The organism is Thermophagus sp. OGC60D27, assembly GCF_052400625.1.
Classification (GTDB): Bacteria; Bacteroidota; Bacteroidia; order Bacteroidales; family Marinilabiliaceae; genus Thermophagus.
Map to the genome: position 1 here is coordinate 1 of NZ_JBQTGH010000013.1, position 57671 is coordinate 57671.

The 57671-nt window shown below is 41.4% G+C and carries 28 protein-coding genes; 26 read left to right on the forward strand and 2 right to left on the reverse strand.

The annotated features are described in order from the left end of the window. Window positions 1-87: 87 nt before the first annotated feature. A complete protein-coding gene (locus ACT29H_RS14410; RefSeq protein WP_444822350.1) occupies window positions 88-3978 on the reverse strand; it encodes a response regulator in 3891 nt (1296 codons plus the stop codon). Between the two features lie 1032 nt (window positions 3979-5010). On the opposite strand from ACT29H_RS14410, the gene ACT29H_RS14415 reads away from it, so the two are divergent. The 16 genes from ACT29H_RS14415 to ACT29H_RS14490 all read left to right on the forward strand — a co-directional run bounded on the left by ACT29H_RS14415 (window position 5011) and on the right by ACT29H_RS14490 (window position 35151). Next, window positions 5011-6153 (forward strand): endo-1,4-beta-xylanase, encoded by a 1143-nt coding sequence (locus ACT29H_RS14415; RefSeq protein WP_444822351.1) that lies wholly within the window; start codon window positions 5011-5013, stop codon window positions 6151-6153. Between the two features lie 514 nt (window positions 6154-6667). Next, window positions 6668-7561, forward strand: coding sequence for an alpha/beta hydrolase (locus tag ACT29H_RS14420; RefSeq protein WP_444822352.1), 894 nt, complete (start codon window positions 6668-6670; stop codon window positions 7559-7561). Window positions 7562-7604: 43 nt separating this feature from the next. Next, entirely contained in the window at window positions 7605-8873 is a 1269-nt protein-coding gene (locus ACT29H_RS14425) for a glycosyl hydrolase family 8 (protein ID WP_444822353.1), read from the forward strand. Window positions 8874-8920: 47 nt separating this feature from the next. Next, a complete protein-coding gene (locus ACT29H_RS14430) occupies window positions 8921-10831 on the forward strand; it encodes an alpha/beta hydrolase-fold protein (RefSeq protein WP_444822354.1) in 1911 nt (636 codons plus the stop codon). Between the two features lie 50 nt (window positions 10832-10881). Further along, window positions 10882-13419, forward strand: a complete 2538-nt coding sequence (locus tag ACT29H_RS14435; protein WP_444822355.1) for a glycoside hydrolase family 9 protein — start codon at window positions 10882-10884, stop codon at window positions 13417-13419. A gap of 19 nt (window positions 13420-13438) precedes the next feature. Beyond that, window positions 13439-14950 (forward strand): alpha-N-arabinofuranosidase, encoded by a 1512-nt coding sequence (locus ACT29H_RS14440; RefSeq protein WP_444822356.1) that lies wholly within the window; start codon window positions 13439-13441, stop codon window positions 14948-14950. Between the two features lie 16 nt (window positions 14951-14966). Next, window positions 14967-18782, forward strand: coding sequence for a glycoside hydrolase family 3 C-terminal domain-containing protein (locus ACT29H_RS14445; protein ID WP_444822357.1), 3816 nt, complete (start codon window positions 14967-14969; stop codon window positions 18780-18782). A gap of 190 nt (window positions 18783-18972) precedes the next feature. Beyond that, on the forward strand, window positions 18973-20076 hold the full coding sequence (locus tag ACT29H_RS14450) for an alpha/beta hydrolase-fold protein (RefSeq protein ID WP_444822358.1): 1104 nt from the start codon (window positions 18973-18975) through the stop codon (window positions 20074-20076). Window positions 20077-20098: 22 nt separating this feature from the next. Beyond that, window positions 20099-21256 carry an alpha/beta hydrolase-fold protein gene (locus tag ACT29H_RS14455; protein ID WP_444822359.1) on the forward strand — a complete coding sequence of 386 codons (1158 nt, stop codon included), beginning with the start codon at window positions 20099-20101 and terminating at the stop codon, window positions 21254-21256. A gap of 331 nt (window positions 21257-21587) precedes the next feature. Next, entirely contained in the window at window positions 21588-22766 is a 1179-nt protein-coding gene (locus tag ACT29H_RS14460; protein ID WP_444822360.1) for an esterase, read from the forward strand. Between the two features lie 169 nt (window positions 22767-22935). After that, window positions 22936-24504 carry a carboxylesterase/lipase family protein gene (locus ACT29H_RS14465; protein ID WP_444822361.1) on the forward strand — a complete coding sequence of 523 codons (1569 nt, stop codon included), beginning with the start codon at window positions 22936-22938 and terminating at the stop codon, window positions 24502-24504. Between the two features lie 197 nt (window positions 24505-24701). Then, a complete protein-coding gene (locus ACT29H_RS14470; protein WP_444822362.1) occupies window positions 24702-26810 on the forward strand; it encodes a hypothetical protein in 2109 nt (702 codons plus the stop codon). A gap of 78 nt (window positions 26811-26888) precedes the next feature. Continuing rightward, the gene (locus tag ACT29H_RS14475) at window positions 26889-29465 is read left to right on the forward strand and encodes a glycosyl hydrolase 115 family protein (protein WP_444822363.1); all 2577 of its coding nucleotides are present in this window, start codon (window positions 26889-26891) and stop codon (window positions 29463-29465) included. Window positions 29466-29655: 190 nt separating this feature from the next. Then, window positions 29656-30495 carry a sialate O-acetylesterase gene (locus ACT29H_RS14480; protein WP_444822364.1) on the forward strand — a complete coding sequence of 280 codons (840 nt, stop codon included), beginning with the start codon at window positions 29656-29658 and terminating at the stop codon, window positions 30493-30495. 313 nt (window positions 30496-30808) lie between these two features. Further along, a complete protein-coding gene (locus ACT29H_RS14485; RefSeq protein WP_444822365.1) occupies window positions 30809-32767 on the forward strand; it encodes a glycoside hydrolase family 97 catalytic domain-containing protein in 1959 nt (652 codons plus the stop codon). Window positions 32768-33426: 659 nt separating this feature from the next. Then, the gene (locus tag ACT29H_RS14490; RefSeq protein ID WP_444822366.1) at window positions 33427-35151 is read left to right on the forward strand and encodes a glycoside hydrolase family 43 protein; all 1725 of its coding nucleotides are present in this window, start codon (window positions 33427-33429) and stop codon (window positions 35149-35151) included. Between the two features lie 121 nt (window positions 35152-35272). Here the strand turns inward: ACT29H_RS14490 and ACT29H_RS14495 are convergent, their stop codons facing one another. Then, window positions 35273-36298 (reverse strand): LacI family DNA-binding transcriptional regulator, encoded by a 1026-nt coding sequence (locus ACT29H_RS14495; RefSeq protein ID WP_444822367.1) that lies wholly within the window; start codon window positions 36296-36298, stop codon window positions 35273-35275. A 1144-nt stretch (window positions 36299-37442) separates the two neighbouring features. Between ACT29H_RS14495 and ACT29H_RS14500 the strand changes: the two genes are divergently transcribed. From ACT29H_RS14500 to ACT29H_RS14545, 10 genes are all read left to right on the forward strand, one after another. Then, a complete protein-coding gene (locus ACT29H_RS14500; RefSeq protein ID WP_444822368.1) occupies window positions 37443-38489 on the forward strand; it encodes an aldo/keto reductase in 1047 nt (348 codons plus the stop codon). A gap of 12 nt (window positions 38490-38501) precedes the next feature. Further along, the gene (locus tag ACT29H_RS14505) at window positions 38502-39329 is read left to right on the forward strand and encodes an amidohydrolase family protein (RefSeq protein WP_444822369.1); all 828 of its coding nucleotides are present in this window, start codon (window positions 38502-38504) and stop codon (window positions 39327-39329) included. 10 nt (window positions 39330-39339) lie between these two features. After that, window positions 39340-40356 carry a zinc-binding alcohol dehydrogenase family protein gene (locus tag ACT29H_RS14510; protein ID WP_444822370.1) on the forward strand — a complete coding sequence of 339 codons (1017 nt, stop codon included), beginning with the start codon at window positions 39340-39342 and terminating at the stop codon, window positions 40354-40356. Window positions 40357-40672: 316 nt separating this feature from the next. Continuing rightward, window positions 40673-41968, forward strand: a complete 1296-nt coding sequence (gene fucP, locus ACT29H_RS14515; protein ID WP_444822371.1) for an L-fucose:H+ symporter permease — start codon at window positions 40673-40675, stop codon at window positions 41966-41968. 1026 nt (window positions 41969-42994) lie between these two features. Then, window positions 42995-45985, forward strand: a complete 2991-nt coding sequence (locus ACT29H_RS14520) for a SusC/RagA family TonB-linked outer membrane protein (RefSeq protein WP_444822372.1) — start codon at window positions 42995-42997, stop codon at window positions 45983-45985. A gap of 12 nt (window positions 45986-45997) precedes the next feature. Beyond that, on the forward strand, window positions 45998-47683 hold the full coding sequence (locus tag ACT29H_RS14525) for a RagB/SusD family nutrient uptake outer membrane protein (RefSeq protein ID WP_444822373.1): 1686 nt from the start codon (window positions 45998-46000) through the stop codon (window positions 47681-47683). Window positions 47684-47982: 299 nt separating this feature from the next. Then, complete coding sequence (locus tag ACT29H_RS14530; RefSeq protein ID WP_444822374.1) at window positions 47983-49902, forward strand: glycoside hydrolase family 97 catalytic domain-containing protein; 1920 nt, start codon at window positions 47983-47985, stop codon at window positions 49900-49902. A 284-nt stretch (window positions 49903-50186) separates the two neighbouring features. Then, window positions 50187-52784 carry a xylan 1,4-beta-xylosidase gene (gene xyl3A / locus ACT29H_RS14535; RefSeq protein ID WP_444822375.1) on the forward strand — a complete coding sequence of 866 codons (2598 nt, stop codon included), beginning with the start codon at window positions 50187-50189 and terminating at the stop codon, window positions 52782-52784. Window positions 52785-52797: 13 nt separating this feature from the next. Beyond that, window positions 52798-55194, forward strand: a complete 2397-nt coding sequence (locus tag ACT29H_RS14540; protein WP_444822376.1) for a TIM-barrel domain-containing protein — start codon at window positions 52798-52800, stop codon at window positions 55192-55194. A 330-nt stretch (window positions 55195-55524) separates the two neighbouring features. Beyond that, window positions 55525-57516 (forward strand): alpha-L-fucosidase, encoded by a 1992-nt coding sequence (locus tag ACT29H_RS14545; RefSeq protein ID WP_444822377.1) that lies wholly within the window; start codon window positions 55525-55527, stop codon window positions 57514-57516. The last annotated feature ends 155 nt before the right edge of the window (window positions 57517-57671 follow it).

Consider the following 57671-nt stretch of genomic DNA (forward strand, 5'->3'; position numbering starts at 1 on the left):
GAATTGGTTGAAAGAAAAAATATGAGTTATTTCGAGTTTCGAAAATTATACCGGACAGAGTTAAATTTACATTCCCATGGACAAACACTATTTACTCCCCATAACGTCTGAGGGTGATTGTCCGTAGAACTTTCTGAATGCAGCGCTAAAATAAGCCACACTGGAAAAACCTGCTTTTTCACTTACTTCAGTTACATTGTACTCTCCGGATTGCAACAACTCCAAGGCGTAATTAAGTCGAACGGACCGTATAAAGTCGGAAGGTGGCTGGTCTGTAAGTGTTTTAACCTTTTTGTAAAGCAATGAAGGGCTGACATTCATTGCTGAAGCAAACTCCTCTTTACCAAATTTCAAATTTGAAATATTTGATTTTACAACTTCCAGGGCCTTTTTAACAAACTTATCATTAAGCTCATTATTAAACAAAGGTACTTCACTTTTAAAATCAACCAATTTCAATGCTTTCTCTCTTACTGCTTTGCGGTTCAATACAATTGATCTGATTTTTCCTTCCAGCAAGCTTATATCAAACGGCTTGGTTAAGTATGCATCAGCACCCAGTCCAAGTCCTTTTAAATGCAATGCCTTATTGGAAAAAGCCGTAAGCAGAACAACCGGGATATGAGATGTCTCAAAACTGCTCTTCAGCATCCTACATAACTCAAAGCCATCTACTCCTGGCATCCTTATATCTGATACCACAATATCAGGATGGTTTTCTCTAACGACCTCCAACGCTTCTTTTCCCTCAGAAGCTGTAAAAACATTATACTTTTCTCTTAATGAAAGTTCAAGAAAGCGTTTCAATTTCTCATTATCTTCAACAATCAGAATACTCATCTTTTTAGTATCCGGCTTATCATCAATAGGGGTCCTCTGTTTCTCTGAATCAAATGGCACAACCTGATCGAACAGGTTATTCGGCTCACCTCCGGTTTTAACATCACTTTTTGACATTATTCGAACCGGAATTTGAATGGTAAAGGTCGTTCCTACATTTTCTTTGCTCTCAAAACAAACTTTTCCCCCGTGCATCTCACTATAATTCTTTACCATTAGCAATCCGATCCCGGAACCTATAACCCCCGAATTAATTGCATTCTCGCTTCTAAAAAATTCTTTAAACAACTGTTTTTGTGCTTTTTTGTCGATTCCTATTCCTTCATCTTTAACACTTAAAAACCAGTACTTCTTGTTCCGCCATAGCTCAACCTTTACATGTCCGTTTTCATGAGAATATTTGATGGCATTGGAAAGCAGATTATCCACAACTTTCTCCATCATATTGACATCAACCCCTGAAAAAAAATCCTCTTCATCTGTAATGATAGATAAAGTAACATTTTTTTGCTGTGCAAAAGATTCAAACATCATGACTCTGTAATCCACCATCTGAGCAATATTAACCATTTGAAAATTAACCGGAGCTAGACCTTTATCTATTTTTTGAAAATCAATTAACTGAGATGCAGTATTTATCAAATTTTTTATCTGCTCATTAGCCAGAGAAATAAAGTGCTTTGCCCTGGGGGAGAAGCCGCACTCTTTTGCAATCTCTTCAAAAGGCCCACTTATCAAGGTAAGAGATGTCCTCAATTCATGAGCAGCATTAGTAAAAAATCTAATTTTCTCTCTGGAATGCAGTTGTTGAATTAAATTAATATGATAGCGGAAAATAAAATAAAACGTACCAACAACGATTAAAGCCAGAATAAGATAAAACCACAAAGTACTCCAAAATGCAGGTTTTATTACAATGGTCAATCTTCGTTCATCAATAACTTCAGACAAAGAATTATTTAACATTTTTATTTTCAATTCATATTCTCCATTCTTCAAATTAGCAAATGTAAACATCCTGTTAGACGCAGGTTCACTCCAATCGCCCTCTAGACCTTCCAGTTTCCATGAAATTTTCGTATGTGGCTCAGATACACCAACAGCTAATAACTCGATGGTTAAAGTATTCTTACTATATGGGAGTATTATTTTTTGGAGACTATCAACAGGTACAGTTAAGTCATAAATTGCACTATCCCTAATGGTTCGTCCCGATACAATTATGTCCTGTAAATAGATTTTCCCATCTAAATTCTGTGTCTCCTCAATATCATGGGGATCAAACATGAGCGCTCCCTCATTGGTCCCCATAATCAGTTCCCCGGATGATAACACAATACTGGCATCCTGATTAAAGGTAGTATTGGCAAGAGGTAAATTGGATGAATAGGAGAAAATCTCTTCTTCTTCCCGAAAAAAACGACATAGCCCCCCCTCTGTACCAAGCAAAAAATAACCATTTACCCGAGAAATACTATTTACATAATTACTTGAAAGGCCATCATCAACAGTATATTCAGCTTCTACCACTCGTTCTTCTACGTTAAACTTAACCAAACCTCTGCCACTGGTAGCACACCAGGCAACTTCATCATCTATAAAAATATCATGTACAATATATCCTTTAAGTAACACATCTACCAGCCCATCCGCTTTATTCACAGATATCAATCCATAAGGAACCCCCATGAGCATTTTATCTTTTGAGTATTCATCTATCACATAAACCGGTTCATCATCATATCTCCTGATTTCATCTGTATTAACATCATAGCGTACAATATTCTCAACTATTCCACCTATCCAAATGTTTCCATCACTATCGGGTTTTGTATCAAAAATAAAATTCCCGATATTATCAAACCTTTTAATCTCTTTTCCAGATTCCCTGTCGAACAAATAAACACCACTACCCCAGGTTCCCGCCCACATACGGCCCTGATTGTCTTCCATAATAGAAAGGAAAACGCGCGATTTACCAGGCGTATTTCTGTAAAAAAAGTTATTCCAGCGATCGTGTTCAACATTCCATTTACTCAAACCATTGTTGGTTGCAAACCAGATATCTCCGTTGCTGTCCTCAAAAACATCGTTCACAACATTATTCACAAGTGAATTCTCTTTATTTATTTGATGTCTGATATTCTTTACGCTTTGAGAAGACTGTTCAAAAAATGAAACCCCTCCACTAAAAGTACATACCCATATACGATTCTGATTATCTTTGAATATATCGTACACTCCGTTCCCAGCTAAAGAACTAGGATTGTCGACATCTTCGCGGTATATGTTTAAAATCCTAGTACCTTTCCTGTCAAGCTCCCATATACCCTGCCCGTCATAACCTAACATTACAGTACTATCTGTATTGGCTTCGATGGCTAAAACCGGCTGACACGGAAGATTATCTATTTTGATAGAATTAATTCTGTCAAACCTGACATCAAAGTAGTATACTTTACCCAAATTTGTTCCTATCCATAACTGCCCGGATTTCTCATTGAAATGAAGTTGCGATATCTGAACCGATTCATCACTCTCTATTGTTAGCAAATGATCAGTCTTTCCAGATGCTGCATCAACAATAAACATATCTCCGGCATGACCATGAAAAAAATAATTCTCATTATACCACTCAATATAATGCTCTTTTTCACTTGTTTCATTGAGAAGTCTCAATCCTCGCTCTTCAGAAAACTGATATAACCCATAAGTGGCAGCAATATAGAATGTAGTTTCATCACCTATTAAAAAATCACTTACAACTACATGCTCATTATTTAACCAATCTCTTAAGTCCAAAATAAAATCAAACCGGTCATATAACGTATTGTATTCAAAAAACTGTCCATTATTCGTATATGCATAAAGTTTCGAATTTTGTGACAACAACTTAACTCTAATTACATTGGCTGTAACATAAGGTAAATGATAATGTCGCATATCATCTTCAGTAAAACGATAAATCCCCGACTTTGATGACACCCATATAAATCCATTCTCATCTGCGCAAACAGAGTTAGCGCCCAAAATTGAAACTCCATGAATATCACTGATGTCATAGAACATACGATCTCCATTAATGGCAGATAAATCCAGACACATAATAATAAAAAGAAGAATAAAATTCTTATTCATCTATAGTTAAACTTTATCTTGGATCAACAATTTATTAAAAATAAAGAAGGATAACGATGCATTAAAAGAATTGTCAAAACTATTTAATTCTATTTAAAAATTCAATCAAAATTAAAATTAAATGTCCTTCATACTTTTAAAAAACTAAAAACAGTGGTTCAAAATCACCCCTCAATACCACATATAAAGCTTTATATCATTTTATTACACGAATATCCAATTTCTATAAGATTGTCTACAATCTATATTCTATAATGTCTGAAACCATAAATGAAATGTCCAAATTTCAAAATTCAAAAAAACGGTTATCTCTATCTTTGATTTATTAAAATATATGCCCATCCTGAAACATTATGAATTAAAAAAAAAGACGATTAAAAAATATAGATCGTTATTCCAGAAATATTTCATTATAGCTCCCAACAGAATCCCAAAGCATTGAAAATCTAGACTTAAAAAGCAATTCTTTGCAATATAGAGCAAACTATTGATTTCAAGTCATTTAAAATTTAGGACAACTTTTGATAAGTAAAAAATTTATTACAGATCAGCTTCTACAAATGTAGAATTGAAATAGAGGTTCAATCATAAATAATCCCTGCCTATTTGATACTTAAAAAGGTCAAATTGGGAAAAGCGTTGAGTAAACAAACAAATTGATACGACCCGCTTTGGGAGTCGATTCTTATGTAAACATTAAATGCTGTAAACATTTGCCCCACACAGGGGGCAAGCTCTTTTTTTATAGTATGAGGAGAAAGTTTACTGAAGGTGTCTATTATTTTATAGTTTTTTGAGAAAATAAAGAATAGCGAGGTTGAAGGTGTCCTATACTTGTATAATTTAACAAAAAGCTTTTGAATAAAAAAAATTTTGCCATTAGTACACATTTTGACAAAGGGAAAACAGCCATGAAATGATGATACCTTTATTTACACAGTCTCCAAATAAGGATAAACACGAAGAATTTAACAAAAATGCGTTATCAACAACAAAAAACGAGATACTCAAAAAGTATAAATGATAAAAATTATGAAAAAAATAAATTCCTTTACTAATTTAAATTTCATTTTTGCTGCTCTAATTTTTAATTCATGTACCAAAGTAACAAATAATGAATCTAAATCCCTTAAAGATGCCCTCTCAGGTAAATTTCATATTGGGACAGCCCTTAATGCCCGTCAAATAATGGGTCATGATTCGGCCACCATGGAAGTGGCAAAAAAACATTTTAACTCCATAGTGGCAGAAAACATCATGAAGAGTGAAATGATTCAACGCCGGGAAGGAGAATTTAACTTCGAACTCGCTGATCAGTTTGTGAAATTCGGAGAAGAAAACAACATGTTTATTGTCGGCCATACACTTATCTGGCATTCCCAGGCTCCCCGCTGGTTTTTCAAAGATGATGAAGGCAATGATGTTTCCAAAGAGGTTCTTATTGAACGCATGAAAAACCACATTCATACAGTGGTTGGACGCTACAAAGGAAAAGTAGACGGATGGGATGTGGTAAATGAAGCTATCCTTGATGATGGAAGCTATCGCAAAAGCAAATTCTATGATATCATTGGCGAGGATTTCATAAAACTGGCATTCCAGTTTGCTCACGAAGCCGATCCTGAAGCCGAACTCTATTACAATGACTATTCAATGGCTAAACCCGGAAAAAGGAAAGGGGTTGTTAAAATGGTCAAAAAATTACAGGAACAGGGTGTAAAAATTGATGCGATTGGAATGCAGGGCCACATTGGGCTTGACCACCCATCTATTCAGGAATTTGAAAAGAGCATTGAAGCCTATTCCGGTCTCGGAGTAAAAGTGATGGTGACAGAACTCGACCTTTCCGTATTACCTATGCCCGACTGGAGTGCGGGTGCAGAGATATCCACAGATTATGAATACCAGAAAGAGCTTAATCCTTATGCCGAAGGACTTCCCGACTCTGTGAATGTAGCCTTCGAAAACCGTTACCTCGATTTTTTTAAGCTTTTCCTTGAACACCAGGATGTGATCTCAAGAGTAACACTGTGGGGAGTTAACGATAATAACTCCTGGAAAAACAATTGGCCGGTGAGAAGAAGAACAGATTATCCGCTGTTGTTTGACCGGAACAATGAGCCAAAGCCTGTTGTGGACAAAATAATACAGGAAGCGTTAACAAAAGATCGTTAGATTTTTAGAAGCTAGTGTCGTGTCATGTATAAAATGTCGTATAAGTTGAAACTGATTTTTGCTTTTTTCAAAATAAAAAAAAGCGCGCATAGACATAGCTACGTAAGCTTTTTATCATGAAGAAAAAACGAAAATCAGTGATGCTTGGTGCGATATTTTATGCTTGACACGACACTATATGTTAGTGACCAAAAAGGCAGAAGTTTAAGAGGCAGAAGGCAGAAGAAAAAATATTGACCCAAAAACCATCTTTCAACATTCAAAAGAAAGTTTTGCCTGAATTGTAGTAACTACTCCCCAGCCTCTCATTTATGGTTGAGACGCGACCAGAAATGAGAGACGGCCAGGGAGAAATCTCAGAACCCAGGGGATTGATCTGGATTATTGCTCTCAGGCTTTCAGCCTGTTACACTTTGCCATGCTCGTCTCATACCGTATTTGACGACCGTAATGATGCACAACTGAACTAAATTCAATAATTAAAGGCTGATACATAACCAAAATCACTGCACATATGAATCATTCCGGAAGAATAGCATTTCTGCTTCTCCTTGCTTCGCTTTTAGTAACAGTCAAGGCGCAGAATATTATTGAACTCAACACAGGAACTACACTTGATGTTGAAAATGATGACACTTATTCCAAAAACCAACATGGACTAATCACGGAGGTTTCCTCTCCGTCTATTGAGATGTTTTTGCCAACAGAGAACGACTCTCTTTGCCCGGCAGTCATCATTTGTCCCGGAGGTGGTTACAGCGTCATTGTATATGAGGGCGAAGGTATTTCAACGGCAAAAGAAATGGCGGCAAACGGCATTGCAGCTTTTGTTCTAAAATATCGGCTGCCCGGCTCATCTGCAGATAACGGAAAAAACAATCCGTTAAAAGATGTCCAAAAAGCCATTAAAATTGTCAGAGAAAATGCCTCAAAATGGAACATAAACCCGGGAAAAATCGGAGTCATGGGTTTTTCCGCAGGTGGGCATTTGGCATCAACCTTAGCAACTCATTATCGCCCCATTATCAACAATCCGGAAAACACAAATTTGCGCCCTGACTTTCAAATATTGGTTTACCCTGTTATCAGCATGCAGGACAGTCTCACCCATCCGGGCTCCAGAAACCAGCTTTTAGGCGATAGCCCAACCCAGGAAGACATCAACAACTTCTCATCCGAGCTAAAGGTTGACGGCAATACTCCTTCCGCATATATAACGCATGCAACTGACGATGTTGTAGTGGATGTGGATAACAGCATCTTCTATTTCGAACAATTAAGACATCATAAGGTACCTGTGGAAATGCACATCTATCAAAAGGGAAATCATGGCTTCATTTTCAAGCATAAAACCTGGACCGCCCCACTCTTTGAATGGATGGAAAATTCTGGATTTCTCACCAATTAATGGAATATATAACAACCAGTTACTTGCAATTAAAATCCATATAATGAACATACTACATCAAATCCAACATCCAAAAATCTTTTTTGCATTGATACTTTGTTTTTCACTGTTCTCCGCTTCCTTATACGGGCAAAAACAAAAAAATACCCGCAATCTGTTTTTGGAAGCCGGATACAGTCAGGACGAAATTGATAAAAAGGTTGAAAAAGCTTATTACGATCTCTTTGAAGGTCCGGAGTGCATCTACTTTGAAGTTGGCGACTCCATGGGTTACGTATCAGACATCAAAAATCACGATGTTCGCACCGAAGGAGTTTCGTATGGAATGATGGTCGCCGTGCAACTGAACAAAAAAGAGGTATTCGACCGCATCTGGAGGTGGTCAAAGAAATACCTTCAGCATCCGGAAGGCCCCAGAAAAGGCTATTTTGCATGGAGCTTTGACCCGGAAAGAATGAAAATTAACTCACCGGGAAGTGCATCAGACGGAAAGTTCTATATTGTAACAACTTTGCTACTTGCCTCCAATCGCTGGGGAAATGACACCGGCATTAATTATTATGCTGAAGCCAGAAACATTCTGGATGCCATTTGGGAAAAAGACGGAACCGGAAACATCCATAACATCATCAATGTGGAGCACAAACAAATCTCTTTTGTTCCCGAAGGACATGGCTACAATTGGACAGACCCCTCCTATCATGTTCCGGCTTTTTATGAAGTTTGGGCCGAATATGCCAACGACGGGCATGCGCAATTTTACCGCGATTGTGCCGATACTTCAAGAGTATTTCTTCACCGTGCCTGTCACCCTGTAACCGGATTGAACTCAGATTACACAGAGTTCAGTGGAGAACCTCATCCTACACCCTGGATGAAGCCAGGTTTTCGCTTTGACTCGTGGCGTGTCCCGATGAACATTGCCATGGATTACGTTTGGTTCGGAAAAGACAAAGAATGGCAGGAAGATTATGCTCAGCGCTTCCAGAACTTCCTAAGATCAGAAGGAATGGATTCCTTTAAAGACCAGTACAATCTGGATGGATCAACTCCTGACTGGATACTTCCGGCTGGTGACTATCCCCCAAAATTAAGACATTCACTTGGTCTGATATCGGCAGCGGCCACCGCATCTCTAATCAACATCAACAACAACGAAAATAGTATGGATTTCGTCCACAAGCTTTGGAATGAAAAATTGGAACCCTACGAAGATGGCTATTTTGATCCCTATTACGATGGATTATTATACCTGTTCAGCCTGATGCATTTAAGTGGTAAATATCAGATCATTACTCCTACTCAGAACTAAAAACCTTATTAACACATTAACATTGTAACTACCAAAACCTTACATCAATGAAAAATATTTTCTTATCCGTCTGTTTGTTGCTTACGCAGTTTTCTGTTGCTCAAAGCCCGGTTAAGCCGGCATCAACAGGATTTGACATTTTTAGCCCCGGAATTTCTCACGGCAAAACCGACACCATCACCTACCCGTCAAAAACTGTCGGAAATGAACGAAAAGCCCTTATTTACACACCCCCGGGCTTCGATAAAGGCAAGAAGTATCCCGTTCTCTACCTGTTGCATGGCATCGGCGGCGATGAATTTGCATGGACGAAAAACGGAAATGCAGGCATCATTCTGGATAACCTGTATGCACAGGATAAATTAGAACCTATGATTGTGGTCATGCCCAATGGGCGGGCCATGAAAAACGACCGTGCCGAAGGCAATATCTTCAACCCTGAAAGAGTAGAAGCATTTGCTACATTTGAAAAAGACCTGATTAACGATTTGATTCCTTTCGTTGAAAAGAATTACCCTGTAAAAAAAGACCGTGACCACAGGGCCATAGCCGGTCTTTCTATGGGGGGTGGCCAGTCCCTTAATTTCGGACTGGGCAATCTCGACAAATTTGCCTGGGTCGGTGGTTTTTCTTCTGCCCCAAACACAAAAAAACCAACCGAACTGGTTCCTGAACCAAAAAAATTGAAAAATGAACTTAATCTTTTATGGTTGTCTTGCGGCGATAAAGACAACCTGCTCCAAATAAGCAGGAATGTTCATGATCATCTGAATCAATCGGATGTTCCTCATATTTTTTATGTCGATCACGGCTACCACGATTTTAACGTGTGGAAAAACAGTTTGTATATGTTTTCCCAGCTTCTTTTCAATCCGGTTAACGAAGCACATTTCGATGACATAAGCAATGTTGGACGACCAGCCGAAACAAATGTTCGTTCAGCAGAATATCCAAAAATTCATCCCGACGGAACAGCCACTTTCCAAATAAAAGCACCTGACGCAGAAAAAATCCAGTTGGATCTGGGACAAAAATATGACATGAATAAAACCGAAGAAGGCATCTGGCAGGTTACCACCGACTCGCTTGGTGAAGGTTTTCACTACTACTCCCTGATCATTGACGGAGTGGCCGTGGCCGATCCTGCCAGCGAAACTTTCTACGGCATGGGACGAATGGCCAGCGGTATTGAAGTGCCATTCAGTGGAGATGATTACTACACCATCAAACATGTCCCCCACGGTGACATCCGAATTAAACGCTACTATTCAGAAATTACCAATAGCTGGAGACAGTTTTATATCTACACCCCTCCCGGGTACGATGATTCCGAACAGGAATATCCGGTTTTGTACCTCCTGCATGGCGGTGGAGAAGACCAGCGCGGATGGGCCACACAGGGAAAAGCAGACCTGATTCTTGACAACCTTATTGCAGAAAAAAAAGCAAAACCCATGATCATTGTGATGATGGATGGCAACATCCCGGCGCCCACTTTCGGTGAAGCGATGCTGTCCATTTTTGAAAAAGAACTCACAGAAGCGGTTATTCCGTTTGTAGAAAGTAACTACAGAAAAAAATCCGGTGCTGAAAACCGGGCGCTTGCCGGTTTATCAATGGGAGGAATACAAACCCTTTATGCCGGAATTTACAACACGGATATTTTTTCCAGCCTTGGGATTTTCAGCTCAGGATGGATAATAGGCCCACATAACGATATTGCCAATGCACAATACAAATTCATGGGTGAAAATGCGGATAAAATTAACAGCAACCTGGATCATCTGTGGATTTCAATGGGAGGTAAAGAAGACATTGCCTGGAAAAACTGCCAGGTAATGATGTCCAAGTTCGATGAGCTAAAAATTGATTACACCTACAGCGAGTATCCTGGCGGGCACACCTGGCCGGTTTGGCGAAATAACTTGTACAATTTCGCCCAGGTCCTCTTTAAATAAACAACGATCAAAATAACATAACACATTAACAACAAACTAAACACAAAAAAATGACTCTCAACAATAATAATCTACGCATAACGCTATTGCTATTAATATTCTCTGCCAGTAGCATTTTTTCATTTGGACAAAAATTACAACTCAACGAAAAAGAGTATTTTGAAACAACCGGCTTAAATGTTCTGGTTTTCAACAACGAATACAATGGAATGTTCTTCGATGAAAAAACAGCCGGTATTGAACTCATCCATCATGGTGTCAGAACTTCAACAGGAGGTGCTGTCAGACTTCAAAACACCCCTGAACAGTGGGATTTAATCCCTACGTTGGTTGAAAAAACAGTCGATAAAGACAACAAAAGCATAAAATTCACACTACGGTATGAAGCTTATGATTTTGATTCAAAAATCACAGTAACTCCGAAAAGCAATGGTTTTCAGATAGCCGTATCGCTGGACAAACCACTTCCGGAGGAATTAGAAGGTAAAGCGGGTTTTAACCTGGAATTTTTGCCTTCAGCATACTTCGAAAAAGGCTACCTTGCAGATGGGAAACCGGCAAATTTTCCGCTATACCCGTCAGGTAATACAACCATTAAACCACTAAAAAACAAGATTCCCCAGTATGCAGAGCACAGCACTTTTGACGATCGCGGCCTTAAAGAATACATCGAACCCAAACCATTGGCCAAAGGAAACACACTGGTTTTTGCTCCCGAAGATCCCGAAAGATATGTAAGGATTGAATCGGACTCAGAAATAATGCTTTTTGATGGTCGAAATCTTGCACAAAACGGATGGTTTATTACCCGAAGCATTTTGCCCGCCAACCAAACCGGTGAAGTTTTGAAATGGTATGTGGAACCACAAACAATCGAAAACTGGGTACGCAAACCCAACATTGGTTTTTCCCAGGCCGGATACCATCCCGAGCAAAAGAAAGTCGCAGTTATTGAACTCGACACAAATGATACTCCACTTGAACAGGCATCCATTTATAAAGTAACTGCAACAGGAGAAAAAGTAAAACATCTGACTGTTAATGTAGAAGAATGGGGAAAATATTTACGTTACAATTACCTGAAAGTGGACTTCAGTTCTGTAACAAAACCCGGTTTGTACTGCATCCAATATGGAGATCAAACGACCAATACCTTCTCCATTGACGCTAATGCTCTGAAAAATGTATGGCATCCAACGTTAGATGTTTTTCTGCCGGTGCAGATGGATCACATGACAGTAAACGAAGCCTATCGTACCTGGCATGGAGAACCGTTTAAAGATGATGCCTTGCAGGCACCTGTAAACATTGAATTCTTTGATGGTTACAGTATGGACTCGGTAACCGACACAAAGTATAAACCTCTGGAGCGAATCCCCGGCCTGGCCGTTGGCGGCTGGTTCGATGCAGGCGATTATGATATCCAAACCGGCACGCATTGTCGTACCATTCAGAGCCTGGTAGATACATGGGAATACTTCAAAGTCAGCCGGGACCAGACTTTTATTGATCAGGAAACCCGGTACGTTGATATCCACCGTCCCGATGGTGATCCGGATATTCTTCAGCAAATTGAACACGGCACACTGAACCTGGTGGCACAGATTGAAAATATCGGGCATCCTGTTCGGGGAATTATTGTCCCCAACTTGCATCAATATCATCACCTGGGAGATGCATCTACCGAAACCGATAATTTGCCTTACAATCCGGAACTCGAACCTTACGAAACGGATGGAGTGAGTTCAGGAACCCTGGATGACCGCTGGGCCTTCACCAACCGCAACCACATGCTTGACTTTTCAACGGTTGCAGCTCTTTCTGCAGCCAATAGAGCATTGAAAGACTACAACAGTGAACTGGCTGATAAATGCCTCCGTCTGTCTAAAAAACTTTATTCTGAGGCTGCTGAAATAATGAAAACAGCCAAACCAAACAGATTTTCAAGATGGGGGCGTTTTAATGAAATAGCTGCAGTACTTCAATTGTATATTGCCACAGGAGAGAATTCTTATGCAGAGCGCTACGAGGAACTTATCTGGCCAGCGTTGGAGGAGTCATCAGAATGGACACTGTCTATGGCGCTTCAGGCACTTCCCCATATGGATGAAGACTTTAAAGAAAAGCTTGAAAAATACGTAGCTAAACACAAAGCCGAAATCACCGAATTAGAAGCTGAAAATCCTTATGGAGTCCCGATTTCTACAAGAGGATGGGCCGGAAATTCAGGTGTCATCGATTGGTCAATCACCAACTACATGGCCTACAAAGCCTTTCCCGAAATCATCGAAAAGGAAGATGTCTACAAAGGATTGAATTACTTATTTGGATGCCACCCTTATTCCAATATCTCTTTTGTTTCTGCTGTGGGTACCCGCTCCAAGAAGGTTGCCTATGGAAGCAACAGAGCCGATTTCAGATTTATTGCAGGCGGCGTGGTGCCGGGAGTATTGATATTAAATCCCGATTTTCCCGAAAACAAGGAAGACTGGCCGTTTTTCTGGGGAGAAAACGAGTATGTCATCGATATTGGTGCAGCATATATCTATCTGGCCAATGCAGTTAACGATTTGTTAAACGAACAATAACCCTTAAACCAGAAAAGTTATGAAACTTCTTAAGAATACCTGCCTTTTCACTTTAGTGTTATGCTTGTTCTCCGGCATCCTCACTGCCCAGGAAACCGCATTGATAAAAATCGACCCCGACCGAAAAATTGACACCATTGATCCCAATATTTATGGGGCCTTTGTGGAGCCAATCCGAACGGTGGTCTATGGAAATATTTATGATCCTGAATCCCCCTTTGCCGATGAAAATGGATTCCGGAAAGACTTCATTAATCTTATAAAAGAATTGAACGTGCGCAACGTCCGTTGGCCAGGAGGAAACTTTGTTTCAGGTTATAACTGGGAAGATGGCATCGGTCCGAAAGACCAGCGCCCGGCCAAACTTGATCTGGCATGGAAGCAAGTTGAAACCAACCAGATGGGAACCGACGAATATGCCAAATTCTGCAGTCTGATCGGTGCGGATAACTTTCTTTGCATCAACGCCGGGACAGGTACGCTTGATGATGCCCGCAACTGGGTAGAATACTGTAATTACGAAAAAGGAACTTACTATTCCGACCTGCGAAGAAAATATGGCAATGAAGAGCCCTTCAATGTTAAATACGTGGGTCTTGGAAATGAAATAGACGGCCCCTGGCAAATGGGACAAAAATCTGCGGAAGATTATTGCAAATTTGCACTGGAAGCCGGAAAACTTATAGCGCTTATCGATGATAACATAAAGCTCGTTGCTTCTGGTTCTTCACTATATCGCCCCGGAAACAAGTGGGTTGACTGGAATGAATACGTTCTGGATAAAATGGTGGGAAAAATTGACTACATCTCGATTCACCGATATGCCAGTGAAGCCCTCCCGGGAGGCAGAGAAAACGATGTTTTTTCAGACCACATGTCACTGGGACTGGAAATAGATGAAAAAATAGAAACCACACAGGCTTCCATTCAAAAAGCAATGGTAAAATCCGGTTCCGGGCGTCCGGTTTATATCTCTTTTGATGAGTATTCACCAGGTTTTGGCGGAATTAGAAGTGCTTTATTGCTGGCCCAACATCTGAACTCGTTCATCCGCCATGCCGATATTGTAAAAATGGCTAACATAACTATGATTACAGGCCTGACAGGACATTCGCCTGAAGGTGTTTTTAAAAATTCCCTGTTCCATACATTCGATCTCTATTCCAACAATGCGCTTGGCACTGCCCTGGATGTTTATACTGACGCGCCATCCTACAACAATGAGATTTTCGACAACATCCCCTATCTGGATGTGACAGCAATATTTAATGAATCGGATAGGAAAGTAATTGTCAATGTGGTAAACAGACATGAAACAGATGCAATCGAGACAAAAATCGATTTACAAGCCGGGAAATACACAGGCAAAGCTACTGTTAAAGTAATTAATGCCGATAACCTGGAAGCCAGAAATACCATTGATGAATCTCCTGTTTCAGTAGAAACCGATCAAATAAACTTTAAAGGGAACGTCATCAAACATACTTTTCCTGCGCATTCATTTACTCAAATCGAAATCGCGACGAAATAATCTTTAAATTTTTGTTATGCAACGTTCAATAGCAAAACTGTTTTTTCTAACCATTGTCAGCGTCTCCATTATGGCTTTCATCCCCGGCGGGGAACATACCAAAAAGCCCATATACCTGAACACCGCCTATTCATTCGAAGAAAGGGCAGCTGACCTGGTTTCGCGAATGACCCCCGAAGAAAAACAAAGTCAGTTTGGCAACACCATGCCTGCCATCCCGCGATTGGGAGTCAACTCCTATAATTTCTGGGGAGAAGCTCTGCACGGAATTATGGGTCGAAATAATAACAGCGGAATGACCGCCACATCATTTCCTAATAGTGTAGCAGCAGGTGCTACCTGGGATCCTGAATTGATTAAGCGGGAAACCAAAGTCATTTCTGATGAAGCCCGCGGGTTTAATCATGATTTAATTTTTACACTCACATACTGGTCGCCTGTTATTGAACCAGCCAGAGATCCCCGTTGGGGCAGAACTGCTGAAACGTTTGGTGAAGATCCGTTCCTGGTTTCAGAGATCGGGAAAGGGTTTATTCAGGGAATGATGGGTGATGATCCCCGGTATCTGAAGACCGTCCCCTGTGGAAAACACTATCTGGCCAACAATACCGAGTTCAATCGTCATTCGGGTAGTTCTGATCTGGATCAAAGGGACATGTATGAATATTACCTCCTGCCCTACCGGACACTCATTCGCGATTACAATCTTCCTTCTATTATGACAGCATACAATGCAGTAAACGGGGTTCCGGTTTCAGCCAGCAAATTTTTGGTGGATACGCTTGCCCGTAAAATATATGGGCTGGATGGATATGTAACCGGCGATTGTGGCGCAATTGACGACATTGTAAGAGGACATCATTATACCGATGATTATACCCGGGCGGCAGCAATGGGTATCAGATCAGGTGTTGATATTGACTGTGGAGGTGTCTATCAGGAACATGCACTGAAAGCATTGGAAGAGGGATTGATTACTCAGGGCGAAATTGATAAAGCACTGATTAACATTTTTACCATCAGAATGCGAACCGGCGAATTTGACCCCAAAGGCATGGTTCCTTACGCCGGAATCAAACCCAGTAAAGTAAATGATCCTTCGCACCATGACCTGGCCATTGAAATGGCAACAAAAACACCTGTTCTGCTGAAAAACGACAAGATAGCAAAATCAGAAAATAAAACGTTGCCTATTGATTTGTCCAAAATCGAGAAAATAGCCGTTTTAGGCCCTCAGGCCAATTTGGTAGAACTGGGAGATTATTCAGGCCTGGTCGAACCCGATTTGAGAATTACTCCGCTGGCCGGGATTCAAAATTACATTAAAGAACATAACCTAAATACAGAAGTTGTCTCAAAGTCTGGCGGTAACACAGAAAAAAGCACAGATTTTTTTACCATTTCCAACTTTTCAACCGTCACTACAGACGGCAGCATTCAGGAATTCGATGCTACCAAATTTGATAAATCAGCCAAAGGTTTAATTACTGCTGAACGTTTTGGACATACGACTGTAAGGGGCATAAAAGATGGTGACTGGACTTTATATGAAAATATTGACATTACCGATGTAGATTCCATCCGCTTCAACATGACCATTGCCGAAGATGGTGGATTACTTGAAGTACGTGTCGGGTCTGCAACCGGAAATGTTCTGGCTTCTAAAAAAATAGTATCCACAAACAAGGGAAATAACAACTCATGGTTCAGACGGCCAGAAACAGTGACGGTTAAAATCAACACCCTGGGAATAACAGGGCCGCAAACACTGGTGCTTGTTTATCACGAACCGGAATCAGACGGCACCGACCAGGAAACACTGGATATGGCTGCTTCTGCAGATGTGGCTTTGGTGTTTGTAGGAACCGACCAATCCACCGGAAGAGAAGAATCGGATCGTTTCTCCATCACACTTCCCGGCAATCAGAATCAGCTGATTAAAGATGTGGCAGATGCCAATCCCAACACAATAGTGGTGATGCAGACTATGGGGATGGTAGAAGTTGAAGAATTTAAAAATCATCCCAATATCAAAGGTATTATCTGGACAGGATATAACGGACAGGCACAGGGAACTGCAATGGCAAAAATCCTTTTTGGGGATGTCAACCCCGGAGGAAAACTCAATGTTACCTGGCATAAATCGCTTAATGACATTCCTGATTTTAACGATTATACCCTGAGAAAGGGCGATGAGAATAATGGCCGAACATATTGGTACTTCGACGATGAAGTATCTTATGAGTTTGGTTTTGGCCTTTCATACACCACCTTCGAGTACAGCAATTTTGAAATAAGCCAGACCAATATTACACCAAACGATAAAATTACGGTAAGTGTTGATGTAAAAAATACCGGTAAGGTTGATGGTGATGAGATCGTTCAGATTTATGTAAGAACGCCTGACAGTCCGGCTTCACTTAACAGACCGATCAAAAGACTGAAAGGCTTCAAGAGAGTTACCATTCCTAAAGGTCAGGTTAAAAGAGTTCATATTGACATCGACTGTGAAGACCTGTGGTTCTGGGATGCAGAAAATGGTCAAATCACTTTTGACAAGGGGAAATACATTTTTGAAATTGGTGCTTCTTCAAGAGACATCAAAGGTACGGTAGAAGCCACTATGCAAGGCAGGTATAAGCCCGAACTCGTCAATGTTGTTGCCCAAAGCGACAAAATTGTTCTGAAGCCTGGTGACGTAATCCAAACCAGCGTAACAGCTGCCATGTCAGACGACAGCTTTTATGACATCAACAAAGCTTCCGTAACATACAGAAGTAATAATCCGGCAGTGGTAAGCGTTGACCAACACGGTAAAGTTACGGCTACAGGTGTCGGTGTTGCATCTGTATTTGCGGATGTTACGATCAATGGCAAAACGGTATCTGACGGCTATCCTGTGAAAGTAATGCCCGATTTGACACCAAAATCAATTTCAGTGAATGGAGAAGCAATCCCGGATTTTGACAAAGATGTAAAAGCTTATAGTTACCTGCTTAAGAAAGGTTCAAAAGCACCAAAAGTAGAAGCAGTAGCCGTCAGTGATCAAATCAGGGTAGATATTCAACAAGCCAAAGGTATCCCCGGAACGGCCGTGGTCACTTTCGTAGATGACATCACACTTGAGAAAAACATTTACTATGTCAATTTTGATGTAAAATCTGTTAGTGAGGAGTTTAATGGCTCTGAAATTGGTCCGCAATGGGAATGGTTACGGGAAAACCCATCAAACCACAGTCTCTCAAAGAAAAAGGGTGCTCTTACCATCACCAGTGAACCCGGAGGCGTATCGGAAAACACAAACAATGCAAAGAACATATTGCTCCAAAGTGCCAATTCCGACTGGACCATAGAAACAAAACTGGTGGGTTCAAGGATGCCTTCACAGCCAGAAAATGCAGGAATTATTGTTTATCAGAATGACGAAAACTTCATTAAACTGGTGCACCGGGCTGTTATCAAAACCACCCGTGTCAGGGAACCCCAACCGGGAACCATCGACCTTGTGATGGAGGAAAACGATATTTCCAAATCACTGGCTTCTTTTAAACTCAAAGAACCTGTAACAGAAGACAATGAGCTAATTCTTAAACTCACAAAAAAAGGAAGTATATACACCGCATATTATTCTGTTGATAACGGTGAAAACTTTGAAACCCTGGGCACTGCCGAGCTCCTGCTTAAAGATATTAAAGCAGGGCTTATGGTGGCAGACGGCACTATTGCAAATTACATGAAGAGTACTTTCTGGTTTGATTCTGACACAACAAAACCGGATTCACCTTTTGATGTTTCGTTCGATTATTTCCGTATCGAAAACATTAGTAAATGAGTATTTTGGAGGCAAGCGTAACGCAGCAAATGGTCCTTTATGGACAGACACTAAATAGTTGAAAAACGAAAAGTGCTTTTCGTTGCATTACGCTCGCACCTGGCACTTTTTGAATAGACACACATTGTGTAAAAATTTAGCAAATTTTTAAAACAGACACTATTTACTAACCAAATAATCAAGAATTACCATGAACTACAAAATCAATTTGCTTTTAGCTACTTTTTTAATGACCGGCAGCTTTTGTCTTGCCCAATCGGATGAAAAAGTTGTCGAAGATTTTGAACCTTCGTCAGTAAACCAACCGGGGCATGAATACCCCATGGTCAACTCCCAGGGACGTGTACGTACCCAAATATTTGCACCCGATGCCAAATATGTGCAACTTGACATTGGTGGAGTAAAATACGACATGGTAAAGGATGAAGAAGGAATATGGACCGGCGAATCGGCCCCCCAGGATGTCGGATTCCACTACTATCAACTGAATATTGATGGCGCTTCGGTTCCCGATCCGGGAGCACTTTTGTATTTTGGCGCTTGTCGCTGGGGCAGCGGTATTGAAATACCTTCCGACGATCAGGACATATTTGCAGTTAAGGCTGTTCCGCATGGTCATGTGCATGAAATCCTTTTCCCGTCGGAAAGCACCCAGACATCACGCAGAGCTTTCGTTTATACGCCTCCGGGATATGAAAAAGAGACTTCGAAGCGTTACCCTGTTCTGTATCTGCAACACGGCTATTGCGAAAACGAGACTTCATGGTCAAGGCAGGGGCATGCCAATTTAATCATGGACAATCTGATTGCCGAGGGAAAAGCCAAACCATTCATTATTGTAATGACTTATGGTATGACCAATGAAATTGAATTCGGTGGTCTGCGCGACTTTGATATCAAGCCCTTTCAAACCGTATTGGCAGATGAACTGATCCCTTATATCGATTCTCATTTCCGCACCCTGGCAAACCAGGAAAACCGAGCTATGGCAGGCTTGTCAATGGGTGGTTTCGAAACAAAGTTGATTACCCTGAACAGACCAGATGTGTTTTCATATTACGGTCTTTTTAGCGGTGGCGTATATAAGCCGGAAGAAATCAAAGACCATGAAAACCTGAAGCTCGTTTTCATAAGCTGTGGCAGCAAGGAACGTCCTGAAGGTGTTAAAAATGCCGTTAGCGAATTAAAAGATGCCGGGTACAATGCTTTTTCTTACATATCGGAAGGAACTGCCCACGAATTTCACACCTGGAGAAGAAGCTTGCATCAGCTTGCTCAATTGCTGTTTAAATAATTGTTTTCCGAAGTAATTTATTATGAAATACATACAATCACTATTAGTAATCTTTGCCCTGTTCATCGGTAGTATTGCCACTGCTCAAACCGACAAAGTTGTTGAAGATTTCAAACCTTCATCGGTCAACCAACAGGGCAAAGAATTCCCCCAGGTTAACTCTGAAGGACGCGTCCGGGTGCGCATCGAAGCACCGCAGGCAAAGAAAGTTCAACTGGATATTGGTGCAGTAAAATATGATCTAACCAAGGATGAAAATGGTGTCTGGACAGGAGAATCGGCTCCACAAGACGAAGGCTTTCATTACTACCAGCTCAATATTGACGGCGCTTCAGTACCCGATCCGGGAACCAGGTATTTTTACGGTGCCGGTCGCTGGGGTAGCGGCATTGAAATCCCGGCTCATGACAGGGATTTCTACGCTTTAAAAAAAGTCCCGCATGGCCTGGTAAGCGAAAACCTTTATTATTCTGACATCACCGAATCGTGGCGACGCTGTTTTGTTTATACACCTCCCGGATACCACGGAGATTTAAGCAAACGCTACCCGGTACTTTATCTTCAACATGGCAGTTTTGAAGACGAGACCGGCTGGTCGAACCAGGGACATGCCAACCTCATCCTTGATAATCTGATTGCAGATAACAAGGCCGTTCCAATGATTATTGTAATGGATAACGGATATGCATTCAAACCGCAAGAAGAGGAAACAACCGGCCGTCCGGCTATGGTATTCGAAGAAATGATGATGCAGGAAATTATCCCCATGATTGATGCCCGTTTCCGTACGTTAGCCAATCGAGAGAATCGTGCTATTGCAGGTCTTTCAATGGGGGCAAATCAAACCATGCGCATTGCCATGAACAATCTTGACCACTTTGCATACTATGGTGGATTTAGCGGTACAGCCAATTATCCGAGTTCTGATGAAATTGATGTGGAAACATTTTTAGACGGAGCGTTCGCAGATGGTGAAAAAGTGGATGAACAATTAAAGGTATTGTGGTTGGGATTGGGCACAAAAGAACCTGAACCTTTTCCGGAATCAATAGGTACATTTATAAATATGCTGAAAAAACAAGGCATACAATACGAGTATTACGAATCGCCCGAAACTGCACATGAATGGCTCACGTGGCGCAGGAGTCTTTATCAGTATGCCCAATTATTATTTAAATAGTGCCAGTCTCAATAATCCGTTAAAAAAAGCTTAAACGCAGAGACCCAATGACGCAAAGTTTTTATTACGAGAGAGTTGAGGCTTACGCCATAAATTGTTTAAACAATTAATTATCAGACATCTGCAAAAATTTAACGGAGTATTGAGTCTATAAACTCGCAAAAATTTTCACAATAAGTGTGTCTGTTCAGAAAGTGCCAGTTGTAAGGCTTGCGAAGCCGTCAAAAACGGAGTTTACTTTTCGTAAATGAGTATTTTGGAGGCAAGCGTAACACAGCAAATGGTACTTTATGGACAGACACGAAATAGTGTCCGTCAAAAAATTACGCTTATGAACAAACACTGGACTTATATCTTTGGTTTGCTCTTGTTTACGAATTCTGTTTATGCACAGCAAGCCAACGTCAATCTGGAGTATAACCCTCAGGAAAACACTGACGGTCTCACTCCGTTTAGTGCGCAAGTAAATTCACCGGAAGTGCATGACGACCAAACCGTAACATTCCGTATCAAGGCGCCCGATGCGAAAAAAGTAGAACTACCTGCCGGCGCCATTCATACAGCTCTTGACAAGGACCGTGAACCTATTCCCTTTACAAAAGGAGAAGATGGTATCTGGACATTGACCATCGGCCCCTTAAAACCCGATATGTATGCATACCACCTGCTGGTAGACGGGGTACAAATTGCAGATCCCAGCAACACTTATGCTGCGTTTACAGCCATGCCGCCTTACAGCCAGTTAATTGTTCATGGTAGCGGGCCGGCATATTACGATGCCCAAAATGTTCCGCACGGCAACGTTACCCGCCATGTTTATCATTCTGATGTAACCAAAGGGGAACGCGAACTTTACGTTTACACTCCTCCGGGATACAATCCGGATAAAAAATACCCGGTACTCTATTTATTGGGTGGAAGTGGCGAGCTACCATCCAATTGGGTTTACGATGGAAGGGTTAATTTCATAATGGATAACCTGCTTGCAGAAGGCAAAGCCAAACCAATGCTGATTGTCATTCCTAACAACCAGGTGATTCATCGTAACCACCCTAAACATGCAGACTTGACCTTCGATATTTTTGAAGAAGAACTCCGAGATCATGTTATCCCATTAATTGACCAGAGTTACAGCACGATCCGGAATCCGAAAGGAAGAGCAATCTCCGGGTTGTCTATGGGTGGTCGTCACAGCATGTTCATTGGCTTCCAGTCCCTCGATGTATTTGCCAACTTTGGCATTCTCAGCGCCGGAGACACAGATGCTGAAACATCTTTAGAACATTTCTTAAACGATCCTGAAGTAAATGACAAAGTTGATTACCTTTTTGTCGGGCAAGGCACAAAAGAAGCCGAAAGCTTTTTTAATCACCGATGTCAGGCTCTTCACGATGCACTAACAAACCATGAAATTGAACATGATTACTATATTGGCGGAAATGGCGGTCATGACTGGTCCACCTGGCGGCATCTTTTATATTACCGGTTTCTGCCGAATCTTTGGAAATAACGTGGAGTTGAAAATAGAATAAACGCAGAGACGCAATGACGCAAAGTATTTTTTATGAGCAATTTGAGCTCCGAAGTTCAGACTGCATAAGCAACTGATCACCAACTACTTTAAAATGCTTAACGCAATGTCATTACTCTATATTAAATCTTTATTAAATCATATACACATGAATACCCTAAAGACTTCATTAGTAATACTTCTAACAATTTTGGTGGCATCATGCACAAACCAGCAAAAGCCAGGCCAGGTGCAGGTAGAAGGCGGCACCATTCAGGGAACAGTCACCGAAGACCTGACCATCTACAAAGGCATTCCTTTTGCAGCTCCTCCGGTAGGAGATTTGCGATGGAAAGCACCACAACCCGTTGAAGCCTGGGAAGGCGTAAAGCAAACCACCGAATTTGCTCCTGCCCCGATGCAGGGTGGAAATCCTCCTTCGGGAAAAAGCGAAGACTGCCTCTACCTGAATGTTTGGACACCGGCAAAATCTGCAGATGAAAAACTTCCTGTTATGGTTTGGATTTACGGCGGCGGTTTCAGTTTTGGCTCCACCTCCGCACCTGTCCATAATGGAGAAAACCTCGCACGTAAAGGCGTAGTGCTTGTAAGCATTGCTTACCGGGTAGGACAAATTGGCTTTCTGGCTCATCCCGAACTCAGTGCCGAAAGTCCCAACGGGGTTTCGGGCAACTATGGGATACTCGACCAGATTGAAGGACTGAAATGGGTGCAAAACAACATTGAAGCATTTGGCGGGGATCCCGGTAACGTGACCATCTTTGGTGAATCCGCCGGAGGCATTTCAGTGAGTATGCTTTGCGCATCTCCTTTAGCCAACGGACTGTTCCAAAAAGCCATTTCTCAAAGTGGTGGTTCGTTCGGGCCAACCCGTCCGACTACCTACCCCGGCGAAAACATGAAAACCCTGAAACAAGCCGAACAGGATGGTGTCGAATATCTGGAAAAATTTGAAGTGTCATCCATTGACGAACTCCGGGATATTGATGCAGAAAAACTAATCCCTCAGGGTTGGACAATGCCGGGAAGCTGGCCCATTGTTGATGGTTACGTTATTCCCGATGATCAGTATATTTTATATGAAGAAGGAAAATACAATGATGTTCCGGTATTGATTGGTTACAATTCTGACGAAGGACTCAGTTTCCCGGCTGGTCGCACTCCTGAAGAATACACTGAAACGGTAGCCGAACGTTTTGGCCCTTTTGCCGACAAGCTTCTTGAAGCCTATCCGGTTGGAGAAAACTCCGTACCCCGAAGTGCCCGTAACCTGATGCGTGATGCAGCCTTCGGCTGGCCCACCTGGAGCTGGGCCCGTTTGCAGAGCAAAACCGGAAAATCACCAGTTTACCTCTACTATTTCGATCAACATCCAGAATATCCTGAAGATTCACCTCAGGCCGACCATGGAACCCCACATGGTGTGGATGTACCCTATGTTTTTATGAACATGGATACATCCAATCCCAACACAACAGAGGCCGATGTAAAAATATCAGAAATCATGGGAACGTATTGGACCAATTTTGCCAAAAATGGAAACCCGAATGGCGAGAATGTCCCACAGTGGCCGGCTTTCAGTAATGACAATCCGAAAGTAATGTATCTGAAAACGAATCCGGAAACCGGGCCCGTTCCAGATGAAGAATCACTAAAAGTTCTGGATGCTTACTTTGAATGGAGAAGAACCCCGGAAGGACAGGAATGGGCTAAATAGAAGTGTCTGTCCATAAAGTGCCATTTACTGTGTTACGCTCGTCCGAAAATTACTCATTTCGATGAGTAAACTCCGTATTTTCAGACTTCGCAAGCCTTGTAAATGACACTTTCTGAACAGACACATGATTAGAAACAACTTTTGCCTAATTTATAGACGGACACTAAACAATAACTAAAATCAAAAAAATATCCATCATGAACAAATTAAACTTTTCACTTAATGCGTACTTTTTTCTGTTGGTTGCAATCTCTGTATCCTCCTATTCCTGTACGGGAACAAAAAACAATAGTAATCAGCAGGGAACCGTTTCATCTTCCTCGCACTATGTCCACTACAATGGCGGAAATCCCTATCTCCCATTGTGGGAGCATCTACCCGACGGAGAACCCCGTGTTTTTGAAGACCCTGACAATCCGGGAAAATACCGGGCTTATATTATAGGATCCCACGACGTAAGGTATGATAGTTACTGTGGCCCCGACATCAGAATGTGGTCAGCCCCGGTTGAGGACTTATCCGACTGGCGCGAAGAAGGCCCGATTTTTACTTATGAAGTGGATAATCAATGGGATGTGATGTACGCACCCGACCTTGTTGAAGTAAAAAGAAAAGACGGTACTAAAGAATATTACCTTTATCCACACAGCCGTGGCTGGAACCGTGAAGCCATGGTATGCAAGGGGTCCCGACCGGATGGCCCGTTCACTCCCATCAATCTTACAGAAGATGGTACACGCACCATACCCGGAAGCATTATGGGATTTGATCCTGCAGTTTATATTGAATATATAACAGACCCTGATGACCCCGATTATGAAATAGGCTTCAGAGCTTATGGATACTGGGGTTTTCAACGATCAATGGCAGCCCAGCTGGATCAGGAAACCATGTATTCGGTTCGTCCCGGAACCGAGGTGATTGATTATTTCCTGCCTGCCAGTTCCAGATACGGAGAAATAAGGGATCCCAAGGGTACAGAATATCCTTGTATCTACGAGGGAGAAGACTTAGGAAGATTTAACTTCTTTGAAGCTTCATCGATCCGTAAGGTGGGAAATAAATACATTACCGTTTACAGTGGCTATTCAGGTCCTGACTATGGTGTCGGAAGCTCCAATTCCACATTGCGTTATGCGGTTGGAGATACTCCACTTGGACAGTGGAAAAGCGGAGGCGTTCTGGTGGACTCTCGTGGTATAGTTCCGAATCGTGACGGATCAGCTCTGCAAATAACCAACGGGGGCCATAACACCCATGGCAGTATTGAAGAAATAAACGGACAATGGTATGTGTTTTACCACAGGCCGCCACGTAATTTTGGCTTTGCACGTCAGCCAATGGTTGCACCCATAACCATTGAGTGGGACGAGAAGCCGGTAGCTGAAGGCGGAGGTGCCAGAATAAGAGCTTTTGACCCTTATGCTGAAAACAAAATATGGACAGCAAAAGACAACAAGGGAAATGAATATACCGGAGCAGAAGTAACTTCCGAAGGTTTCCACATATACGGGCTCGATCCTTACCAGTATTACTCCGCAGGTTACGCGTGTTATCTTTCCGATGTAGGACTTCAGCAGGATTCGTGGGATATTTGGGACAACCATATGCCCATTACCAATGTCAAAAATGGTAATATTATAGGATATAAGTATTTTGGCTTCGGCGGACTTGATGAAGACAAAAAAGGTCTTAAAGCTTTTGAAGGTACGAAAGAAGGAAACAAAACAGCCTTTAATCTTTTTCTTAAACCAAAAACCAACAAATCTTTTAAAGTAAACGTCTGGTTAGACGGTCCCTGGGACAATAAAGTCTGGAACGGAACAAAAATGGGTGAAATTGTTGTTCCTGCAAATGCCACACAAGAAACAACAAAATTTACGGTTGATGTTTCAACGTTTGTAGATCATCTGGACCAAAAACATGCGATATTCCTGGTGGCAGAAGGGAATGAACAGGAAGAACTTTTCGATTTAGCCGGACTTGGTTTTAGCTCAAAAAACAAGCAAATTGAGCGTCCGGTTCCACCAACGGTAAGCATCGAAGTTAATGGCGAGGCCATTGAGGTACCCAAAACACCGGTCAGATCAACTAGTGAGAATGGTATTGTCGGATACGGACTGTATGAAACAACGGTTACACTACCAGCAAACACAACCCAAATTCCTAAGGTGGAAGCATCAGCAGACAATGCGGATGTAAAAATAGATATCAGGCAGGCGGAATCAACTTCCGGTAAAGCTGTTGTGAAATGTGATTATAATGGTATTGTAAAAAAATATAATATTGTATTTTCGAACAAATAATTTATGAGTCCGGTCCTCTTAAGAGCAGACTCATCTATGCTAACTCTGAATTGCAAAATAATAATTAACCACTTCATAATGAGGACAAAAATAAAGATTATTCGAACATCACTCATTCTGACACTATTTTGTATTAATGCTGTTTTTGCAAATGCAGCAAATGACACAAAATATATTTCAGAAGATAAGAGTGATGGAGATTTTGTTATTGCCGAAAAAGGAGAAGCAGCACAAATGCTGATTGATTCAAAGGATGATCCCTGTGTCATAAGGGCGTTTAACGACTTGCAGGATGATATCCTTAAAGTTACCGGTGTCAAGCCTGTACTAAACACAGATAAGGCTTCAGCGGCAAAAAATGTCATCATCGCGGGAACACTCGGTCAAAGTAAACTGATCGACAAACTTGTTTCCAAAAAGGTCATTGAGACCAATGAATTGAAGGGCAAGTGGGAAAAATTCATCATCAAAACCGTCAAAAATCCATTGCCGGGCATCGAAAACGCTTTGGTAATTGCCGGTAGCGACCGAAGGGGAACCATCTATGGTATTTACGATCTGTCGGAACAAATGGGCGTTTCCCCCTGGTATTGGTGGGCCGATGTGCCGATAAAAAAGAAAGAAAACGTTTTCGTAAAACCCGGAACTTATACCGATGGAGAACCCGCCGTACAATACCGCGGAATATTTTTAAATGACGAAGCTCCAAGTCTTACCGGATGGGTAAAACACCGGTATGGAACCGATTATGGCGATCATCGCTTCTATACTCGCGTATTTGAATTGATACTCCGCCTGAAAGGAAATTTTCTGTGGCCGGCCATGTGGAGTTGGGCTTTCTATGCCGACGACCCGATGAACAGCAAGGTCGCCGATGAAATGGGGATAGTAATCGGAACATCACACCACGAGCCAATGGCACGAAACCACCAGGAGTGGGTACGAAACCGTGATGAATACGGGGCATGGAATTACTCAACCAACCAGGAAGTAATTGATGAATTCTTCCGCGAAGGAATTGAGCGTGTTAAAGATACTGAAGATCTTATCACCATTGGAATGCGCGGTGACGGCGATGAGGCCATGTCGGAAGAGACTAACGTGGAACTGCTGGAAAGAGTGGTAAAAAACCAGCGTAAAATTATTGAAGAGGTAACCGGCCGTCCTGCAGAGGAAACACCGCAGGTGTGGGCCCTGTACAAGGAAGTACTCGATTATTACGATAAGGGAATGCGTGTCCCCGATGATGTTATCATTCTGTTGGCTGACGACAACTGGGGCAATGTCAGGCGTTTACCCAACGAAGAAGAGCTAAAACACCCGGGAGGTTGGGGAATGTACTATCATTTTGATTATGTGGGGGCCCCAAGAAACTCCAAATGGCTTAATGTAACCCCCATTCAGCATGCATGGGAGCAATTGCAGCTGACCTACGATTATGGTGTTGACAAATTATGGGTGGTAAATGTAGGTGACCTGAAGCCCATGGAATATCCCATAACATTGTTTATGGACATGGCATGGGAACCTACCCGCTATCAAGCGGACAATCTGATGGAGCATCCCCGGGCATTTTGTGCACAGCAATTTGGTGAAGAGCAGGCCGGCGAAGCTGCACGCATACTAAACCTTTACAGCAAGTACAACGGACGCGTAACACCGGAAATGCTCGACCGTCACACGTATAATCTTGAAACCGGTGAGTGGAAAAAAGTTTCTGATGAATACCTGAAACTGGAGGCAGAAGCTCTGCGTCAGTATTTAAGCCTGGAAACGGATTACAGGGATGCCTACAAACAACTCATTCTTTACCCCGTCCAGGCCATGGCGAATCTCTACGAAATGTATTACGCCCAGGCCATGAACCATAAGCTTTATGCCGAAAACAACCCACGTGCCAACTTCTGGGCCGACAAAGTGGAAAAGGCTTTTGAAAGAGACAAGGCACTGAGTTACGACTACAACAACGTGATGTCCGGCGGAAAGTGGAAAAACATGATGTCGCAGAAAAAAATCGGCTATACTTCCTGGAACGATAACTTCCCGGCCGACAAACTTCCGGAAATACACCGCATTGAAAACCCGGAAAAAGCTGTTGGCAATTATGTTTTTTCTCCAAAAGATGGTTTTATTTCTATTGAAGCACCACACTATTATGAACTGAAAGATGCCGAAAATGCTGAGTGGACAGTAATTCCGGATGCTGGACGCAAGCTGGGTGGAATCGCTGTAATGCCTTATTCCCAACCAGTGGATGAGGCTTCCATATCGTATAAAATGGAATTGCCCGATAATGTAAGTTCGGTAACCGTTCATGTGGTGGTAAAGTCGACGCTGGCATTTAAGCGGGTTGAAGGTCATCGGTATAAAGTTGGCTTTGACGATGCGGAAGAGAAGGTTATCAACTTCAACGGGAACCTTAACGAAAAGCCCGAAAATATTTATACAGTATTTTACCCGACAGTGGCCAGGCGTGTAGTAGAGAAAAAGGTTGACCTGAAGGTTCCTGAAACTTCGGATGGAAAACATATCCTCACATTGACACCAATGGATACGGGCATTGTATTCGAAAAAATTGTGGTTGATTTCGGCGGATATGAAAATTCCTATTTGTTTGGAAACGAATCCCCAAACAAAAGAGTTGTTAATCAATAACTACACGGTGTCGTACCATCTTTAGAAATCTAATCGGATAAAACTTTTGATTTTTGCAGATGGTACGACACTCCAAAATTTTATACTAATGAAACGAGCATGGAGCTTTGATTTCTCAAAACTGCCACAAAAGGGCATATATAAAGAGATCACGAGTTCCATCCGACCTTAATAAATAAATTTAATACGGATGAAACTCATATCACTACTTTCCATCCTTACGCTGGCCACAATGTTTTCGTCATGTTCTGAAAAGCAAACCGACAAATCCGATTTCCAGGTATATCTCTGCTTCGGCCAGTCCAACATGGCAGGTGCTGCCAAAGCTGAAGCACAGGACTCTGTTGTCGATCCGCGTTTTAAGGTAATGAGCGCGATGGATTGCCCAGACCTGAACAGGGAAAAAGGCAAGTGGTACACAGCTACTCCTCCCCTGGCCGATTGTAATGCCGGGCTCTCCCCAGCCGATTATTTCGGAAGAACCATGGTGGAAAATCTCCCGAAAGACATCAAAGTCGGGGTTATCAACGTATCCGTCGGGGGATGTAAAATTGAACTGTTCGATAAAGACAATTATCAAACTTATGTGGATTCTGCACCAGACTGGATGCAAGGATGGATTGCTAATTATGGAGGAAATCCTTATGGTCGCTTAGTAGAATTGGCCAAACTGGCACAAAATGACGGAGTTATCAAAGGCATTCTATTGCATCAGGGCGAATCTAATCCCAATGATACCCTCTGGACACGTAAAGTTAAAGCCATTTATGACAACCTTATGAGCGACTTAAATTTGAATCCTCAAGAAGTACCTTTGCTGGCAGGTGAAACTTTAAGTGCTGAATATGGCGGAAAATGCGCAGCATTTAATCAATTCATCAACCTGCTTCCGGAAGTACTCCCGAATTCGTATGTCATTTCATCCCAAGGATGTCCCGGACAACCCGATGGTTTGCATTTTACCGCCGAAGGATACAGGATATTGGGTAAAAGATATGGAGACAAGATGTTATCTGTATTGAAACGGTAGAGTATCAAATTATTAGATTTAAAAATTTAAGATAATTCATATAATACTGAAATATCTATCTGCAATAGATCGTTAGATTTTTAGATATAAGATGTAAGATGGTTTTTACAACCTTGATATACTGCATTTTAACAAACAAACCTCTTTAAATGCAAACAATTGGCTTGCAGCGTATTGCAAAAGTTTAACGGAGTATTGTATCTGAAGAATTAACCAAAAACCTGACCTGGACAAGCCAGAATCCAAAAAAACATAAACATTCAGTATTCAAAAGTTATAGCACATCTATTGTCAAAATAATAAAACTTACATCATGGGTTATTCAAGAAAAAAAGAAATTATCACATTTTTAACCATTTGCTGCTTCCTGTTGTCGACTGGTATTTCAGCGCAACAGGTTGCAAATACAGAAAGCCCCGACGGGCACCTAAAACTTAACGTGTCTGTTGAAAACGGAAGTCCCGTTTATTCGGTCTCTTATCAGGGAGAAGAAATTCTGGAGAACTCACCCCTTGGATTAATTACCAACGAAGGTGATTTTCACAGCAACATGAGTTTTGTTGAGTCTTCCAACGAAAAGATAAAAAAAGAATACGTTCAGGCAAAAATCAAGCACTCTTTCGTGAAATATGAAGCCAACACCCTGAAGTGCACATTCTCCAATGCCGAAGACAAAGCGATATCTGTATTGTTTCAGGTGAGCAACAACAACATTGCATTTCGCTATGAATTGCCCAAATGGGGAGATACAAGAGTCTGCGTGGTAGAAAAAGAAGCAACCGGCTATCGGTTTCCTGATAACACCAAATCCTTCCTTTCTCCAATGATGCGTCCTATGGAAGGATTTGCTCGTACTTCCCCCAGTTACGAAAGCGGATATGAAACGGATGTTCCGATTGACAGCAATTTATCGGATGAAGGATATGTTTTCCCGGGCCTTTTCAGGATAGACGACAATGGTTGGGTGCTGCTTTCAGAAACCGGTGTCAGAAGCCTCTATTGTGCCTCTCATCTAAGCAAATACAACGATGGTTTGTTTTCGGTTGACTATCCCAATCAGGCCCAGAACAACGGGTTTGGAAGTTCAGGTGCCCAGTTGGGGCTTCCGGGAGTGACACCGTGGAGAACCATTACTGTAGGCAAAACTTTACAACCAATTGTGGAAACCACCATCCCATGGGACGTAGTAGACCCGCTTTATGAGCCATCCCGGGATTACCACTTCGGACGCAGTACCTGGAGCTGGATCATCTGGCAGGACAACAGTATGAATTATTCTGATCAGGTCAAATATATTGATCTGGCTGCAGCCATGGATTTCGAATATATTCTGATAGATGCCTGGTGGGACACCAATATCGGATACGAACGAATGGAAGAACTAATAGATTATGCAGCCGGCAAAAATGTAGGTGTATTCTTGTGGTACAATTCCAATGGCTCCGCCAACGATGCATTCCAGACTCCGTTGAATAAAATGAACACTTCCATAGCCCGCAAAAAAGAAATGAAATGGCTGAAAGAAGTCGGGGTGAAAGGTCTGAAAGTGGATTTTCTGGGTGGTGACAAGCAGGAAACCATGCGTCTTTATGAAAACATTTTGTCCGATGCCAATGATTATGGCCTCATGGTAAACTTCCACGGCGCTACTCTTCCCCGCGGCTGGGAACGGATGTATCCTAATTTTATTGGTTGTGAAGCCGTGCTTGCCTCTGAAATGCTTGTTTTCGTACAGGATGTACGAGAAAAAGAAGCCGTCTACGCTGCCCTCCATCCCTTTATCCGTAATTCAGTAGCGAGTATGGAGTTTGGAGGCGTTATCCTGAATAAGTATCTGAACAAAGGAAACAAAGAAGGACAGAAAAGATTGACTACGGATGTATTTCAACTGGCAACAGGTGTACTTTTTCAAAATCCTGTTCAGTTTTTTGCACTCACCCCAAACAACCTGACCGATGTCCCAGCTTTTGAACTGGAGTTTTTGCGAAACATTCCAACCACATGGGATGAAACTCGTTTCATTGACGGTTACCCGGGTAAATTCAGCGTCCTTGCCCGTCGCAAAGGCCGGCAATGGTACATTGCCGGAGTAAATGCTGAAGAAGAAGCAAAAAAGTTATCACTTAAAATGCCCATGCTGGCAGGACAAAAAGTAACTTTGTATAACGACAAAAAAGATGGCACTCCTTATATGGAAACCGCTGAAATACCGGAAAACGGAGTAATGAATATCACTGTACAACCCAATGGAGGCTTTGTATTGAAAAAATAAAAAGGGAAACTTCACGAGGGTGTCTAAAGAAAATAATTTTTAGATACCCTCGTGGTCATGCTCTCTGCACTTACCTCTCTGCACTTTGCCCTCTGCTCCATACTTCTGCCTGTCTATAAATTATCCCCACTATCCACTATTGACTAAAAACTACTAACAAGTGTCTGTCCATAAAGTGCCATTTACTGTGTTATGCTCGTCCGAAAATTACTCATTTACGATGAGTAAACTCCGTATTTTCGGACTTCGCAAGCCTTGTAAATGACACTTTCTGAACAGACACATGATAAGTAGGAATCTTTTCCTACTCTATAGACACGCACTAACTAATTTATCTGAATTTGAAACAGGAATATCTGAAAAAGTAAATACAAAAGCTTCCTGCCACCTATTTTTGTTTCTGAAGTTGTACTGTAAAAGGGGATTAAAATATCAATAGCAAAAAACAGATATTAAATCTCTGAACGCAAAATAGATTTTTACCTAATTGAATCCTCCCAATATCGAAAGCTGACCAAAAAGTTAAATTAGTTTCATGACAATGGAACGAGCATGGCAAAGTTTGCCACAACAAGAATATGTATAAATGCTTGCATGCGAGTTCTATTAGACCAATAAATTAAGTAAATTATATACTAATGAAAAAAATCAGACTCAAAATGAACAAACAAAAAAACGGGCACGCAATGATGTTCTCAGTTTTTTTGGCATTGTTTGCTCTTACAGGGATGCAAACCTACGGCCAAAAGAATGTCCCGGTCTTTTCAGAATTCGTTTATCAGGGCAACGATGATGTATACAAGGAATATCAGTTGGAGGATGACGAATTTTACAACCCTGTTCTTCAGGGATGTTACCCCGATCCTGCCATCGTTCGGAAAGGCGATGACTATTTCATGGTACATTCTTCGTTCGCAATGGCTCCGGGTGTACCCATATTTCATTCCAAAGACTTAGTCAATTGGAGGCAAATCGGGCACGTACTGGACCGTCCCTCACAACTAAAGGTTCACGATACCGGGATTAGTGCAGGCGTTTATGCCCCTGCCATAAAATACAACCCTCATAATGAGACTTTCTACATGATTACCACCCAGTTTGCCGGCGACTTTGGTAACATCGTGGTAAAAACCAAAGACCCGTTCAAGGGCTGGAGTGACCCTTACAAACTCAAATTCAACGGCATCGATCCTTCCCTGTTTTTCGACGATGACGGCAAAGCCTATGTCGTTCACAACGACGCACCGGACCCTGGCAAGGAACTTTACCAGGGACACCGTGTGATAAAGATATGGAATTACGATCTCGAAAACGATCAGGTAGTTGAAGGCTCAGATAAGATTATTGTTAACGGGGGCGTCGATCTGTCAGAGAAACCGATATGGATTGAAATGCCACACATCTACAAAAAAAATGACAAATACTATTTGATGTGCGCAGAAGGAGGAACAGGAGACTGGCACAGCGAAGCAGTATTTATCAGCGACAATCCGAGAGGTCCTTACGAACCTGCGCCATCCAACCCCATCTTGTCGCAAAGATATCTGCATCCCCGGCGCAACAACAAAGTGGATTGGGCCGGTCATGCCGATTTGGTAAAAGGTCCCAACGACGATAAATATTATGGTGTATTCCTTGCCATTCGTCCAAATGAGAAAAACCGCGTAAATACAGGACGTGAAACTTTTATCCTTCCTGTTGACTGGAGTGGTAAATGGCCTGTTTTCGAAAACGGACTCATTCCGCTTGAGCCAAAACTTAAAATGCCCGAAGGTGTGGAAAATAAAACCGGCCAGAATGGCTATTTTCCAAATGGGAACTTCACCTATAAGGAAAACTTCACCTCCGACAAACTCGATCACCGCTGGATTGGAGTCAGAGCTTTCCCTGAAGAATTTGCCTCAACTTCAAAAAAAGGTCTGACCATAATGCCTTTTGAAGAGAACATTAAAGCAATGGCCCCTGTTTCATCTCTCTTTCACCGCCAAATGCACAAAAGTTTTTCTGCAACCACAACGATGAAATACAAACCTAAATCGGAAGAATATCTTGCAGGACTGGTATGCTACCAGAGCGAAACATTCAACTATGTCTTTGGCATCACAAAAAAAGACAAGGAATATTATCTTCTACTGGAAAGGACTGAAAAAGGAGAATCTACAATCCTTGCCAGCACCCTGATTGATATCAAAAAGCCTGTTCAACTGCAAGTGGAAGCTGATGGTGATGATTACAGATTCAACTATTCTGTCGATGGCGAAAACTTTCAGAATCTGGGAGGAACCGTTTCGGGTGATATCCTGTCGACCAATGTTGCAGGCGGCTTTACAGGCGCATTAATCGGTTTGTATGCCACTACGGCCAATGATGCCGTGCCTGAGTAAATCTCGTTTTAAAAAATTGAATAAATCCCAATAATGGCAGGTGGAATGGTAATGAATAATTCTTCCTGCCATTTTTGGTTTGTTGAAATTATTGAAATAAAAAACATACGAATAAATCAGGTTAACGAGGTTTGTCCTTTAACACAGAAGATTCTCTTACTTTCAGCTCGGTTTTAAGTATTATCATTTGAGGTGTTGCGCTTCGTTTTGTTTGATCTATAAAAAGCCTGGCAGCACTTTCTCCAATCTGGAAGGTGGGATGAACTATCGAGGTAAGTTCGGGTGTCACCACAGTTGCATGAAATTCATCAGTAAAGCCAACCAATCCAATATCAGTGGGTACTTCCAGATTATGTTTTCTTATTTCCTTCATAGCAGCAAAAACAACAAAATCATTGACCCCGTAAACAGCATCCGGTCTGTTTGACAAACTTAATAACCTGTTCATCGCTGCCCTTGCAGAATCGGTACTAAGATCACATTTTACCAACAACTCGGGATCAATTTGTAGATTACAATCATTCAATCCGTCATAGTAACCTGCAATTCGCTCTTTCGAAATGTTTAAATAATCCGGCCCGGAAATAAAAGCAACCCTTCGATAACCCTGCTGATAAAAATGATGAACAACTTTCCGTGAGGCCTCCCTGTTATCCACAGTAACACATGAAACTTCATTTTCAAGGCAGGTCCGGTCGAAAAAAACCAATGGAATATTTCTTTTTAGTAAACCCTTAAAATGATCATAACTTGTTGTCTGTTTGCTCAAACAAACAATAAACCCTTCAACCCTGGCCTTTAACAGATTTTCAACCGATTCAATTTCCTTCTGCGCAGATTCGTTCGAACTGGATATCAAAACAAAATAACCGTTCTCCCTTGCTACACTCTCTATCCCGGCAATAATTGACGCATAAAAATGAGTGATGATATCAGGTATAATTACGCCAATCATCCTGGTTTCCTGCTTGAGAAGTCCCATTGCAAGCGGATTGGGAAAGTAATGTCGCATTTCAGCCAATTCCTTTACACGTTGTCGCATCTCAAGACTAATGTCGGGATGGTCTTTCAGTGCACGCGAAACGGTTGATACTGAAACATTCAACTCTTCAGCCAAATCTTTTAAGGATACATATTTCTTGTCCATAAAAACTAAACTTCAGCACGTTAGAATACAGTTATTCAGTCACTCATGCCACCAGCAAATTACAATGAAAGTGGGTGCTGTTATTCAAAGAAGTCTGTCTTTTTTCAAACTCCGGGAACATCCAGTTGTCTGTATAAAGAAAGAATTAAGTACGATCTGATTTCTGATATTTCATAAAAGGGGCATGACAAAGATAACAATTTTTAAAAGTTGTTCAAGAAACTAGGTGCTATAAGAAACGAGCATGACAAAGATTTCCATAGGTAATTTGGGAATTATTTTTGAATAAAAACATGACAGGAATAAAACAATAGATCGTTAGATTATTAGATTTAAGATATAAGATGATTCGTATTTCGTTGAAAATCTGCATCTTATCAAAACAAACCCCTTAAATATAACCAGTTGATTCAAAGGTGTTTACAAAAGCTTAACGGACTATTGGTTAAACTTGTGTAATAAATTGCAAACCAAATGTTTGTAACCAGGACAATATTTGTGATAAAAAATTGAATTTCAACAAAATATCAATAATCTTAAATCTATCATCTAAATATCTATTAATATATTTGAAAATCTAACGATCTATTGATAAAATATATCCGGATTTAAAACACTGGAAAAAATGCAATCTAAAAATCAATTATTTATTTTGGCTTTTGTTTATATTTTTTAATTAATCATGTTATACAACATTTATTCATAGATGCAAAGCTTTGCGAAAAGCTTTGCATGCATGTATGTAGATTGTTGTATTTGTATTGATAAACAAGAACTAATAACATTGCAACTTATAGAAAGTAACCAATATATATTAAATGAACTGCACTGGAAGCTACAACATTGCATTTCCTTTGCAGGCCCTCAAATCCTAAAATTGTGAAAACTACGCTTATTTTTTATATCTGTTTTTATCAATAGTCAGTTTAAAAGAGCCTGAGCGCAATGACACAATACTTTTATTATGGGAGAGTTATAGCTTATACTATTGATTGTATAAACAATTAATTATCAGATATCAGCAAAAGTTTAACGGAGTGTTGTTTATAGAATTTCAAAGAAATTCATTTTTTGTTTCATTTCTAAGGCAAAAAGCCTGCAACGGGGAAGAGATACAGAATAAGCAAAGAAAAAAATGAACTAAATGCATATAGAAAAAAGGACAGGGATCAATATACCTTCAATAATCTACGGAACCAGTTTTCTTGGGAATCTTTACCGGGAACTGACATACAAGGAAAAAATGGCCATAATGCAGGAATGGTTTCGTGTATCGGAAGGCCCTGTAATGATTGATACTGCTGGCAAATACGGAGCAGGACTTGCGTTGGAGGTAATCGGACAGGGCTTGAAAGAGATGAATGTACAGCCAGGACAGATCACCATAAGCAATAAACTGGGATGGTACAGGGTTCCCCTAAAAAATGAGGAACCAACTTTTGAGCCGGGGATATGGGCTAACCTGAAATATGATGCTATCCAAAAAATTAGTTATGACGGGATTTTGGAATGTTGGCAACAGGGATGCGAACTGTTGGGCGAAAAATACAAGCCGGAGTTGGTTTCTGTCCATGACCCTGATGAATATTTAACGGCTGCATCGGATGACCATGAACGAAAAGGTCGTTTTAACGACATTTTGGGCGCTTACAAGGCATTATTTGAATTAAAAGCAACAGGAGAAGTAAAAAGTGTGGGTATCGGAGCAAAAGACTGGAGAATTATTAAAGAACTTTATGAGCACATACGGTTTGACTGGGTCATGCTGGCCAACACATTTACCATTTACAACCATCCCCTCGAGGTGCTGAAATTTATGGAAAGATTGCACACCGACGGAGTCTACATAATCAATTCAGCCATCTTCAATGCAGGATTTTTAACAGGTGGTAAGTATTTTGATTACCGGATACCGGATCGAAACAATTCTAAAGACCAACAACTGTTTGAGTGGCGGAAAAAGTTCTTTGAAGTCTGTAATCAATTTAACGTATCCCCCGGCGATGCTTGCCTGAAATTTGCCCTGGCACCTCCACAGGTTTCTGCAGTATCTCTCAATCCAAGTAAGCCCGAAAGAATATCTCTGAATAAGAAAGTTCTGGACAAAAACATCCCGGAGGCCTTTTGGGAAGTATTAACAGAGAAAGGTATCATTAAAACCCCTTTCCCGCTTCTTCATCAATCCCTTTAAAATTTTCGAACAATGATTATCGATTCACACCAACATTTCTGGAACTACAATCGGGAAGAATTCGATTGGATCAACAATGATATGACGTCCATTAAAAAATCCTTCTTACCAAAAGATTTAAAAGCCACTCTTTCCGGTACCGGTGTTGAAGGGGTTGTATCTGTACAGGCCAGACAATCATTGGAAGAGACCGATTGGCTATTGCAACTCGCCGCAGAGAATGAATTCATAAAAGGTGTGGTTGGCTGGGTTCCCCTTTCTGATAAAAACATCCCTGAAATACTCAGTCGTTCTAAGAATAACAATTCGTTGAAAGGTGTCCGGCATGTCATTCAGGGAGAACCTGATCCGCAGTTTATCCTGAAAAAGAATTTTAATAACGGAATTTCACAGTTAAAAAAATACGGACTCATTTACGACATCCTGATATTTGGCCGTCAACTACCAAATACCATCCGGTTTGTGGATCAACATCCCGACCAGCCATTTGTGCTTGACCATATTGCAAAACCAGAAATCAGGCTTAATGAGATTAAGGTTTGGAAAAAGGACATCAAAGAACTCGCCCGTCGCGAAAATGTGAGCTGCAAGTTAAGCGGAATGGTTACCGAAGCCGATTTTACCATCTGGACGGAAGATCAGCTAAAACCTTACTTCGACGTTGTATTAGAAGCCTTTGGCCCGGGGCGACTTCTTTTCGGTTCAGATTGGCCTGTTTGCCTGGTAGCCACCAGTTATAAATCGTGGCTGAAACTTGTGAAAAAATGGATAAGCAAATTAAGCAGCCTTGAGCAGGAGCAAATACTGGGCAGGAATGCCAGGTTAATATACAATCTTTAAAACAATAACAATGCGGACGATTGAGATATTGAACCCCGGTGTTATGCGAATGACTGAAAGAGAGAAGCCACAACCGGAAGAGGGAGAAATTTTGCTGAAAATTAAGTATGTCGGATTTTGTGGTTCTGATTTGAGTACCTTTTCAGGAAAGAACCCGCTGGTGAGTTACCCGAGAATCCCGGGGCACGAAATATCTGCAGTAATTGAGGAAACCGGCAACAGTGTTCCTGAAAAATTTAAACCCGGCCAATCTGCAACAGTAATTCCCTATACGAACTGCGGTCATTGTTCTGCCTGCAAACAAAAAAAATACAACGCCTGTCGCTACAATCAGACACTGGGGGTTCAAAGGGACGGAGCAATGACTGAATACATTTCCCTCCCATGGCAAAAAGTAATAGTAGAGCAGGAACTCTCCGGTATTCAACTTGCTTTAGTTGAACCATTAACTGTTGGATTTCATGCAGTTGACAACATTGGCATCACCGATATTGATACAGTAGTTGTATTTGGGTGCGGAATGATTGGAAGCGGGGCAATTTTGCGGGCTCATTTGCGGGGTGCAACAGTAATTGCCGTCGATATTGATGACTCCAAACTGGAAGTAGCAAGGAAATTGGGTGCAAAATTCCAGATTAACACCAAAACACAAAATATCCATAAAGAGCTCAACAAAATTACTGAAGAAAACGGGCCTTCAGTCGCTATTGAAGCTGCCGGAAATCCGGTTACATACAAATCGGCCATTGAGGAAGTAGGTTTTGCCGGTCGTGTGGTATGCATTGGTTATGCAAAAGAGGATATTCTCTCTCCTACCAAATTGTGGGTACAAAAAGAATTGGAAATCAGAGGCTCAAGAAATGCCAACCCGGCAGACTTCGATGCGGTCATTAAATTCTTAAAAAATTCAAGTCTGGATGAACGAATCCTGATTTCAAAGATAATCGACATACAAGATGCCCCTGAAGCTATGAAACAATGGGCGGAAAACCCGGGGAAAATTTTAAAAATATTAGTTCAATTTTAGAAAAATATGAAACAAGCCGGGCACGGATAATCATATTGGATTTTTAGATTTTTAGATATAAGTAATCGACAGGCAGAAGTTTGCCAGGCAGAAGGCAGAAGTGTTAAATTTTGCAGATAAGAATTTTACCGTTAGTATCGAAAAGTGGCCTGATAAGTAAAAACCCAACTCCGCAAAACAAATGATTGATATAGAGTGTTTTGTAATTTGAGTTAGATATAAGATGAAAAAGGCATAGCAAACGTTACCACAACAAAAACAAGTATAAATTCATGCATGCGTTTTCCATCAGACTAATAACTTAGACTAATTTTGTATGAAAAGTACCATCCCTGTTGTTGAAAAAAAATATCTGGTTTCTTTCATTTTGGTTACCAGCCTGTTTGCCCTATGGGGGTTTGCCAATGACATAACAAATCCTCTTGTGGCTGCTTTTGCTACGGTAATGGAAATATCAAACGCCAAAGCCGCATTGGTACAATTCGCATTTTACGGAGGATATGCAACAATGGCCATACCGGCTGCCCTATTCATTAAAAAATTCAGCTACAAGAATGGAATTCTTTTGGGACTCGCCTTTTACGCCACCGGTGCATTATTGTTTTATCCTGCCGCCAGGTTTGAATTGTTCGGCTTTTTTTTAGTATCGTTATACATCCTTACTTTTGGTCTGGCCTTTCTCGAAACAACAGCAAATCCTTACATTCTGGCCATGGGAAAAGAAGAAACGGCAACCCGCCGTTTAAATCTGGCCCAGGCATTCAACCCCATAGGTTCACTGCTCGGTATGTTTGTAGCCTCAAAATATATTCTGGCCTCACTACAATCTGATATTCGCAATGAAAAGGGTGAATTGATTTTTTCAACATTAAGCCAGATAGAAAAAATGACCATAAGAACACATGACCTGGCTATAATTCGAAATCCCTATTTAATATTAGGTGGCGTAGTAATAGTAATGTTTTTCCTGATTCTGATCTATAAAATGCCGGTATGGGAAAGAACTGAACGCAAAATTCAGGTAAAAGAACCGATGAGACGTCTGCTCAGAAACAAAGTTTACAGAGAAGGCGTAATTGCACAGCTGTTCTATGTTGCAGCACAAATTATGTGCTGGACATTCATCATTCAATATGCAGAAAACCTGGGCATTGATAAGTCAACAGCCCAGAACTACAATATTGCAGCCATGGTAATGTTTTTGACCAGCCGCTTCATCAGTACTTTTCTGATGAAATATATAAATCCCAACAAACTCCTTACACTCTTTGCCATTGGAGGAATGACTACCACCGCGGGTACAATTCTGATACAAGGAATGCCTGGCCTCTATTGCCTTGTTGCCACTTCTGCATTCATGTCACTCATGTTTCCCACCATCTATGGTATTGCTTTAAAAGGAATTGGAACAGATGCTACTTTGGGCTCCGCCGGTCTGGTGATGGCCATTGTAGGCGGTGCACTGATGCCCCCAATCCAGGGAAGTATTATTGACCTGGAAAGCGTTGGCGGATATCCGGCTGTTAATCTGTCCTTTATTCTGCCTTTTATTTGCTTTTTAATAGTAGCCATTTACGGATATCGAAGCCGTATACTAAGGGTGCCTGCGTAACCTTTGAACCTTAAGATTTTTGCGAGTTTATAGACACGCACTACTTAGGCGCTTAGGACAGTAAACTAACCAACATGTTGTTTAAGTTGGTTGGTGTTTTGATAGTTACATATTTGCACTGACCTAAATCCTCTGAAAGAGCTTTTTTTCAGGCTTGTCCTGAAAAAACGCAGTGTCTTACCCCTGAGATTCGTGTTTTTTTGGCAAAATATTTTCTAAGTGGCTATAAATAAATGGCTGTGCCATCTATTATTTTGGGTCCACGAATTGCACGAATTGAAAATCTGTAAAACAGCTTTTTTAAAAACGGCGTTGCCGTTTAAAGTCGCACTTTGTGCGACTAAAATTCGTGTAATTCGTACAATTCGTGGACAAAAAAAATATTGCGTGGCAATTTGATCATTCTTTTTAACTTTAAAACTTATTGGGTACTGGCTCGTCCAGGTTAGGGATGAATAATTTTCGAACGAACGTAACAAATATAATTTTACAATCTCCGCTAAACTTTTACGGATGTTTGGTAATTAATTGTTAACACGGTTAATAACACAAACTACAACTCACTAATAATAAAACTTTGCGTCATTGCGTCTTTGCGTTTAGGCTTTTTTACTGACTATTCCACCTTCATAGTTTCCCCAATTGTCTTCCCATCTCAGAAATTGTTAAAATTTAAAAAAACATGTTTTACAGCATGTTTTTTTGATCGCAAAGCTTTGCGCAATCCTTTGCGTTAAACATCAAAAAATCAGGTTTTTGCATTTAATTCAAAAGTTTGGATATTTGAAAATGATTCAATCATTAACATTAATTTTTAAAAATTAAGATACCTATGAAAAAATTCTTTATGCTGATTAACCTGATGTTGATAACCCGTATCAAACAAGAACAAATTCAGTGTTTTAACTAAAATCCAGAATTAAAATGAAAAATAAAATTATTAATCTGTGTAAAGAGAAATGTTTTCTCAGAAGTTTATCATTTCTCATGCTAATATTAGTTAGCAGTAGTGCCTTTTCCCAGAATATGAGAACTATAAGCGGGAAGGTACTTGATGAACAACAAGACCCTGTTCCGGGTGCAACTGTTATGGTGAAAGGAAATTCTGATTATGGTACCATAACAGACTCTGATGGAGAATTCTCTATAAACATCCCGGCGGAAGAGAATGTTCTTGTCATCTCCTTTATCGGGATGAAAACTCAGGAAGTAGATGTTAGCAACACAAGCAGCATTACTATTATATTGGAAAGCGAAATTGTACATTTGGCAGAAACGGTAGTCGTTGGTTACGGGATACAAAAGAAAGAAACATTAACAGGCTCGATTGCTAATATATCGGGTGACGACATAAGAAAGAGCCCTGAAGCAAATGTCACAGCCTCCCTCCAGGGTAAACTTCCGGGATTAACGATTAATCAACGAACAGGCGAACCGGGAAGTGAAGAGCTGGAAATATTGATCCGTGGAAACGGCACTTTTAGAGATAACTCTCCTCTTATTATTGTTGATGGCGTTGAGCGAAGTAATATGAGCAGGTTAAATCCGGACGATATAGAAAGTATCTCTGTACTGAAAGATGCATCAGCCGCTATTTACGGTGCTCGGGCAGCAAATGGAGTGATTATTATAACATCAAAATCGGGAAAAGAAGGAAAACCTGAGTTTAATTTTTCCTACAATTATGCTTTTCAAAGCCCGACACAAATTCCGGAAATGCTGGATGCAGCCACTTTTGCAGAAGCATATAATGAAGGAGACTGGTACAGGCAAGGCAGACCGGATGAATACATTCCTTTTTATTCTGAGAATGCTATTCAAAAATATCGCGATGGTTCCGATCCGGTTTTATATCCCAATACTGACTGGGTTGATGTAACGATGAGATCTTATGCGCCCCAGCAACGTACTAATTTGCAAGTCACAGGGGGAAGTGATAAAGTTACATATTTACTTTCTTTTGAAATAATGGACCAGGAAGGGATTATGAAAAATAATCCCACGCATTATCGCCAATATAACTTACGTTCAAATATTAATGTCAATTTGACTGAAAATTTCAGTTTGGGTGCCAATATTTATGCTATATTAAACGACAGAGAGTATCCCTCAACATATGCAGATAACCCTGATAATGATTATTGGGTTGACTTCTATAATATATTACAAGCAAATCCCACCTTACCTGCACGCTATCCCAATGGATTAATTGCTCCCGGCAGGTTACAGGAAAACCCACTTTTATTAGATCGAAGAGGATATTACAAGGTTGAAGATCGCCCCGTATATTCCACATTTAAAGGGACGTATAAAGTACCTTTTGTGGAAGGATTAAAAATTGATGCCTCATTCAATTATGATCTCAGCCATCAGTTCTCAAAAAGATGGAGTACCCCCTATTATTACCATGAATACAATGTAAACACCGATGAATATGAAAAAAAATGGGCCACTAATGAACCAACAGCAGAACTGACAGATACGTACAATAGATGGACTACCATGCTATATAATTACAAAATTGTATACGACAGAGACTTTGGTAAACATCATGTAGGCGCTATGGTCGGCCAGGAGCAACAAAAGAGTACCTGGAATTATACCCAGGCTTACAGAAAAAATTTTGTAAGTTCCGCCATAGATCAAATAAATGTAGGAAGTTCCGCAGCGGAAGATAAAAATAATGGAGGTTCTGCTTCAAGTGATGCCTATAATAATTATTTCGGGCGATTTAATTACAATTTTGAATCTAAATATCTTTTTGAATTTATCTTTAGATATGATGGTTCCCAAAAATTTCCCGAAGGTAAAAGATATGGTTTTTTCCCAGGTTTTTCAGTGGGATGGCGCCTTTCTGAAGAAGATTTTATGAAAAATAATCTTCCTTTCGTAAACAATCTGAAACTTAGATTATCTCATGGGATAATTGGGAATGATCGTGTTGACTCCTATCAGCATTTACAATCTTTCTCATTTGGAGGTAACTACGTTTTTGGCACGAGTGATGCGGCAGGCATTTATGCTAACACTATGCCCAATCCTAATATCACCTGGGAAGAAAGTAAAAAAACCGATGTGGGATTAGAAGCTACTTTATGGAAAGGTTTGTTTGGAATGGATTTAACCCTTTGGAAGGAAAAAAGATCTAATATTTTAACGCAAAGAAACCTTTCAGTTCCAAAAATATACGGTTTCCCCGCTTTGCCCGATGAAAACATAGGGGAAGTTGATAATCATGGATTTGAGCTTGATTTAAGCCATAGAAATTCTGTTGGAGAACTGAATTATAATATTTCCGGAAACATTGCATTCTCAAGAAGTGAAATTGTTTATATGGATGAAGTTCCCCACGCCGAGCCCTACCAAAATCTTACAGGCCATCCTGTTGGAGCAGGTCTGTACTATAAGGCCGATGGTATTTTTAATACGCAGGAAGAACTGGACGCTTATCCACATGCGTCGGGAACACAGGTCGGAGATATCAAAATAGTGGATTTAAATGACGATGGAGAAATTAATGCAGAAGACCAATACAGATTCGATTATTCTGCAACGCCTGAATATGTATTTGGATTGAATATGGGAATGCAATATAAAAATTTCGATCTAAGTTTATTCTTCCAGGGGCAAACCAATGCTTATAACTACGACGGCACTTTTGCAAAGCTGGGGAACTCATCTTTTGACAATGCTGTTGTTGATAGAGCTAAAGACCGATGGAACACAGAGAATACTGATGGAACAATGCCCAGAGCGGATGATTTTCAACCCGGAAATTCCACTTTCTATTTATTTGACGCCACATTTGTCAGGCTCAAAACCATGGAAATGGGATATTCCCTGCCTGAAAGCATCATTTCCAAACTCCGCTTAACCGATTGCCGGCTTTATATAAGTGGATCGAATTTACTCACCTGGGCAAAAGAAATTAAATGGGCAGATCCGGAAAATACCGGTGATTTCCTTAATTATCCGCCTCTGCGTACCATAAACTTAGGCGTTAATGTGAAATTTTAATTTAAGAAAAAAATGAAAAAGATACTTTTAATCACAGCCGTCATATTATTATCCTGCGTTTCCTGCAGTGATAATATTCTTGACATTTCGCCCAAAGACCGTATCTCGGAAGACGCTGTATGGGGCGATGAGAATCTGATAAAAGCTTATCATAGTAATTTGTATAATTCTATTCTTCATGGATTTAACATACATATGCAATCAAAAGCAACCGATGAAGCATATTGTAGTATTTCGTGGGGTATCGGTATTATTCCCTTAGGCAACTATAATGCTGATAATATCACTAGTGTGGCGACCACCGATTGGACAGGGGGTGGTAATATTTATTACTGGGATGTTGCCTGGGAATATATTAGAAAGATTAATATTTTTATTGAGGAGATGCAAACCGATGAGATTTCATTCGAGGATAAGGCAAGATTAGTAGCTGAAGCAAAATTTTTGAGGGCATACCTCTATTTTGAACTAATTAAAAGATTCGGAGGTGTGCCTATTATAACCGAATCCTATGCTATGGGAGCTGATGAAACGCTCACAAGAAATTCCTTTGATGAATGTGTTGATTTCATCGAACAGAACCTGACCGAAGCCATTCCGGATTTACCGGAAAAATATGCAACAAGTGACGCAAACTTTGGCCGGGCGACCCAGGATGCCTGCCAGGCGCTACGTTCCCGTGTATATTTGTACGCTGCTTCACCTCTTTTCAATCCCTCTGATGACGAAGAAAAGTGGCAAAAAGCCTCAGATGCTGCCTGGACTTTAATAGAGGAAGATAATTATTCATTGTATCCTGATTACGAAACGCTGTTCAATCAGCCCAGCGGAACAGAAAATAGTGAAATCATTTTTGCCAGAAACTTTTCTTCTTCTAATTATCACCAGGCACCTATGCACAACTTAGGTCGCAGATATGGTGCTTACGGAGGATGGTGGGCAAGTAACGGCCCCTCCCAGAATTTGGTGGATGATTATGATATGATAAACGGAGAACCTCCTTTCTTAGAAGATGGAACGATTAATCCTGCATCGGGCTATGATCCCCAGCATCCTTATAGAAACCGTGATCCACGATTCGAAGCAACCATAATACATGATTCATCTGTATATCATGGTGATCTTCATGAAATGTGGATAGCATCAGATGGCGAGTCATGGGGATATGATTCTTATAAAGAAAGTGGAGACAATCCCAGAACAAACTATATATTAAGAAAATTTATGCCTCCCGAAGGCAGAGCCATTAGTTGGCAGGAGCATTATACCATCCCATGGATCATATTCCGATTGGGTGAAATATATCTTAACTACGCCGAAGCTCAGTTTGAGTTGGGCAATGAAGACGTGGCCAGAGAGTATTTGAACAGAGTACGAAGCAGGTCGAGCGTGGATTTGCCAGATATTCCGGCTTCTGTTACTGGTGATGATCTTAGGCAAAGAATATATAACGAACGAAGAATCGAACTGGCATTCGAAGAACACAGGTTATGGGATGTCAGAAGGTGGAAAATTGCCATGGAAGTTGAAAACGAGCCTATTTATGGGATGGATATAATAAAAGATGTAGAAACTGGTGAGAAAACTTACACACCGGTAAAACTTCTTGAAAGAAACTTCGAAGAACACATGGTTTTGCTTCCTATACACTCTGAGGAAATCCGCAGAACAGAAATGGAACAAAATAGTGGATATTGATAATTGATTTAAAAGCTGTCTCAATATATAATATTAGGTTTTAGCCGTGAAATATATGCTTCTCCTAATATATATTGAGACAGCTTTACACATTCATTAGTATATAATCATTCTAAGTCATTGGCAAAATGGAACTCGTCTCTATCACCCGGGACGAGTTTCAATCCAATAATTTTTACCTGAGTTCAAAAATCAAATATCCAAAATTGACATTTTAAACATGTTTTACCATCTATTTTTACTCATTAGAAAAAACTGAAAACATCGACATTCCCCTATACCAATAATATTTTATAATCATGAAACAAATCCTGTCACTTATACTCATCTCCCTGATTCCTGTCTTATTATCAGCACGGAATGCGGAAGTAGTATCGCCAAATACAAAAATCAGAGTTGAACTCCTTAATACGAATGATGATAAAACCGGGGAGTGGTATCTAAAGGTATATTTCGAAAACAACAATCAGACTTCAGAAATAATTCCCAAAATTGAACTGGGGATATCCCGGAGTGATCAGGACTTTCATAAAAATCTGAAACTGCTCAAAATAAGCAGGCCAAAACAAATAGAAGAAGACTATACAACCAAACACGGGAAGCGTTCTCATCGCAATAATTCGGCAAATGAAGTAGTGGTTTCCTTTGAGAACCCGGACAAAACCAGGTTGAACCTCATCATCAGAGCATACAATGATGGTATGGCCTTCAGGTATCAGTTTCCTGAAAACGAAGGTAATTTTGCAATTAAAGATGAACTGACTTCATATATAATACCCGACAGCACCGAACGTTGGTTGCAGAAATTTGACCTGTCCAATGAAAAATTATTTGACCACATGAATAGCTCCGATATTCAGGAGAATTGGGGTTATCCCGCACTTTTCAAATCACCTGATCGTTCATGCTGGTATCTTGTTCATGAGGCAGACCTGGATCGAAACTATTGTGCCACCAAACTCAGCAATCTAAAAGACAAAAAAAGCTACAAAGTCACACTTCCTGCCCCTCACGAGGGTGAAGGTGAAGCCTTACCTAAAATCTCCCTGCCCTGGAAATCCCCCTGGCGGGTCATCATTATGGGAGAACTGTCAGACATTGTAGAATCCACCCTGGTTGAAGACGTATCCACCCCGTCGGTAATTGAAGACACGGACTGGATCAAACCGGGCCTGGTATCCTGGAACTATTGGTCGGACAACCACGGCACCAGGGATTATCAAACGGTAAAGAAATTTACCGATCTTGCAGCACGCATGGACTGGCCTTATACCCTCTTCGACTGGGAATGGGATGCCATGGGCAATGGTGGTGATGTGGAAGATGCAGCAAAATACGCCGTCTCCAAAGGGATAAAACCACTTATTTGGTACAACTCGGGCATGTTCAAGTGGATTACCGCAACGCCCATTGATCGCATGAAAACGCACGAAAACCGGATGGAAGAATTTGCCTGGTTAAAAGGCTTAGGGTTTGCCGGTGTGAAAGTGGACTTTTTCCTGAGCGAAAAGCAATACATGATTAATTACTATCTTGACATTCTGAAAGATGCTGCCAAATTTGAGATGATGGTCAATTTCCACGGCAGCCTTGTTCCCCGCGGATGGGCCCGTACTTACCCTCACCTGATGACGATGGAGGCCGTAAGAGGAGCCGAGTGGTACAACAACAATTCGGAGTTAACCACCACAGCTCCCGAACACAACACAATATTGCCTTTTACCAGAAATGTAGTAGGGTCTATGGATTATACCCCGGTTACTTTCACCAATTCCCAACATCCGCACATCACATCTTACGGACATGAACTTGCCCTGGGTGTTGTTTTTGAATCTGCCTTTCAACACATGGCCGACCGCCCCGATGGTTATGACAATCTGCCTGATGCCGCTAAAGTATTTTTACGTGAACTACCCGCAGCCTGGGATGAAACAAAACTTATCGATGGTTATCCGGGGAAAGATGTTATCATAGCTCGAAGAAAAGGTGCCGGGTGGTATTTAGGAGGCATTAATGCTGAAGCACACCAGAACAAGAATAAAACACTAAATTTTAATTTTTTACCCGAAGGACAAAAATACAAACTCACATTGATTACCGATGGTGAATACGACACTGAATTATCCACAAGTTATCTGGTTGTCGACAAAAATTCTGAAATTGATGTAAAAATGCTACGTCGGGGAGGTTTTGCGGCCAGTTTAAAACCAGTACAGTAATTAGTGCTCGTCTATAAACTCGCAAAAATTTTCACAATATGTATGTATGTTCAGAAAGTGCCAGCGGGAAGGCTTGCGAAACAGCAAAAAACGGAGTTTACTTTTCGTAAATGAGTATTTTGGCGGCAAGCGTAACACAGCAAATGGTACTTTATGGACAGACAATAGTTAACATTAAATCAATCTAAAATGAAACGAGCATGGCAAAGTTTGCCACAATAAGAACATATATAAGTTATTGCATGCGAGTTCCATTCGACTTTAAAAATTAAATTTTATACCAAATGAAAAAACAACTCTTTTTAATAGCAGTTCTGCTTATATCGATCACTGTAAAAGGGCAGGTTTTGCCTTTTCAGAACCCCGATTTGAGCTCTGAAGAACGGGCCAGAGACCTTATCTCCAGACTAACCGTTGAAGAAAAAGCACGTTTGTTGTGTGACCAGTCTGAAGCCATTCCCCGCCTGGACATAAAGAAATTTAACTGGTGGAGCGAGGCCCTGCACGGGTATGCCAACAACGACAGCGTGACAGTTTTCCCCCAACCCATAGGTATGGCAGCTTCATTCAATGATGAGCTGGTTTTTGAAATATTTAATGCTACCTCGGATGAAGCACGTGCCAAATACCATCAGGCTCAGCGAAGGGGAGAAGAAAACCGAAGATTTCTGAGCCTTTCAGTCTGGACACCCAATGTAAATATTTTTCGCGATCCACGCTGGGGCCGTGGCCAGGAGACCTACGGCGAAGACCCGTATCTGATGTCGCGTATGGGAGTTCAGGTGGTCAAGGGCTTACAAGGGCCTGAAGATGCGAAATACCGCAAACTATTGGCCTGTGCCAAACATTACACCGTGCATTCCGGCCCCGAATGGAGCCGGCATGAACTAAACGTCAATGATGTCAGCCCCCGGGAATTTTACGAAACTTACATGCCAGCTTTCAAAGCTTTGGTTCAGAAAGCCGATGTAAGACAGGTAATGTGTGCCTATCATCGCCTGGATGACGAACCTTGTTGCAGTAATACCAGGATTCTGCAACGTATCCTGCGTGATGAATGGGGCTATGAGTATATGGTTGTTGCCGACTGTGGTGCCATCACCGATTTTCATACCACCCACGGGATATCTTCCACACCTGTTCATGCTGCTGCCACCGGACTTCTGGCAGGAACCGACCTGGAATGCATCTGGGACAACTATCATTACAAAATGTTGCCCGAAGCGTTGGAAAAAGATTTGATCACGGAAGAAGACATCGACAGAAGTTTAATGCGTGTTTTAAAAGGACGCTTCGACCTTGGAGAGATGGATGACAATTCCCTTGTTCCCTGGGCTCAAATACCCGCCTCTGTCCTTAATAACGAAAAACACAGACAACTGGCCTACAAAATGGCCCAACAATCAATGACTTTGTTGCAAAATAGAAACAATGTTCTGCCCCTGGATAAATCATCCACAGAAAAAATTGCGGTTATCGGCCCCAATGCTGATGATGAAGAGATGCTGTGGGGCAATTACAACGGAACGCCCATAAGAACCATTACCATCCTGGATGGTATCAAAACCAAAGTACACTCTGACAATATTTTATACGACAAAGCAGTTGACCTGGTAGATGATAAAGTGACGGTCAGCTACTTCTCAAAAGGAAAGATTGACCAAAAACAGGGCTTTAAAGCCACTTATTGGAATCATCCGAATTTTGAAGGAGAACCTGTTGTCGAACAACAACTTGTAAATCCCATAAAACTGACTGCCGCCGGACAGCATGAGTTTGCACCGGGCGTAAAACTGGAAGATTTTTCTGCCATATATGAAACAGACTTCACCCCCACAGTATCAGAAGAAATAGTATTTAAGGGCGGAGCCACCGGCTTTTTCGAACTGATTGTTAACGGTGACACCCTGGCAAGCTATACCAACTGGAGAACAATACCCGCAAGATTCCCTCTTTATGTGGAGGCCGGCAAAACCTATGAAATAGAAATCCGCTATGCCCAGCGTGAAAACTGGGAAGCCAATATCGAACTTGATTTTGGAAGAGAAGAAAATGTGGACTACACTGCTCTCCTGAAAAAACTGAAAGACATTGAAACAGTCGTGTTTGCAGGCGGTCTTTCAGGTTCTCTTGAAGGAGAAGAAATGCCCGTTTCATATCCCGGCTTCAAAGGTGGCGATCGCACAAATATTGAGCTTCCGTCGGTGCAGCGAAACTGCCTCAAAGCTTTGAAAGAGGCAGGTAAAACCGTGATTTTTGTGAACTGTTCCGGCTCGGCAATCGCGTTAGAACCGGAAACCGAATCCTGCGACGCTATTCTTCAGGCCTGGTATGCCGGAGAATCAGGTGGACAAGCTGTTGCTGATGTACTTTTTGGTGATTACAACCCGGCAGGAAAACTTCCGCTTACGTTCTACCGGAACTCTGATAACCTGGGTGACATTGAAGATTACTCCATGGAAGGCAGGACTTACCGTTACACTACCGATCATCTTTTCCCGTTTGGTTTCGGACTCAGTTATACCAGTTTCGAGATTGGTAAAGCCCGACTGAGCAAATCGACAATAAAAGCTGATGAGACCATCAGCATTAATATTCCTGTTAAAAATACCGGAAAACGCGATGGAACTGAAATCGTGCAGGTCTATGTTCGCAAGGTAAACGACATTGACGGACCACTTAAAACCTTAAAGGGATTTGAACGAGTGGAAGTTCCTGCCGGAAAAACCAGGCAGGCTAACATCAGCCTACCTCCCTCAACTTTTGAATTTTATGACTGGAGCCAGAGAAAAATGGCGGTGACTCCCGGCGACTATATACTTTATTACGGTAATAGTTCGGATAATAAGGATTTAAAACAATTAGAAGTAAGCATCCAATAAAATCACATTAACTATGAAACGCGCTTTTGCAGTATTATTCATAATCCTTGCCGTTATTACCCATGGCAGTGCTCAGTCGTATCTGAAAACCGACATAGGAATAAAAACTTCTATTGAAGATACTGATTATGAGATTCAATTTTTCAGTCCCTCAATAGTAAGAGTTTTAAAATCGCCTGAAAAATCGTGCTTTACTAAAGAAAGTCTCTCCGTTATAAAAAAGCCTCAAAAAACAGACATTGATGTCAGGCTTGACGGGAAAGATTTAATCCTGGAAAGCGATGAATTGCTGGTGACACTGAACATGAACAATGGAACTGTTTCATTCGAAACCTCAACGGGTCAACCGCTTTTGAGTGAAAAAGAAGCAAGTGCCGAATTCACAAAATTTAACGATGCCGGTAATGAAACATACAGCGTTTCACAATCATTCGCACTGGAAAAGGATGAAGCCATTTACGGGTTAGGTATCCTTCAAAACGGGAAAATGGTACAGCGCGACCTCGAAATACACATGGTGCAAAATAACACGCAGGACTTTGTTCCGTTTTTCCAGTCGGCCAAGGGATATGGATTGTTCTGGGATAACTATTCACCTACGACATTCAGCGATAACAAGGAACAAACTTCATTTAGTTCGGAAGTTGGCGATGGCATCGACTATTATTTTATGTACGGTAAAAATGCCGATGGCGTGGTTGCCTGTATGCGCGAATTAACCGGGCAGGTGCCCATGTTCCCGTTGTGGACTTATGGTTACTGGCAAAGCAGGGAACGCTACAAAAGTCAGGACGAAACGGTAGGCGTTGTCCGCAAATATCGAGAACTGGGAGTGCCACTCGATGGCATCATCCAGGACTGGCGTTACTGGGGCAATAATTACCTCTGGAATGCCATGGAATTCCTTAATGAAGAATTCTACGACCCGCAAAAGATGGTTAACGATGTGCATAATATGAATGCACACATGATTATTTCAATCTGGAATTCATTTGGACCTCATACCAAACCCTATCGCGAGCTGGACAGCATCAATGCTCTTTTCGACTTTAAAACCTGGCCCGAATCGGGTTCTTTCAAATGGCCACCCAATCCCGATTATCCTTCGGGAGTGCGGGTTTACGATGCATACAACCCGGCGGCACGCGATATTTACTGGAAGTGCCTGAATAAAGGCATTTTCTCATTGGGCATGGACGGATGGTGGATTGACTCCTCCGAACCCGATCATTTCGACCCGAAACCTTCCGATTTTGACAATCAGACCTATCTTGGCTCGTTCCGTAAAGTACGCAATGCCTACCCCTTAATGACAGTGGGCGGTGTTTACAAACATCAGCGCGAGTTGACGTCTGAAAAGCGTGTTTTTATTCTCACCCGTTCGGTATTTGCCGGACAGCAACGCTATGGCGCCAATACCTGGTCGGGTGACGTTGTAGCATCCTGGGATGCCTTACGCAAGCAGATATCAGGAGGTTTAAATTTGTCGCTGTGTGGGGTTCCTCATTACAACAGCGATATAGGCGGGTTCTTCCTTTGGGATTTTCAAAATCCTCTGGAAAATGCCGATTACCGCGAATTGTATGCCCGGTGGGTTCAGTTTGGCGCATTCTGCCCGATGATGCGTTCTCATGGTGCCGATGCACCTCGCGAAATATATCGGTTTGGAAAAAAAGGAGAACCTGTTTTCGATGCCATAGAAAAATACATCAAGCTGCGTTATAGCTTGCTACCATACATATATTCCGCTTCGTGGGATGTGAGCGAGAACCAGTCGAGCATGATGCGTGCCCTGGTAATGGATTTTCCGAACGATAAGAATGCACTTAATATTGATGATCAATACATGTTTGGCAAATCCATCCTGGTTTGCCCGATAACCGAGCGAATGTATAATGAGAATGGACAGGCAGATTTTAGCACGGTCGAAGAACGAGAGCTATACTTGCCAGCCGGCACCAGGTGGATTGACTTTTGGACAGGAGATATGCTGGAAGGCGGACAAACCATCACAAGGGAAACACCACTTGACATCATGCCATTATATGTCAAAGCAGGTTCCATAATTCCTATTGGCCCGGATGTTCAATATGCCGAAGAGAAACCCTGGGACAGCCTTGAAATCAGGATTTACGAAGGGGCTGACGGGGAATTTACCCTTTATGAGGATGAAAACGATAACTATAATTACGAAAAAGGCGAGTATTCAACTATCAGGCTTAGTTGGGATGATTCAAAGAAAACCCTGACCATAAGTAACAGGGAAGGCTCTTTCCCAGGAATGCTTCAGGAACGAAAATTCAATATTGTAAAAGTTATCCCGGGAAATGGTACAAGTGAAGAAACCGTGGAGAAGTTCGACAAAAAGTTAAACTATAACGGTCAAAAAATAGCTGTCAAACTTCAATAGATAGTTAGATTTTTGGGTATAAGATGTAGGACAAAGGCTATGATGCTGAAAATATGAGCTTTAACATCGTTACTCTTTTAAAAACAAACAATTGATCTCAAGACATTTACAGAAGTCTAAAAAGATTATTGAAACCTTAAATTGTGACTGCCCATAAAGCGCCATTTACTGTGTTATGCTCGTGCGAAAATTACTCATTTACGTTGAGTAAACTCCGTATTTTCGGACTTCGCAAGCCTTGTAAATGACACTTTCTGAACAGACACATGATAAGCAGGAAACTTTTCCTACTTTATAGACAGGCACTAAATACATCAAGAAATAGAATACATGAATAAATATAAGTTGATTTTGCTCTTAGTTGCAACATGGGTGTCAATTGGTGGTATTGCGCAACAAAATGAACGCGGTAACACAGTATCAACTCCTGATATCTGGAACTTACCCCCACTCCCAATAAGTGAAGGCCCCTATTCCGCAAGTTGGGAGGGTTTGAGCCGTATTTATTCGGTTCCGCAATGGTGGCGCGAAGCCAAGTTTGGCGCCTGGTCCCACTGGGACCCCCAATCAATGCCCGAACAGGGCGACTGGTATGCAAGAGGCATGTATATCGAAGGCAGTCCGCAATATCAATACCACGTAGAAAACTTTGGGCATCCATCCGAATATGGCTACAAAGATATTTGTCACAATTGGGTGATCGATAAATGGGAGCCTGAGGAGTTAATGGATTTATATATTGAAATGGGAGCCCGTTACTTTATGGCCATGGGTGTTCATCATGATAACTTCGATTGTTATGATTCAAAATATCAACCCTGGAATTCGGTAAATGTGGGTCCCAAAAAAGACATAGTGGGAATTTGGGAGAAAATTGCCCGCAAACATGGCATGAAGTTCGGTATAGGATTTCATAATACTCCTGCGCGAACCTGGGGACAGTTTATGACAGTACGCTACTCAAGTGACAAGAAAGGGCCCAAAGCGGGGGTGCCTTACGATGCACTTCAAACAAGGGCTGATGGCAAAGGAAAATGGTGGGAAGGCATGGATCCGGTTGATCTCTACGGACCGGTTCATGATAAAAAAGACGACCCCTTGCGTTCACCTTTTGCAAACCAGTTTATGTGGCGCATTGACGATGCTATTACCAAATATCATCCCGATGTCATTTATTTCGACGACCATGCCGGCAATTCACAAATCGATTTAGGTGTGCAGATGGGGCTTGGTTTCCTCGCACCACAGTTGATTGCAAACTACTACAATAAATCGTTGGCCTGGAATGATGGAAAAATGGAAGTCGTCGTTAACCTCAAAGGTGTCGGCGGAACTTACAACAGTTTCCAGGACAATACTGAACTGATTCCATTGGTCGATCGGTCACTGGTTAAGAGCACAGAAAAAATAATTGAACCTGAGATCATGGCCTACCCTTTCCAAACTGAAACCAGCATCGCTGAATGGCATTATCAAACAGGTCAGGAATATATGGATGCAGCAACAATAATTGATTTGCTGATGCAAAATGTCTCCCGAAACGGAACCATGTTGCTCAATCTTACCCAACATGACCGTGGTCATCTTGATCCGGAAGTGATTCGCATTGCCAAAGATGTTGGCGCATGGCTGAAAATAAACGGTGAAGCTGTTTACGGATCACGTCCCTTTGAGGTGTATGGAGAGAAAAATATTTGCTACACGCGTAACAATGGACATGTTTATGCTACAGTCTTTAACTGGAACGACAGCACTATTACATTTAAAGAATTACATTCCAATGGAAACACCCTGGGTAATGTCACCAACGTGGAAATGATTGGTTACACTAAAGAAATGGAATTTGTTCAGAATGAAACCGGATTAACCATAACACCGAACCAACCAGCACAATGCCTCCCTGAAATCACTGAAAAATCACTATCTCAAAATATCCGGGTTTTTCGAATCACTCATGATAAAGCTTGGGTAAACGACGATGACCCGGGTATTAGAGCACCCGGATGGTACCGGGTTTGCAACCTGACCACAGGCGACTATAACAATGACCTGACAATTAGTGAAACACCCGGAGATGAGTGGAGAGCTTCATTTACAGGGAGTGGTGTTAAGGTGATAGCACCAAAAGAAGAAGATTCAGGAAAAATCGAAATACAAATTGATGGCAAAACTCAAACAATAGCCGACTTGTCAACGAATGGCAAACGCAAGCCACAACAAGTGGTCTATGAAACATGTGGTCTTGAGCCAAAGCCTCACACAATTAAAATTATTAACCGGGGTTCAGGGAAAGTAGCGATTGATGCTTTGAAAATTGATTGAACGCAGTATTGTTATATAAATTGAAAGAAAAATTATGCACTTGTCCAATTTCCAAAAAGGCAAATACTTTTTCCCCTTAATTAAAGGCTGGATTAAAGGCTGGATATTCTTGCTTATTATAAGTTGTGTTTCAGGATGTAATAAAAGTGAGGCCG

Coding starts and splice junctions, on each gene's coding strand:
- ACT29H_RS14410 (WP_444822350.1), bottom strand. CDS start 3,978: ATGAATAAGAATTTTATTCTTCTTTTTATTATTATGTGTCTGGATTTA.
- ACT29H_RS14415 (WP_444822351.1), top strand. CDS start 5,011: ATGAAAAAAATAAATTCCTTTACTAATTTAAATTTCATTTTTGCTGCT.
- ACT29H_RS14420 (WP_444822352.1), top strand. CDS start 6,668: ATGAATCATTCCGGAAGAATAGCATTTCTGCTTCTCCTTGCTTCGCTT.
- ACT29H_RS14425 (WP_444822353.1), top strand. CDS start 7,605: ATGAACATACTACATCAAATCCAACATCCAAAAATCTTTTTTGCATTG.
- ACT29H_RS14430 (WP_444822354.1), top strand. CDS start 8,921: ATGAAAAATATTTTCTTATCCGTCTGTTTGTTGCTTACGCAGTTTTCT.
- ACT29H_RS14435 (WP_444822355.1), top strand. CDS start 10,882: ATGACTCTCAACAATAATAATCTACGCATAACGCTATTGCTATTAATA.
- ACT29H_RS14440 (WP_444822356.1), top strand. CDS start 13,439: ATGAAACTTCTTAAGAATACCTGCCTTTTCACTTTAGTGTTATGCTTG.
- ACT29H_RS14445 (WP_444822357.1), top strand. CDS start 14,967: ATGCAACGTTCAATAGCAAAACTGTTTTTTCTAACCATTGTCAGCGTC.
- ACT29H_RS14450 (WP_444822358.1), top strand. CDS start 18,973: ATGAACTACAAAATCAATTTGCTTTTAGCTACTTTTTTAATGACCGGC.
- ACT29H_RS14455 (WP_444822359.1), top strand. CDS start 20,099: ATGAAATACATACAATCACTATTAGTAATCTTTGCCCTGTTCATCGGT.
- ACT29H_RS14460 (WP_444822360.1), top strand. CDS start 21,588: ATGAACAAACACTGGACTTATATCTTTGGTTTGCTCTTGTTTACGAAT.
- ACT29H_RS14465 (WP_444822361.1), top strand. CDS start 22,936: ATGAATACCCTAAAGACTTCATTAGTAATACTTCTAACAATTTTGGTG.
- ACT29H_RS14470 (WP_444822362.1), top strand. CDS start 24,702: ATGAACAAATTAAACTTTTCACTTAATGCGTACTTTTTTCTGTTGGTT.
- ACT29H_RS14475 (WP_444822363.1), top strand. CDS start 26,889: ATGAGGACAAAAATAAAGATTATTCGAACATCACTCATTCTGACACTA.
- ACT29H_RS14480 (WP_444822364.1), top strand. CDS start 29,656: ATGAAACTCATATCACTACTTTCCATCCTTACGCTGGCCACAATGTTT.
- ACT29H_RS14485 (WP_444822365.1), top strand. CDS start 30,809: ATGGGTTATTCAAGAAAAAAAGAAATTATCACATTTTTAACCATTTGC.
- ACT29H_RS14490 (WP_444822366.1), top strand. CDS start 33,427: ATGAACAAACAAAAAAACGGGCACGCAATGATGTTCTCAGTTTTTTTG.
- ACT29H_RS14495 (WP_444822367.1), bottom strand. CDS start 36,298: ATGGACAAGAAATATGTATCCTTAAAAGATTTGGCTGAAGAGTTGAAT.
- ACT29H_RS14500 (WP_444822368.1), top strand. CDS start 37,443: ATGCATATAGAAAAAAGGACAGGGATCAATATACCTTCAATAATCTAC.
- ACT29H_RS14505 (WP_444822369.1), top strand. CDS start 38,502: ATGATTATCGATTCACACCAACATTTCTGGAACTACAATCGGGAAGAA.
- ACT29H_RS14510 (WP_444822370.1), top strand. CDS start 39,340: ATGCGGACGATTGAGATATTGAACCCCGGTGTTATGCGAATGACTGAA.
- fucP (WP_444822371.1), top strand. CDS start 40,673: ATGAAAAGTACCATCCCTGTTGTTGAAAAAAAATATCTGGTTTCTTTC.
- ACT29H_RS14520 (WP_444822372.1), top strand. CDS start 42,995: ATGAGAACTATAAGCGGGAAGGTACTTGATGAACAACAAGACCCTGTT.
- ACT29H_RS14525 (WP_444822373.1), top strand. CDS start 45,998: ATGAAAAAGATACTTTTAATCACAGCCGTCATATTATTATCCTGCGTT.
- ACT29H_RS14530 (WP_444822374.1), top strand. CDS start 47,983: ATGAAACAAATCCTGTCACTTATACTCATCTCCCTGATTCCTGTCTTA.
- xyl3A (WP_444822375.1), top strand. CDS start 50,187: ATGAAAAAACAACTCTTTTTAATAGCAGTTCTGCTTATATCGATCACT.
- ACT29H_RS14540 (WP_444822376.1), top strand. CDS start 52,798: ATGAAACGCGCTTTTGCAGTATTATTCATAATCCTTGCCGTTATTACC.
- ACT29H_RS14545 (WP_444822377.1), top strand. CDS start 55,525: ATGAATAAATATAAGTTGATTTTGCTCTTAGTTGCAACATGGGTGTCA.